The 54623-nt window shown below is 61.6% G+C and carries 58 protein-coding genes and 1 pseudogene (2 of these 59 cut by a window edge); 20 read left to right on the forward strand and 39 right to left on the reverse strand.

Annotation, left to right across the window (positions count from 1 at the left end; translation table 11 throughout):
• From bfr to CCOS864_RS28170, 3 genes are all read right to left on the reverse strand, one after another.
• Positions 1–445: the 5' portion of a bacterioferritin gene (gene bfr / locus CCOS864_RS06810; RefSeq protein ID WP_115085621.1), read on the reverse strand. 26 nt of this gene lie to the left of the window's left edge; only the first 445 of its 471 coding nucleotides appear in the window; its start codon is at positions 443–445; its stop codon lies off the left edge, out of view.
• 198 nt (positions 446–643) lie between these two features.
• Positions 644–862, reverse strand: a complete 219-nt coding sequence (locus CCOS864_RS06815; RefSeq protein ID WP_115085622.1) for a bacterioferritin-associated ferredoxin — start codon at positions 860–862, stop codon at positions 644–646.
• A 62-nt stretch (positions 863–924) separates the two neighbouring features.
• The gene (locus CCOS864_RS28170; protein WP_167458864.1) at positions 925–1098 is read right to left on the reverse strand and encodes a hypothetical protein; all 174 of its coding nucleotides are present in this window, start codon (positions 1096–1098) and stop codon (positions 925–927) included.
• Here CCOS864_RS28170 and CCOS864_RS06820 point away from each other — a divergent pair.
• Entirely contained in the window at positions 1097–1699 is a 603-nt protein-coding gene (locus tag CCOS864_RS06820; RefSeq protein ID WP_010221038.1) for a peroxiredoxin, read from the forward strand. The two genes, CCOS864_RS28170 and CCOS864_RS06820, sit on opposite strands and share 2 nt — an antisense overlap.
• 119 nt (positions 1700–1818) lie before the next feature.
• Here CCOS864_RS06820 and rnt read toward each other — a convergent pair whose 3' ends face one another.
• Positions 1819–2430: a ribonuclease T gene (rnt, locus tag CCOS864_RS06825; protein WP_267954172.1), complete on the reverse strand. Its 612-nt coding sequence runs from the start codon at positions 2428–2430 to the stop codon at positions 1819–1821.
• A gap of 56 nt (positions 2431–2486) precedes the next feature.
• A complete protein-coding gene (gene pyrC, locus CCOS864_RS06830) occupies positions 2487–3533 on the reverse strand; it encodes a dihydroorotase (RefSeq protein ID WP_115085624.1) in 1047 nt (348 codons plus the stop codon).
• A 130-nt stretch (positions 3534–3663) separates the two neighbouring features.
• Between pyrC and CCOS864_RS06835 the strand changes: the two genes are divergently transcribed.
• Together CCOS864_RS06835 and CCOS864_RS06840 are read left to right on the forward strand one after the other, a co-directional pair.
• Positions 3664–4617, forward strand: coding sequence for a flagellar protein MotY (locus CCOS864_RS06835; RefSeq protein WP_115085625.1), 954 nt, complete (start codon positions 3664–3666; stop codon positions 4615–4617).
• 129 nt (positions 4618–4746) lie between these two features.
• Complete coding sequence (locus CCOS864_RS06840; protein WP_115085626.1) at positions 4747–5964, forward strand: argininosuccinate synthase; 1218 nt, start codon at positions 4747–4749, stop codon at positions 5962–5964.
• A 60-nt stretch (positions 5965–6024) separates the two neighbouring features.
• Here CCOS864_RS06840 and CCOS864_RS28675 read toward each other — a convergent pair whose 3' ends face one another.
• Positions 6025–6576, reverse strand: a complete 552-nt coding sequence (locus CCOS864_RS28675; protein WP_415842479.1) for a hypothetical protein — start codon at positions 6574–6576, stop codon at positions 6025–6027.
• Positions 6577–7015: 439 nt separating this feature from the next.
• On the opposite strand from CCOS864_RS28675, the gene CCOS864_RS06850 reads away from it, so the two are divergent.
• Positions 7016–7642 carry a response regulator transcription factor gene (locus tag CCOS864_RS06850; protein WP_115085627.1) on the forward strand — a complete coding sequence of 209 codons (627 nt, stop codon included), beginning with the start codon at positions 7016–7018 and terminating at the stop codon, positions 7640–7642.
• Positions 7643–7703: 61 nt separating this feature from the next.
• On the opposite strand, the gene CCOS864_RS06855 is transcribed toward CCOS864_RS06850, so the two are convergent.
• The 8 genes and pseudogenes from CCOS864_RS06855 to metG form a co-directional block, all read right to left on the reverse strand.
• Positions 7704–7886 (reverse strand): PA3496 family putative envelope integrity protein, encoded by a 183-nt coding sequence (locus CCOS864_RS06855; protein ID WP_115085628.1) that lies wholly within the window; start codon positions 7884–7886, stop codon positions 7704–7706.
• Between the two features lie 105 nt (positions 7887–7991).
• The gene (gene nth, locus CCOS864_RS06860; protein WP_115085629.1) at positions 7992–8630 is read right to left on the reverse strand and encodes an endonuclease III; all 639 of its coding nucleotides are present in this window, start codon (positions 8628–8630) and stop codon (positions 7992–7994) included.
• A gap of 4 nt (positions 8631–8634) precedes the next feature.
• Positions 8635–9159: an Rnf-Nqr domain containing protein gene (locus CCOS864_RS06865; RefSeq protein WP_115085630.1), complete on the reverse strand. Its 525-nt coding sequence runs from the start codon at positions 9157–9159 to the stop codon at positions 8635–8637.
• Positions 9152–9769: an RnfABCDGE type electron transport complex subunit G gene (locus CCOS864_RS06870; RefSeq protein ID WP_115085631.1), complete on the reverse strand. Its 618-nt coding sequence runs from the start codon at positions 9767–9769 to the stop codon at positions 9152–9154. The genes CCOS864_RS06865 and CCOS864_RS06870 overlap by 8 nt, the downstream gene beginning before the upstream one ends.
• Entirely contained in the window at positions 9766–10746 is a 981-nt protein-coding gene (locus CCOS864_RS06875) for an RnfABCDGE type electron transport complex subunit D (protein WP_115085632.1), read from the reverse strand. The genes CCOS864_RS06870 and CCOS864_RS06875 overlap by 4 nt, the downstream gene beginning before the upstream one ends.
• Before the next feature lie 4 nt (positions 10747–10750).
• Positions 10751–11587, reverse strand: a pseudogene (gene rsxB / locus CCOS864_RS06880) (electron transport complex subunit RsxB); the annotation flags it as partial.
• Positions 11584–12165, reverse strand: a complete 582-nt coding sequence (locus tag CCOS864_RS06885; protein WP_115085634.1) for an Rnf-Nqr domain containing protein — start codon at positions 12163–12165, stop codon at positions 11584–11586. The gene CCOS864_RS06885 and the pseudogene rsxB, both read right to left, overlap by 4 nt.
• Positions 12166–12255: 90 nt before the next feature.
• On the reverse strand, positions 12256–14295 hold the full coding sequence (metG, locus tag CCOS864_RS06890) for a methionine--tRNA ligase (RefSeq protein WP_115085635.1): 2040 nt from the start codon (positions 14293–14295) through the stop codon (positions 12256–12258).
• Between the two features lie 156 nt (positions 14296–14451).
• On the opposite strand from metG, the gene apbC reads away from it, so the two are divergent.
• Positions 14452–15546 (forward strand): iron-sulfur cluster carrier protein ApbC, encoded by a 1095-nt coding sequence (apbC, locus tag CCOS864_RS06895; RefSeq protein ID WP_115085636.1) that lies wholly within the window; start codon positions 14452–14454, stop codon positions 15544–15546.
• Positions 15547–15708: 162 nt separating this feature from the next.
• On the opposite strand, the gene CCOS864_RS06900 is transcribed toward apbC, so the two are convergent.
• Positions 15709–15918, reverse strand: a complete 210-nt coding sequence (locus tag CCOS864_RS06900; RefSeq protein ID WP_010221054.1) for a cold-shock protein — start codon at positions 15916–15918, stop codon at positions 15709–15711.
• 352 nt (positions 15919–16270) lie between these two features.
• Here CCOS864_RS06900 and dcd point away from each other — a divergent pair, with 352 nt between their 5' ends.
• Positions 16271–16837 (forward strand): dCTP deaminase, encoded by a 567-nt coding sequence (gene dcd / locus CCOS864_RS06905; protein WP_115085637.1) that lies wholly within the window; start codon positions 16271–16273, stop codon positions 16835–16837.
• Between the two features lie 99 nt (positions 16838–16936).
• The gene (locus CCOS864_RS06910; RefSeq protein WP_115085638.1) at positions 16937–17170 is read left to right on the forward strand and encodes a hypothetical protein; all 234 of its coding nucleotides are present in this window, start codon (positions 16937–16939) and stop codon (positions 17168–17170) included.
• A 3-nt stretch (positions 17171–17173) separates the two neighbouring features.
• Here CCOS864_RS06910 and CCOS864_RS06915 read toward each other — a convergent pair whose 3' ends face one another.
• The 11 genes from CCOS864_RS06915 to CCOS864_RS06965 form a co-directional block, all read right to left on the reverse strand.
• Entirely contained in the window at positions 17174–17938 is a 765-nt protein-coding gene (locus tag CCOS864_RS06915) for an ABC transporter ATP-binding protein (RefSeq protein WP_115085639.1), read from the reverse strand.
• A 22-nt stretch (positions 17939–17960) separates the two neighbouring features.
• Positions 17961–19076: a succinylglutamate desuccinylase/aspartoacylase family protein gene (locus CCOS864_RS06920; protein WP_115085640.1), complete on the reverse strand. Its 1116-nt coding sequence runs from the start codon at positions 19074–19076 to the stop codon at positions 17961–17963.
• Between the two features lie 7 nt (positions 19077–19083).
• Positions 19084–19794, reverse strand: a complete 711-nt coding sequence (locus CCOS864_RS06925; RefSeq protein WP_115085641.1) for an ABC transporter permease — start codon at positions 19792–19794, stop codon at positions 19084–19086.
• Positions 19791–20519, reverse strand: coding sequence for an ABC transporter permease (locus tag CCOS864_RS06930; RefSeq protein WP_115085642.1), 729 nt, complete (start codon positions 20517–20519; stop codon positions 19791–19793). Before CCOS864_RS06930 ends, CCOS864_RS06925 begins: the two co-directional genes overlap by 4 nt.
• Positions 20520–20582: 63 nt before the next feature.
• Positions 20583–21365: a transporter substrate-binding domain-containing protein gene (locus CCOS864_RS06935; protein ID WP_115085643.1), complete on the reverse strand. Its 783-nt coding sequence runs from the start codon at positions 21363–21365 to the stop codon at positions 20583–20585.
• A 165-nt stretch (positions 21366–21530) separates the two neighbouring features.
• Complete coding sequence (locus CCOS864_RS06940; RefSeq protein ID WP_115085644.1) at positions 21531–23570, reverse strand: c-type cytochrome; 2040 nt, start codon at positions 23568–23570, stop codon at positions 21531–21533.
• A 194-nt stretch (positions 23571–23764) separates the two neighbouring features.
• Complete coding sequence (locus CCOS864_RS06945; protein ID WP_115085645.1) at positions 23765–26206, reverse strand: penicillin acylase family protein; 2442 nt, start codon at positions 26204–26206, stop codon at positions 23765–23767.
• A 179-nt stretch (positions 26207–26385) separates the two neighbouring features.
• Entirely contained in the window at positions 26386–26586 is a 201-nt protein-coding gene (locus CCOS864_RS06950) for an SEC-C metal-binding domain-containing protein (RefSeq protein WP_010221064.1), read from the reverse strand.
• A gap of 6 nt (positions 26587–26592) precedes the next feature.
• The gene (locus CCOS864_RS06955) at positions 26593–27063 is read right to left on the reverse strand and encodes an LEA/WHy family protein (protein WP_115085646.1); all 471 of its coding nucleotides are present in this window, start codon (positions 27061–27063) and stop codon (positions 26593–26595) included.
• 5 nt (positions 27064–27068) lie between these two features.
• On the reverse strand, positions 27069–27545 hold the full coding sequence (locus CCOS864_RS06960; RefSeq protein ID WP_115085647.1) for a YchJ family protein: 477 nt from the start codon (positions 27543–27545) through the stop codon (positions 27069–27071).
• A 4-nt stretch (positions 27546–27549) separates the two neighbouring features.
• Positions 27550–28044: a DUF6231 family protein gene (locus CCOS864_RS06965; RefSeq protein WP_115085648.1), complete on the reverse strand. Its 495-nt coding sequence runs from the start codon at positions 28042–28044 to the stop codon at positions 27550–27552.
• A gap of 160 nt (positions 28045–28204) precedes the next feature.
• On the opposite strand from CCOS864_RS06965, the gene CCOS864_RS06970 reads away from it, so the two are divergent.
• From CCOS864_RS06970 to CCOS864_RS06985, 4 genes are all read left to right on the forward strand, one after another.
• Complete coding sequence (locus CCOS864_RS06970; protein WP_115085649.1) at positions 28205–28897, forward strand: PA1041 family peptidoglycan-binding anchor lipoprotein; 693 nt, start codon at positions 28205–28207, stop codon at positions 28895–28897.
• 90 nt (positions 28898–28987) lie between these two features.
• The gene (locus tag CCOS864_RS06975) at positions 28988–29707 is read left to right on the forward strand and encodes a PA1041 family peptidoglycan-binding anchor lipoprotein (RefSeq protein ID WP_115085650.1); all 720 of its coding nucleotides are present in this window, start codon (positions 28988–28990) and stop codon (positions 29705–29707) included.
• Between the two features lie 97 nt (positions 29708–29804).
• Positions 29805–30080 (forward strand): DUF1145 domain-containing protein, encoded by a 276-nt coding sequence (locus CCOS864_RS06980; RefSeq protein ID WP_038999146.1) that lies wholly within the window; start codon positions 29805–29807, stop codon positions 30078–30080.
• Positions 30073–30831 (forward strand): collagen-like protein, encoded by a 759-nt coding sequence (locus CCOS864_RS06985; RefSeq protein ID WP_115085651.1) that lies wholly within the window; start codon positions 30073–30075, stop codon positions 30829–30831. Before CCOS864_RS06980 ends, CCOS864_RS06985 begins: the two co-directional genes overlap by 8 nt.
• Positions 30832–30901: 70 nt before the next feature.
• On the opposite strand, the gene CCOS864_RS06990 is transcribed toward CCOS864_RS06985, so the two are convergent.
• On the reverse strand, positions 30902–31360 hold the full coding sequence (locus CCOS864_RS06990; protein ID WP_115085652.1) for a CopD family protein: 459 nt from the start codon (positions 31358–31360) through the stop codon (positions 30902–30904).
• Positions 31361–31457: 97 nt separating this feature from the next.
• Here CCOS864_RS06990 and dinG point away from each other — a divergent pair, with 97 nt between their 5' ends.
• The 5 genes from dinG (at position 31458) to pdxH (ending at position 38940) form a co-directional block, all read left to right on the forward strand.
• Complete coding sequence (gene dinG, locus CCOS864_RS06995; protein ID WP_115085653.1) at positions 31458–33602, forward strand: ATP-dependent DNA helicase DinG; 2145 nt, start codon at positions 31458–31460, stop codon at positions 33600–33602.
• A gap of 79 nt (positions 33603–33681) precedes the next feature.
• Positions 33682–35940, forward strand: coding sequence for a beta-galactosidase (locus tag CCOS864_RS07000; protein ID WP_115085654.1), 2259 nt, complete (start codon positions 33682–33684; stop codon positions 35938–35940).
• Between the two features lie 108 nt (positions 35941–36048).
• A complete protein-coding gene (locus tag CCOS864_RS07005) occupies positions 36049–37194 on the forward strand; it encodes a serine hydrolase domain-containing protein (protein ID WP_115085655.1) in 1146 nt (381 codons plus the stop codon).
• A 99-nt stretch (positions 37195–37293) separates the two neighbouring features.
• Positions 37294–38274: an OmpA family protein gene (locus tag CCOS864_RS07010; RefSeq protein ID WP_115085656.1), complete on the forward strand. Its 981-nt coding sequence runs from the start codon at positions 37294–37296 to the stop codon at positions 38272–38274.
• Between the two features lie 18 nt (positions 38275–38292).
• Positions 38293–38940, forward strand: coding sequence for a pyridoxamine 5'-phosphate oxidase (pdxH, locus tag CCOS864_RS07015; protein WP_115085657.1), 648 nt, complete (start codon positions 38293–38295; stop codon positions 38938–38940).
• Here pdxH and CCOS864_RS07020 read toward each other — a convergent pair.
• Positions 38937–39173: a hypothetical protein gene (locus CCOS864_RS07020; protein WP_038999159.1), complete on the reverse strand. Its 237-nt coding sequence runs from the start codon at positions 39171–39173 to the stop codon at positions 38937–38939. The genes pdxH and CCOS864_RS07020 overlap by 4 nt on opposite strands.
• A 147-nt stretch (positions 39174–39320) precedes the next feature.
• Here CCOS864_RS07020 and CCOS864_RS07025 point away from each other — a divergent pair, with 147 nt between their 5' ends.
• Positions 39321–39785 carry an outer membrane lipoprotein gene (locus CCOS864_RS07025; RefSeq protein WP_010221079.1) on the forward strand — a complete coding sequence of 155 codons (465 nt, stop codon included), beginning with the start codon at positions 39321–39323 and terminating at the stop codon, positions 39783–39785.
• Between the two features lie 66 nt (positions 39786–39851).
• On the opposite strand, the gene nhaA is transcribed toward CCOS864_RS07025, so the two are convergent.
• Positions 39852–41033, reverse strand: coding sequence for a Na+/H+ antiporter NhaA (nhaA, locus tag CCOS864_RS07030; RefSeq protein WP_115085658.1), 1182 nt, complete (start codon positions 41031–41033; stop codon positions 39852–39854).
• A gap of 223 nt (positions 41034–41256) precedes the next feature.
• Here nhaA and CCOS864_RS07035 point away from each other — a divergent pair, with 223 nt between their 5' ends.
• Complete coding sequence (locus CCOS864_RS07035) at positions 41257–42351, forward strand: PLP-dependent cysteine synthase family protein (protein ID WP_115085659.1); 1095 nt, start codon at positions 41257–41259, stop codon at positions 42349–42351.
• Between the two features lie 101 nt (positions 42352–42452).
• Here CCOS864_RS07035 and CCOS864_RS07040 read toward each other — a convergent pair whose 3' ends face one another.
• The 3 genes from CCOS864_RS07040 to CCOS864_RS07050 all read right to left on the reverse strand — a co-directional run bounded on the left by CCOS864_RS07040 (position 42453) and on the right by CCOS864_RS07050 (position 45517).
• Positions 42453–44066, reverse strand: a complete 1614-nt coding sequence (locus CCOS864_RS07040) for an NAD(P)/FAD-dependent oxidoreductase (protein WP_115085660.1) — start codon at positions 44064–44066, stop codon at positions 42453–42455.
• Between the two features lie 106 nt (positions 44067–44172).
• On the reverse strand, positions 44173–44847 hold the full coding sequence (locus CCOS864_RS07045) for a COG3650 family protein (protein WP_115085661.1): 675 nt from the start codon (positions 44845–44847) through the stop codon (positions 44173–44175).
• 70 nt (positions 44848–44917) lie between these two features.
• On the reverse strand, positions 44918–45517 hold the full coding sequence (locus CCOS864_RS07050) for a short chain dehydrogenase (protein ID WP_115085662.1): 600 nt from the start codon (positions 45515–45517) through the stop codon (positions 44918–44920).
• A 107-nt stretch (positions 45518–45624) separates the two neighbouring features.
• On the opposite strand from CCOS864_RS07050, the gene CCOS864_RS07055 reads away from it, so the two are divergent.
• Positions 45625–46533: a LysR family transcriptional regulator gene (locus CCOS864_RS07055; protein WP_115085663.1), complete on the forward strand. Its 909-nt coding sequence runs from the start codon at positions 45625–45627 to the stop codon at positions 46531–46533.
• A gap of 2 nt (positions 46534–46535) precedes the next feature.
• Here the strand turns inward: CCOS864_RS07055 and CCOS864_RS07060 are convergent, their stop codons facing one another.
• The 6 genes from CCOS864_RS07060 to CCOS864_RS07090 form a co-directional block, all read right to left on the reverse strand.
• Positions 46536–46772, reverse strand: a complete 237-nt coding sequence (locus CCOS864_RS07060; RefSeq protein ID WP_115085664.1) for a hypothetical protein — start codon at positions 46770–46772, stop codon at positions 46536–46538.
• A 145-nt stretch (positions 46773–46917) separates the two neighbouring features.
• Entirely contained in the window at positions 46918–47619 is a 702-nt protein-coding gene (locus tag CCOS864_RS07065) for an ABC transporter ATP-binding protein (protein ID WP_115085665.1), read from the reverse strand.
• Positions 47620–48387 (reverse strand): high-affinity branched-chain amino acid ABC transporter ATP-binding protein LivG, encoded by a 768-nt coding sequence (gene livG / locus CCOS864_RS07070; protein ID WP_115085666.1) that lies wholly within the window; start codon positions 48385–48387, stop codon positions 47620–47622. It abuts the gene before it with no gap.
• Entirely contained in the window at positions 48384–49640 is a 1257-nt protein-coding gene (locus CCOS864_RS07075) for a high-affinity branched-chain amino acid ABC transporter permease LivM (RefSeq protein ID WP_115085667.1), read from the reverse strand. Before CCOS864_RS07075 ends, livG begins: the two co-directional genes overlap by 4 nt.
• Positions 49637–50560 (reverse strand): high-affinity branched-chain amino acid ABC transporter permease LivH, encoded by a 924-nt coding sequence (livH, locus tag CCOS864_RS07080; RefSeq protein WP_045185823.1) that lies wholly within the window; start codon positions 50558–50560, stop codon positions 49637–49639. The genes CCOS864_RS07075 and livH overlap by 4 nt, the downstream gene beginning before the upstream one ends.
• 227 nt (positions 50561–50787) lie before the next feature.
• Positions 50788–51915: a branched-chain amino acid ABC transporter substrate-binding protein gene (locus tag CCOS864_RS07090; RefSeq protein WP_115085668.1), complete on the reverse strand. Its 1128-nt coding sequence runs from the start codon at positions 51913–51915 to the stop codon at positions 50788–50790.
• 361 nt (positions 51916–52276) lie between these two features.
• Here CCOS864_RS07090 and CCOS864_RS07095 point away from each other — a divergent pair, with 361 nt between their 5' ends.
• Complete coding sequence (locus CCOS864_RS07095) at positions 52277–52582, forward strand: DUF2288 domain-containing protein (RefSeq protein WP_115085669.1); 306 nt, start codon at positions 52277–52279, stop codon at positions 52580–52582.
• A 179-nt stretch (positions 52583–52761) separates the two neighbouring features.
• Here the strand turns inward: CCOS864_RS07095 and CCOS864_RS07100 are convergent, their stop codons facing one another.
• Positions 52762–54623, reverse strand: partial view of a hypothetical protein gene (locus CCOS864_RS07100; RefSeq protein WP_115085670.1) — the 3' portion only. The gene runs 319 nt beyond the window's last position; 1862 of the gene's 2181 nt are visible here — the last part of the coding sequence; the start codon falls outside the window, past its right edge; its stop codon occupies positions 52762–52764.

Raw genomic sequence — 54623 nt, forward strand, 5'->3', positions numbered from 1 at the left:
AGTTCTCCAGCGTGACCTTGTCGATCAGGCTCAGTTGGGTTTCCAGCCAGTCGATGTGCTCTTCCTCGGCTTCGAGAATGTCTTCGAGCAGCTCACGGCTGCCGAAGTCGCCGACGGTCTCGCAGTGGGCGATGGCGGCCTTGAGGTCGACCAGGCCTTTTTGCTCGATCTTCAGGTCGCACTCAAGCATCTCTTTGGTGTGCTCGCCAATCAGCAACTTGCCCAGGTCCTGGACGTTGGGGATGCCTTCGAGGAACAGAATACGCTTGATCAGTTTGTCAGCGTGTTTCATCTCTTCGATGGATTCTTTGTACTCGTGCTTGCCGAGCTTCTCCAGACCCCAGTCCTCGTACATGCGTGCATGCAGGAAGTATTGGTTGATTGCGACCAGCTCGTTTCCGAGGATCTTGTTGAGATGCTGGATGACGCTAACGTCGCCTTTCATGATGGGGTCCTGCCCTGTAAGTGTGTCTATAAAGGCAAGTCTGAGCCTCGCAACTTCTACTGTCAAACCTAAGTTATTGAATAATAAATGAAAATTAATCGGAATAAGAATGTTTGTGTTCCGCGTTAAACCTCTAACTACTTGAATTACAGGCATAAAAAAACCGGACACTGGGTCCGGTTCTTGGAATTCGCTGAATTATGCTGCAGTAAATTCTACAGGATAGGGCAGGGCAGCCTGGCTGACCTGAAGCTCGGTGAGGGTTTCGCGCACTACCTGCTTGGCCAGGCAGGCACATTTGCCACACTGGCTCGCCACGTTGGTGGCGGTTCTGACTTCCTTGTAGCTGCAGCATCCTTCATAGATCGCATCGCGGATCTGTCCGTCGGTCACACCAACACAAAGACACACATACATAGGGCTGACCATCGCTGGTTAAGGCTCAATGCGAAGAAGCTTAATGTTAATGAGAATGCTTGTCAAAACTCTTTCTGCAAGGCGCGGACTAGAGCGACCAACGGCAGATTGTCGAGCATTCGGACTGAAATTCGGCGAGTCGCGCCGGGCGGTGTATGATGGTCGGCCATTTCGATGCCGGGCCGCTGCATGCTGGCCTGTGCAAGATGATTCCACCCCATCAGGAGATATCGCATGAGCGTACTCGTTGGCAAAAATGCCCCGGACTTCACCGTTCCAGCTGTTCTGGGCAACGGCGAAATCGTCGACAGCTTCAACCTGGCTTCGGCCATCAAGGGCAAGTACGGCCTGGTGTTCTTCTACCCGCTGGACTTCACCTTCGTCTGCCCGTCCGAGCTGATCGCCCTGGACCACCGCATGGCCGAATTCAAGGCGCGCAACGTTGAAGTGATCGCCGTGTCGATCGACTCGCACTTCACCCACAACGCCTGGCGCAACACCCCGATCAATGCCGGCGGCATCGGTCAGGTCCAGTACATCATGGCTGCCGACATGAAGCACGACATCGCCAAGGCCTACGACGTAGAGTCCGAAGGCGGCGTAGCTTTCCGTGGTGCTTTCCTGATCGACGACAAGGGCGTTGTTCGCTCGCAGATCGTCAACGACCTGCCGCTGGGCCGCAACATGGACGAGCTGCTGCGTCTGGTCGACGCCCTGCAATTCCACGAAGAGCACGGCGAAGTCTGCCCTGCCAACTGGAAAAAAGGCGACAAGGGCATGACCGCTTCGCCAGAAGGCGTTGCTGCTTACCTGAGCGAGAACGCTGGCAAGCTGTAATTGCCAGGCATAAAAAAACCGGCCTTGATGGCCGGTTTTTTTATGCCTGAAGGAGCGGGCTTGCCCCGCGATAGCATTCTGCATGCTATATCGCATCGCGAGGCAAGCCCGCTCCAACATCAGTCGTTGAAGTCCTGCCAGCCGCCCATTTCTTTCCAGCGGTTGACGATGCCGCAGAACAGCTCGGCGGTCTTCTCGGTGTCGTAACGCGCCGAGTGCGCCTCACGGCCATCGAAGTCGATGTCGGCGCTCTGGCAGGCCCGCGCCAGTACGGTCTGGCCATAGGCAAGGCCGGCCAGGGTGGCGGTGTCGAAGCTCGAGAACGGATGAAACGGGTTGCGCTTCATGTCGTGGCGGGCCACGGCGGCATTGAGGAAGCCCAGGTCGAAGCTGCTGTTGTGGCCGACCAGGATCGCCCGTTTGCAGCCATTGGCCTTCAGCGCCTTGCGCACGCCACGGAAGATGTCGGTCAGGGCCGACTCCTCGCTGACCGCCATGCGCAGCGGGTGGTCGAGCTTGATCCCGGTGAACTCCAGGGCAGCCTGTTCGATGTTGGCGCCTTCGAACGGCTCGACGCGGAAGAAATAGGTGTGTTCCGGAAACAGGAAGCCTTTTTCGTCCATGCCGATGGTGACCGCGGCGATCTCCAGCAGGGCGTCGGTTGCGCTGTTGAAACCGCCGGTCTCAACATCGACAACTACTGGCAGGTAACCGCGAAAGCGTTCAGCCATTGGGTGGCGCGAACCGCCGCCATGACCTTCCTGGTCGTCTTCGTACTGATCTTCGCTCACGCAGTTTCCTCCAGCAGGCGCCAGCGCAGTTGCTCACCGGCGCGCAGCGGGATAACGGTCTGCTCGCCGAACGGCAAGCTGCTTGGGGCGGTCCAGCTGTCGCGGACCAGGGTAATGCTATCGGTGTTTACCGGCAGGCCGTAGAAGGCCGGGCCGTGCAGGCTGGCGAAGCCTTCGAGCTTGTCCAGCGCATTGCGTTGTTCGAACGCTTCGGCGTACATCTCGATCGCGGCATAGGCGGTGTAGCAACCGGCACAGCCACAGGCGGCTTCCTTGGCGTGCTGGGCGTGCGGAGCCGAGTCGGTGCCGAGAAAGAACTTGCTGCTACCGCTGGTGGCGGCGTCCAGCAAGGCCACCTGGTGGGTGTTGCGCTTGAGGATCGGCAGGCAATAGAAGTGCGGACGAATTCCGCCCACCAGCATGTGGTTGCGGTTGTACAGCAGGTGCTGGGCAGTGATGGTCGCGCCAACGTTGGCCGGGGCCTCGTTGACGAACTGCACGGCGTCGCTGGTGGTGATGTGTTCGAACACTACCTTGAGGGTCGGGAAGCGCTCGACCACGCGGCGCAGGTGTTCGTCGATGAACAGCTTTTCGCGGTCGAACACGTCGATTTCGCTGCGGGTCACTTCACCGTGCACCAGCAGTGGCATGCCGACCTCGGCCATGGCTTCGAGCACCGGGAAGATCTTGTCGACGCTGGTTACACCGGAGTCAGAGTTGGTCGTCGCGCCAGCCGGATAGAGCTTGGCGGCGTGGACGAAGCCGGTGGCCTTGGCCGCGCGGATTTCCTCGGGCTGGGTGCGGTCGGTGAGGTACAGCACCATCAGCGGCTCGAAACGGCTGCCGGCAGGGCGTGCGGCGAGGATGCGCTCGCGGTAGGCACCGGCTTCGGCGGCGTTGCGCACCGGTGGTACCAGGTTGGGCATGATGATTGCGCGGGCAAAGGTGCGCGCAACGTCGCCGACGGTATGCGGCAATACAGCGCCATCACGAAGATGGATGTGCCAGTCGTCGGGACGCAGGAGGGTCAGGCGGTCGGACATTGGGGATTCCAGGCGGGTCGAACTCAAGGTGAATGCTACCGGAAAAGCCGGTTACGAGCACTCGCTATCAAGTTTTGCCGCGACCGACCGATAGCGTGCAGGTATACCGTGAAAATCTGTGGAGCCGCCCGTGCGCCAGCGTTATCTAGCCCTGCTCAGTGTGTTTGCCAGCATGCCCGCCATGGCACTCACCTTCCAGACCCGTCTGGAGAACATCGAGTGGAAGGTCGAAGGCGATCAGTTCGAATGTCGGCTGGTTCAACCCATTGCCGATTTCGGTAGCGGCGAGTTTGTCCGCCGTGCCGGTGAACAGCCGACTTTCCAGCTGCGTTCAAGCAGCAATGTACTGGGTGCCGGCTCCGCCACTCTGCTGGCGGCGGCTGCGCCGTGGCAGCCCGGGCGGGGCGATATCAACCTGGGCGCGGTGCGCATGGCCCGCAGCGGTGTGCTTTTTACCAGCTCCCAGGGCCAGGCCAGCCGCCTTATCAACGGTTTGCTCGATGGACGCAGCACCGTGGTGCGCAACGCTGCCGGTGAAGCCGGGCGGACCATGGAAGTGCGGGTGTTGCCGGTCAAGTTCAACAAGGCCTACGGAGATTATCAGGCCTGCGCGGCGAAACTCCTGCCGATGAACTATGACCAGGTGCGCCAGGCGCGGGTCGGCTTTCCGGGCGGTGGTATTGACCTGGATGCCGATGCCCGGGCACGCCTGGACGTGATCCTCGACTTCCTCAAGGCCGACCCGACGGTCAACCACGTCGAGCTCGACGGCCACTCCGACAACAGCGGCAACCGCCTGACCAACCGCGATCTGTCGCGGCGCCGGGCGCTGGCGGTGATGGAGTACCTCAAGGCCCACGGCGTTCCCGAAGAGCAGATCACCGTGCGCTTTCATGGTGAGCGCTATCCGCTGGCGCGCAACAACACCGCGGCCAACCGCGCGCGCAACCGGCGGGTGAACATTCAGCTCGATCGGGTGACGCCTGTCGAAAAAACGGTAGCAAAACCCGTTGAGCCGGCAGCCAAACCGCCGGCCACGCCTGCTGCCGCAGCCGATACTGTCAAGCCCGCAAGCAAGTCCTGAGCTGCGACCGTCCGTCGCGCTCTCGACAGTTCCTGTCGCTTTGTCGTCACAAGCTGTCGCCCCACTGTAAATTTTGTCGCAAGGCCGGTAGAATCGACGGCTTTCCGTACAACCCCGTGGAGTGATGGCATGGCGGACGTAAAAAAGGTCGTACTGGCGTATTCCGGCGGCCTTGATACTTCGGTGATTCTCAAGTGGCTGCAGGATACCTACAACTGTGAAGTGGTGACCTTCACCGCTGACCTGGGACAGGGCGAAGAGGTCGAGCCGGCCCGCGCCAAGGCTCAGGCCATGGGCGTCAAGGAAATCTACATCGATGACCTGCGCGAGGAATTCGTACGCGACTTCGTGTTCCCGATGTTCCGCGCCAACACCGTCTACGAAGGCGAGTACCTGCTGGGTACTTCCATCGCTCGTCCGCTGATCGCCAAGCGCCTGATCGAAATCGCCAACGAGACCGGCGCCGATGCCATCTCCCATGGTGCGACCGGCAAGGGCAACGACCAGGTACGTTTCGAGCTGGGTGCCTACGCGCTCAAGCCAGGCGTCAAGGTCATTGCGCCATGGCGTGAGTGGGACCTGCTGTCCCGTGAAAAACTGATGGACTACGCCGAGAAGCACGGTATCCCGATCGAGCGTCACGGCAAGAAGAAGTCGCCGTACTCGATGGACGCCAACCTGCTGCACATCTCCTACGAGGGTGGTGTACTGGAGGATACCTGGACCGAGCACGAAGAAGACATGTGGCGCTGGACCAAGTCGCCAGAAAACGCCCCGGACGTTCCGACCTACCTGGAACTGACCTACCGCAACGGCGACATCGTTGCCCTGGACGGCGTTGAAATGTCGCCAGCCACCGTACTGGCCACCCTCAACCGCATCGGCGGCGAGAACGGCATCGGTCGTCTGGACATCGTCGAGAACCGTTACGTCGGCATGAAGTCGCGCGGCTGCTACGAAACCCCAGGCGGCACCATCATGCTGCGCGCCCACCGGGCGATCGAGTCGATCACCCTGGACCGCGAAGTCGCTCACCTGAAGGATGAGCTGATGGTCAAGTATGCCAGCTTGATCTACACCGGTTACTGGTGGAGCCCGGAGCGTCTGATGCTGCAACAGATGATCGACGCTTCGCAGGTCAACGTGAACGGTGTGGTACGCCTGAAGCTGTACAAGGGCAACGTCATCGTCACCGGCCGCAAGTCGGACGACTCGCTGTTCGACGCCAACATCGCCACCTTCGAAGAAGATGGCGGCGCGTACAATCAGGCAGACGCAGCGGGCTTCATCAAGCTCAACGCCCTGCGCATGCGCATTGCGGCCAACAAGGGTCGGACCCTGATCTGATCATTGCTGCCTGTGAAAGAACCCCGGCTTGCCGGGGTTTTTTTTAGCTGCAGGTTGCACTCAAGGCTGGGTTTCGCTCGATGATTGAGTCTGCAGAGTGGTTTGCGCCCCGGTGTCGAGGTTGTACAGAATCCATTTATTACACGGCAGCCGCGAGGGTTGGAGTGCCTGTAGGGCGAAGTATTTCATCAGGTGAGTTGCTGCAGGCCCGCGCAGGGTGATGATCACTGTACTTTGTTCGGAAATATCCGGAAGCATATGCGTTGCGTTAATTGTTTCAGCTTGTATGCTCGCTGAACTTGCGCGGAGATCCTCGGTTGCGGATGTTTCAGGCAAGGCGGGTATATACATGGGCCTGACCACCGGAGCAGGGCCGGTGATTGTGCCGGGCGCCGGCTCGCTAATGTCGGGTGAGTAAAGGGATTTATAGTTGAAGTTCAAGGTAAGAAAGAACAACACCGTGAGGAAGAACGGGAATCCCACCAGGAACCAAGTGTAGGTACTCTGGCTATCCTCGCCCAGAAATGGCAAAGAGGCCAGTGCCGACGCTTCGATGATGCCCGCGAAAATGGCAATGATCGTCAGTGGGCTTTTCGGCTCGGCTTTACTCATACAGCTCCCCTTGCGTTCAGCGATTGCACTGCGGTGTGAGAGCAGGGTTTAGCATCTCCGACGGTATTCGGACAGCGTGGCGCATTTCACGGCTTGGCAATATATCCCGGGTTACGTAGGGCGGTATTTCGTTGCTGGGGGATTTTGTTTTTATCAAACAAGCCTATAGGACATTTCCTTCAGGTAATTAAGCTAAGTTTCATAGGTGGTTTCTATATCTGGTGCTACCTTTATCCAATAAGTGTTGGAGGCTTTGTGCGTGTGCTCCAATGCTATTTTGCAAAGTATCGTTATTTAGGTGCTTTGTAGGATAATTCTTTTAAGGCTGTAGGCAGTGTCCTTGTATGCAATTGCTGGTTAATGGCGCAATACAATATGTCATGTAACTAGGCTATTGTGCGGACTCAAAAAATAGAACAGCGAACAATTGGATTTGCCCATGAATAAAGTCCTGATCGTGGATGATCATCCGGTCATTCGCCTGGCTGTACGCATGTTGATGGAGCGGCATGGTTATGAAGTCATTGCGGAGACGGATAACGGCGTGGACGCGTTGCAGTTGGCGCGGGAGCATGGCCCGGACATCGTCATTCTGGATATCGGCATCCCCAAGCTTGATGGCCTGGAGGTCATCGCCAGGTTGACCGCCAATAATGCCGGTATCAAGGTACTGGTGCTGACGTCCCAGGCACCCGGGCATTTTTCCATGCGCTGCATGCAGGCAGGGGCAGCCGGGTATGTCTGTAAGCAACAGGATCTCACCGAGTTGCTCAGTGCCATAAAGGCGGTGCTTTCCGGCTACAGCTATTTCCCGAACCAGGCGCTGCATTCGGTACGGTCGAACCTCGGTGGCTCAAGCGAGGCTGATATGGTCGAGCGCTTGTCGGGGCGGGAAATGATGGTCCTGCAGCAACTGGCGCGGGGCAAGACCAACAAGGAGATCGCCGATGGCATGTTCCTCAGCAACAAGACGGTCAGCACTTACAAGACGCGTTTGCTGCTCAAGCTCAATGCACGCTCGCTGGTTGACCTGATCGAACTGGCCCAGCGCAACGGTCTGGTTTGATACACCCAGAAACAACAAAGCCTCCAGCAAGGAGGCTTTTTGATTAATAGACGTCGATCCGTCAGAGGTCGAAGTCGTAATCGGCCAATTGCTTCTGCAAGCGCCGCTCTTCCAGCAGGTTATCGATGGTGCGGCGTTTGCTCAGGTTGGTTTTCGCCACTTCAACCTGGGGCTCGTCATCTGCATCTTCAGTGCCGATGTCGTCTACTACCTCTACATCCAGGTCTTCTTTATCGGTGCTCATAAGTCACTCCAAGCCAAGAGGGCCATTGGCGCACCTTATAGCGAGAATTTCTGAGCGGGTAAAAAAGATTTTTTCAATCGACTGGGCAGTGTTTTCACTATCCGCTCAATCGTCCGAGGTTTTCTGCTTGTACTCGCACAAATCTTCGATGCGGCAACTTCCACAGCGGGGCTTGCGTGCCTGGCACACATAGCGGCCATGCAGGATCAGCCAGTGGTGAGCGTCCAGCAGGTAAGCCTTGGGCACGAACTTCATCAAGGCCTTTTCGACCTCCAGAACAGTCTTGCCCGGGGCTATGCCGGTGCGGTTGCTGACCCGGAAGATATGCGTGTCGACGGCCATGGCCATTTGCCGAAACGCGGTGTTCAGCACCACGTTGGCGGTCTTGCGGCCAACTCCGGGCAGGGCTTCCAGCGCTTCACGGGTTTCCGGCACCTGGCTGCCATGCTGCTCGACCAGCAGGCGACAGGTTTCGATGACGTTTTTCGCCTTGCTGTTGTACAGGCCGATGGTCTTGATGTATTCGGACAGGCCTTCAACGCCCAGGGCGTAGATCGCTTCCGGGGTATTGGCGACCGGATACAGTTTGGCCGTGGCCTTGTTCACGCTGACATCGGTGGCCTGGGCCGAGAGGATTACCGCAATCAGCAGTTCGAAAGGATTGGTGTAGGCCAGCTCGGTTTTCGGCTCGGGGTTGTCTTCGTGCAGCCTGCGAAAGATTTCCAGGCGTTTGGCGGCATTCATGGGGTCAAAGCTTTCCTTGACGACGTGAAGGGGCCCGCCTCTGGCGAACCCGGTTATACAAGGCCAGTAACAGGCCCAGAAGCATTAGCGCACCCGGCAACAGGCTGGCCAGGCGCAGATTGGCAAATTCGCCCAGCAACTGTCGCGTGAGCCCCATGGCAATGCACAGCGAGGCGAATCCTGCCAACGTCATCGCAGCAGTACGCCAGCGGGCATTGTTACCCAGGGCAAACTCGAACAGCAGGCATTGTACGGCGATCAATGCCGGATAGGGGGCCAGTGCCAGCGACAGCGGCAGGGCCCAGGCGCGCAGGCCCAGTTCCAGGCAGGTGACCAGCAAGGCTGCCAGCAGTACGCTGGCGAACAGCTTGGCGCTACCGTCCAGCACCTTGCGCAGCGGTGTCATGCACAGCCGGTGCAGGCCGATGACCAGCAGGCTGCACAGCGCAATGGCACTGGCCTGCAGCAATGTCTGGGTAGCTCCCAGCAAGGGTGCCAGGCTTACGGCGGCGAGCCATGGTCTATTCATCGGCGCCTCCAGCGAGTAGCTGCTGACGGTGCTCGTCGAAATAGCGCAGGGCATCGTGGGTAGCCTGAATGACCGCGCGTGAGGTGACGGTAGCGCCGGCCAGTTGATCGAACTGGCCGCTATCTCGCTTGAGCGCCCAGGCTGTATCGGCAATGCTTTGCCGGCTGCTGCCGACAAAACCCTGCAGCCAGGTGTTGCCGGGCTCAACCAGCTTGCCGCCCAGGCCTGGGGTTTCCTGTTGCTGCAACACCTTGACGCCGATCAGGCGACCGCCCTCGTCAATGGCAATCAGCAGGTCGAGCGGGCCGCCGTAGCCCTGGGTTTGACTATGCAGCACGACCGCGCGGGGCTGGCCCTTCAGGGTCGCCAGATAGCCTGCGAGCAGGCGGCTGTGATCCAGGGTGGCGGCCCCCAGGCGCAGGGGGTGTTGCAGCGGCTGGTTGTCGTAATGCTGTTCTGGCAGCACGCTCAGCCAGCGCTGGGCTTTGAGCTGTTGCTCGGCTTCAGTGATGCGCGGGGCGGTGAACTGCTGCCAGAGTACCGTGCCGCCTACGGCCAGCACGATAAGCGTCAATAACAGCAGCGCGGTGCGTATCGATGAGGTGTTCATTGCGTCTGCCCACGCTCTGCCCAGCGCTCCAGCGTCGGAACGCATAGATTCATCAACAATACCGCGAACGCGGCGCCGTCGGGATAGCTGCCCCAGGTCCGGATCAGGTAGATGAGCAAGCCCGCGCCGATGCCAAACAGCAGCTTGGCCCTTGGGCTTTTCGGCCCTGATATCGGCTCGGTGACGATGAAAAACGCAGCCAGCATGGTAGAGCCGGACAGCAGATGCAGCAGCGGCGAGCCGTTGGAGTCCGAGCCCGAGCCGTTCCAGCACACCAGGCTGATCAGCATCAGGCTGGCCAGCAGGCCGACCGGGGCGTGCCAGCTGATGACCTTGCGCTGCAACAGCAGCAGGCCGCCGAGCAAAAAGGCCAGGTTGACCGCTTCGCTGCCCCGGCCACCCAAGCGCCCGAAGCCCGGATGACTGGCGAACAGCTCATCCATGGTCAGGCTGCGGTTGTTGCGCAGGCCGTCCAGTACCGTGGCTTGCGCCCAGGCATCCGGCTGGCTGCCGGAACCAAGGCCGAATACCTGCTGCAGCGTGTCTGTCAGTCCAAGCACCTGAGTGACCGGCCACTGGGTCATATGCTGTGGAAACGCCAACAACACCAGCGCATAGCCAACCATTGCCGGGTTGAACAGATTCTTGCCGACACCGCCGTAGAGTTGTTTGCCCAGGGCAATGGCGCTGCTGGCGGCAATCATTGGCAGCCACCAGGGGGCGTAGACGGGCAGTGCTGCCGTCAGCAGGACGGCAGTGACCAGGGCGCTGCCGTCGTTCAGTGCGGGCAGGCTCGGCCGTTGTTGCAGTTTCAGTAGCATCGCTTCGCTTGCCAACGCGGCACTGACGCACAGCAGCAGATTCAGCAGCAGCCCCCAGCCGTGCAGCCACAATAAGGTCAGCAACCCTGGCGCACAGGCCAGCAGCACCAGGGCCATGGTGCTGCGCAGGCGCTCGCGGTTATCAGCCGCGGCCATCGCCGGCTGCCGGTTGTAGCGCTTGCAGGCGTGTCTGGGCCAGTTGCGCTTCGCTCTCAAGTTCTGCCAGTTGTGCTTGCTGGGCCTCGCTAGGTACATCGCCAAAGGCAGCCCTGGCCTTGTTCAGTTGCGCCCGGCTCATGGCAGCGGCGATTTTCGCCTGCTTGAGGGCGGCATCGGCGGCAGCGGCCTTTTGCACCTTGACGCGTTCGATGGCGGCCTTGATCGGGTCGTCGACAACCGCGCTCGAGGTGGCGACGGTGGCGTTGGCCGCACGCTGGCTGCGAGCCAGGCGTTCGGCCTGCTTGCGTGCTTCTTCGCGCTGCAGGCGCTGGTTGCGCTGCTCAAAGCGCCGCCGGGCATGGTTGCGCTTGTGGCCGCGGGCTGCAAGCGCTTCGGCGTCCCGGGCCAGGCCGCCGACAATTGGCACGACGTTGCTGCTGGCGGTGAGCGGTAGCAGGTCAATGCAGTCAACCGGGCAGGGCGCCACGCACAGGTCGCAGCCCGTGCATTCGGCGCTGATCACGGTGTGCATCAGCTTGGCCGCGCCGATGATGGCGTCCACCGGGCAGGCCTGGATGCATTTGGTGCAGCCAATGCATTCGGCTTCGCGAATATAGGCGACCTGCGCCGGTGCATGGCCGCGCTCGTGATCAAGTTCGATCACCGGCACATCCAGTAGCCGGGCCAGGGCGGCGATGGTTTCGCGGCCCCCAGGCGGGCATTTGTTGATCGCTTCGCCCGCCGCCAGGCCTTCGGCGTAAGGCCGGCAACCCGGGTGGCCACATTTGCCGCATTGGGTCTGCGGCAGCAGGGCGTCGATGCGTTGAATCAGGCTCATGGGTTGAATAATCCGTTGAAACCGAGAAACGCCATGGCCATTACGCCGGCGCCGATCAGCTCGATCGGCAGGCCGCGAAAAGCCATGGGGATGTCGTCGTTGTCGCTGCGCTGGCGCAGGTCGGCGAACAGGCTCAGAGCCAGCCAGAAACCCAGGCCGCCCCCCAGGCTCCAGCCCAGGGTTTGCGCGATGCCATAGCCGCCTTCACTGACCTGCAGGCTCAAGCCTAGCAGTGCCATGTTGGCCAGCATCAGTGGCAGCAGGTCATCGAACGGCAGGGCCGGTAGCAGGTGTGTCAGCAGTTTGAGCAGTGGCGAGATCAGCAGCACGCTCAGCGCCAGGAACACGAACAGGCGCAGGTACTCAAGCGCCAGGGGCAACAACGCCACGCGATAAATCAGTTGCCCGATCCCGACGGTCAAAACCAGCAACAGCAAAGTCGCCAGCCCCAGCGCATGCACCTGACGCCGATACTGATCGGTACTGCTGCGTGGCAGTGGGTCGATGGCCAGCCCCTGGTGCAGGACCAGGTTGTTGATCAGCGCGGCGCTGACCAGGGCCAGGAAGAATTCGCTCATGAGGGGGCCGAATGCTGAGGCTGTCCGCCATTATCCGGCAATGACGCGAGGATGAGAACGCCCCGGCCGCAATCAGCCGGGGCGAGAGCCTTACTTGATGCGTTGGCCCGGCTTGGCGCCGCTGTCAGGGCTGAGCAGGTAGATCTCTTCGCCGCCAGGGCCGGCGGCCATGACCATGCCTTCGGAGACGCCGAAACGCATTTTGCGTGGCTTGAGGTTGGCGATCATCATGGTCAGGCGACCTTCGAGCTTGGCCGGGTCCGGGTAGGCCGACTTGATGCCGGAGAACACGTTGCGCTGCTCGTCGCCGATATCCAGGGTCAGGCGCAACAGCTTGTCGGCGCCTTCCACGGCTTCGGCCTTGAGGATCAGGGCAACCCGCAGGTCGACGGCGGCGAAGGTGTCGAAGTCGATCTCGGCCGACAGCGGGTCCTTGGTCAGTTCACCATTGCCGGTGACAACGCTGGTCTGGCTGGCCGCCAGGTCTTCCTTGGAGGCAGCGGTCATGGCTTCGACCTTGGCCGGGTCGATACGGCTCATCAGCGCCTTGAACGGGTTGAGCTGGTGGTTGCTCAGGCGGGTCTGATGGTCGGCCCAGGTCAGCGGGGCGACGTTGAGGAACGCCTCGGCGTCGGTGGCCAGCACTGGCAGCACCGGCTTGAGGAAGATCACCAGCTGGCGGAACAGGTTGATGCCCTGGGCGCAGATCGCCTGGACTTCGTCCTGCTTGCCTTCCTGCTTGGCCAGCGACCATGGCGCCTTGTCGGCAATCCAGGCGTTGGCGCGGTCGGCCAGGCCCATGATTTCGCGCATGGCCCGGGCGAAGTCGCGGCCTTCGTAGGCTTCGGCAATGCCCGGCGCGGCGGCGAGGAAAGCTTCGGTCAGCTCAGGCGCGGCGTCGCCGTCAACCATTACGCCGTCGTTGCCCTTGTGGATGAAGCCGGCGCAACGGCTGGCAATGTTGACCACCTTGCCAACCAGGTCGGAGTTGACCTTCTGGATGAAGTCTTCCAGGTTCAGGTCGAGGTCGTCGACGCCGCGGCCCAGCTTGGAGGCGTAGTAGTAGCGCAGGTATTCCGGCGCCAGGTGATCCAGGTAGGTGCGGGCCTTGATGAAGGTGCCGCGCGACTTGGACATCTTCGAGCCGTTGACGGTCAGGTAGCCGTGCACGTTGATGCCGGTCGGCTTGCGGTAGCCGGCGCCTTCGAGCATGGCTGGCCAGAACAGGGCGTGGAAGTTGACGATGTCCTTGCCGATGAAGTGGTACAGCTCGGCTTTCGAGTCCTTGTTCCAGAACGCATCGAAGTCCAGCTCCGGGCGGCGTGCGCAGAGGTTCTTGAAGCTGGCCATGTAGCCGATCGGTGCGTCCAGCCAGACGTAGAAGTACTTGCCCGGCTCGTCGGGGATCTCGAAGCCGAAGTACGGCGCGTCACGGGAGATATCCCATTCCTGCAGGCCGGCATCCAGCCATTCGGCGATCTTGTTGGCAACCGCGTCCTGCAGTGTGCCGCTGCGGGTCCACTGCTGGAGCATGGCCTGGAAGTCGGGCAGCTTGAAGAAGAAGTGCTGCGAGTCCTTGAGCACCGGGGTGGCGCCGGAGATCGCCGACTTGGGGTTCTTCAGCTCGGTCGGCGCATAGGTGGCGCCGCATTTTTCGCAATTGTCGCCGTACTGGTCTTCAGCGGCGCACTTGGGGCAGGTGCCCTTGATGAAGCGGTCGGCCAGGAACATTTTCTTGTCCGGGTCGAAGTACTGGGTGATCGAACGGGTGGCAATGTGCCCGGCGTCACGCAGCTTGAGATAGATCTGGCTCGACAGCTCGCGGTTTTCTTCGGCGTGGGTCGAGTGGAAGTTGTCGAAATCGACCAGGAAATCGGCGAAATCCCCGCTGTGCTCGGCCTGGACGGCGGCAATCAGCTGTTCAGGAGTGATGCCTTCCTTCTCGGCGCGCAGCATGATGGCCGAACCGTGGGCGTCGTCAGCGCAGACATAAATGCACTGGTTGCCGCGAAGCTTCTGGAAGCGCACCCACATGTCTGTCTGGATGTACTCGAGCATATGGCCAAGGTGAATGGAACCATTGGCATAGGGCAGGGCGCTGGTGACGAGAATCTGACGTGGCTCGGACATGGGGGCTCGGCTACTTTTTTCGGCTACTTGAGATGAAACGGTGATCGGCCACTATAAAACGCCGGGAAATATATTTCACCCCATGGACGTATCTGAGGATGTATGGCGGGTTAGCATAGTGGTCTGTTTTGCTCAGTCTTTATCACGGGAGTCTCCATGAGTGCCGTCACTCGCGCAGCCGTCGAAGCCGTTCTTCGCCAGTACACCGACCCTTACCTGAACCAGGACCCGGTCAGCGCCGGCTGTGTCCAGGCCATCGATATCCAGGGCGATCGCGTCAGCGTGCAACTGCAACTGGGCTATGCCGCCGACCTGTTCAAGAACGGTTGGGCGCAAGTTCTGCAAACGGCCGTCGAAGGTATCGACGGGGTTGCCTCGGCGCGGGTCGAGATCAACTGTGTCATCGCCGCGCACAAGGCCCAGGCGCAGATTCCGGGCCTGGCCAACGTCAAGAACATCATCGCCGTAGCCTCGGGCAAGGGCGGTGTCGGCAAGTCGACCACCGCCGCCAACCTGGCCCTGGCCCTGGCCCGTGAAGGTGCGCGGGTGGGGATTCTCGATGCCGACATCTATGGCCCGAGCCAGGGCGTGATGTTCGGTATCGCCGAAGGTACACGGCCGCAGATCCGCGAGCAGAAGTGGTTCGTGCCGCTCAAGGCCCATGGTGTCGAGGTCATGTCCATGGCGTTTCTGACCGACGACAACACGCCGATGGTCTGGCGCGGGCCGATGGTCTCCGGGGCACTGCTGCAGCTGGTAACCCAGACCGCCTGGGACGACCTCGACTACCTGGTGATCGACATGCCGCCGGGCACTGGCGACATCCAGCTGACCCTGGCGCAGAAAGTCCCGGTGGCCGGTTCGGTCATCGTCACCACGCCGCAGGACCTGGCGTTGCTCGATGCCAAGAAGGGCGTGGAGATGTTCCGCAAGGTCAACATTCCGGTGCTGGGTGTGGTCGAGAACATGGCCGTGCACATCTGCTCGAACTGCGGCCATGCCGAGCATCTGTTCGGCGAAGGCGGTGGCGAGAAGCTGGCGGCCCAGTACGGTGTCGAGCTGTTGGCATCGTTGCCTTTGTCGATGCTGATCCGTGAGCAGGCCGACAGCGGCAAGCCGACGGCGATTGCCGAGCCGGAAAGCCAGATTGCCATGGTTTACCAGGAGCTGGCCCGCCAGGTGGGGGCGCGGATCGTGTTGCAGGAAGCGGCGGCACCGGCGATGCCGAATATCACTATCAGCGAAGATTGAGGTGATGCTATCGCTGGCAAGCCAGCTCCCACAGGTTCTGCATGCACTGGACCTTGTGGGAGCTGGCTTGCCAGCGATGGGCCACCAGGCAGCCTAAAATCAGGGCATAAAAAAAGCCCCACCTGTTAAGGGCGGGGCTTTCTTCAAGCTGTAAAGCGGAAGTTAGATAACTTCTACTTCTTCAGCCTGCATGCCTTTCTGACCGCGGGTAGCGATGAAAGAGACCGCTTGGCCTTCTTTCAGGCTCTTGAAGCCGTCAGCCTTGATGGCTTTGAAGTGTACGAACAGGTCGTCACCGGATTGTGGGGTGATGAAGCCGAAGCCTTTTTCATCGTTGAACCACTTAACGGTACCGGTTTGGCGATTGGACATGGTCTGTCTCCTTGGACAAAGTTAACTACGACTCAGGAAACGCCCTGGCCGAGACTGAGTGCAAAGAGGCAGAAAATTCATGAAGATGGGTTGATCGAAATCTTGCATCAGGTAGATATTCTCAGTGACACGTGCAGCACAGTGGCGTCACCTTAACCCTTTTTCCAGAACGTGCCAATGGTCTTGTGATGCTTTCTCATAATTCATGACTGACGGTGCCTGGGGCCCCCGTGCAGGCCCCGTCATACGTGGATCCGACGGTTGATGCAGCATGGAACTTTGAACCCGGCGCCGGGCCCGGTAAGATGCCGCACAGAATTTTTTCACCACGCAATTTCAGGACACCCCCGCCATGAGCATCAAATCGGACAAGTGGATTCGCCGCATGGCGCAGGAGCACGGCATGATCGAGCCGTTCGTCGAGCGCCAGATGCGCGGTGAGAGCGATAATCGGCTGATCTCCTTCGGCGTCTCCAGCTACGGCTACGACGTGCGCTGCGCCGACGAGTTCAAGGTGTTCACCAACATCAACTCGGCGACCGTCGATCCGAAGAATTTCGACGCCGGCAGCTTCGTCGACGTCAAGAGCGACGTCTGCATCATCCCGCCGAACTCGTTCGCCCTGGCCCGTACCGTCGAATACTTCCGTATCCCGCGTAACGTGCTGACCATCTGCCTGGGCAAGAGCACCTATGCCCGTTGCGGCATCATCGTCAACGTCACCCCGCTCGAGCCTGAGTGGGAAGGTCACGTGACCCTGGAGTTCTCCAACACCACCACACTGCCGGCAAAGATCTACGCCAACGAAGGCGTGGCGCAGATGCTCTTCCTCGAATCCGATGAAGAATGCGAAGTGTCCTATAAGGACCGTGGCGGCAAGTACCAGGGCCAGCGCGGCGTCACCCTGCCACGCACCTGAGGCGACAAAACGAGGGAATTCCTCGCCGCCGGCAGACTCCAAAGAGTTGAACCGTTCCGTCCGGCACCACGCCAGGCGGACGTCAACCAGGAGCAGCCCATGAAACTCGACCCGACCATCAGTGCCAAGCTGGCCGTGCTGCAACCCAACAGCGTTGGGGTGTTGGCCTGGTCGTTGCTGGCTCATCCGCACCCGCATAGCGTGCAGGCGGGCGGCGTGCCCGGTCAGCCTGATCCAGACACTCCGGACTCGCCGCAACCAGGCGATAATCCGCCGATGGAACCCGGTGAGCCGACCTTGCCGGACGAGCCACCGCCGGCACCCGTCGCCTGAGCCCTACTTGAGGTTGCCGCTCAAGAACTGACGCAGGCGTTCGCTCTTCGGATTGCCCAGCACCTCTTCCGGCGGCCCTTGTTCCTCCACCAGGCCCTGGTGGAGGAACATCACCTGGCTCGCCACTTTGCGAGCGAAGGCCATTTCGTGGGTAACCATGATCATGGTCCGGCCTTCTTCGGCCAGCCCCTGAATCACCCGCAGCACTTCGCCGACCAGCTCCGGGTCGAGGGCCGAGGTCGGCTCATCGAACAGCATGACTTCAGGTTCCATCGCCAGTGCCCGGGCGATCGCCACCCGTTGTTGCTGGCCGCCGGAGAGGAATGCCGGGTACTGATCCGCCACCCGTGGCGCCAGGCCGACCTTGTCCAGGTAGCGCCGGGCGCGTTCTTCGGCTTCGTGCTTGCTCACCCCCAACACCCGCCGCGGCGCCATGGCAATGTTGTCCAGCACGCTCAGGTGGCTCCACAGGTTGAAGTGCTGGAACACCATGGCCAGGCGTGTGCGCAGGCGCTGCAGTTCGTCCGGGTCGGTGACATGCAGGCCATGATGGTCCTGGGTCATGTGCACCGGCTTGCCGTCGAGGGTCATGCTGCCTTCGTTGGGTTGCTCGAGGAAGTTGATGCAACGCAGGAAGGTACTCTTGCCCGAGCCGCTGGCGCCGATCAGGCAGATCACGTCGCCGGTCTTCGCTTTGAGCGAAACGCCCTTGAGCACATGGTGCTCGCCGTAGCGTTTGTGCAGGTCTTCGATGGTCAGTTTGTACATGCGCAGGCTCTAAAGGTGAGATTCAAGGCGACAACAGGTAGCCGCTGCGGTAGGCCTGGTTACCGGCCACGTGAGCGATGACCATGCCGGCGGTGGCCATGCGCCGCAGCGAGCGGGCATAGAGCAGGCCGGGCTGGGTGTTGCGCACCGGGGTTACCCGGTCGGTCAACGGGTCGATGACTTCGGCGATCAGTTCATTGGCCTGCAGGTACTGGCCCGGTTTGACGTGGAATACCAGCAAGCCGCCCAGCGCAGTTGCCACCGGCTCCACACCGGCCAACGGCGTTGCCGGGTAGCTCAGGGCGGGCAGGGCGGCCGGTTCGCCGTCGATGGCGCCGTAACGGGTCAGGTAATCGAGGATTGCCGCACAGTCCTGTTCGGCCAGCGGATGGCTGACATCGCCCTGGCCACGCAACTCGACGGTCACCGAGAAGCTGCCCTGGGGGATCGGGAACTGCTTGCCGAAGCGCTGCTGCAATTGCCACCAGACCAGGGTGAAGCACTCATCGAAGGACTGGCCACCCGAATCGGTGGCCAGCAGGCTGGCCTGGGCCCCGAGGTAGCGTGACAGCGGCTCGACCTGGGGCCAGGCTTCCGGGGTGGTGTACAGGTGCGCTACGGCTTCGAAGTCGCAGTGCAGGTCGAGCACCATCTCGGCATCGCAGGCCAGGCGCTGCAGGGTCAGACGCTGGGATTGCAGGGGGGTGTGGGCGGCATGGGCATCCAGGGCGCGGCGCAGGCTTTCGCGGATCAGGGCGATGTTGTGCTGCGGGTCCTGGTTCAGGTGATCGGCGATCTGGTCGCCGATCTGGTCGCTCAGGTCGACGAAGTGGCGGTTGAAGTTCTCGCCGCTTTGCAGTTCGTAACGGCCCAGCGGCACATCCATCAGCACCTGCTCCAGGCCCACCGGATTGGCGATCGGCACCAGCACGATCTCGCGGCGCAACCGGCCCTGGGCCTCCAGTTCACCCAGGCGTTGCTTGAGGTGCCAGGCCACCAGCATGCCGGGCAGTTCGTCGGCATGCAGCGAAGCCTGGATGTAGATTTTGCCGGCGTCACGCGGGCCGAAGTGGAAGCTGTGGATCTGGCGGGCAATGCCGGGCACCGGTGCCAGAATGTCGTGAGTCGAGTGATGCATATCAGTCCTAGTGAGTCGGTCCTAGAAAAGCCAGCCAGCGACGTTCGGCGAGGCGGAACAGCCCTACCAGGGCAAAAGTCACGCACAGGTAGATCACGGCGGCAATGCCAAACGACTGGAATGTCAGAAACGTGGCCGAGTTGGCGTCGCGGGCGACCTTGAGGATGTCCGGCACGGTGGCGGTGAAGGCCACCGTGGTGGAATGCAGCATCAGGATCACCTCGTTGCTGTAGTACGGCAGCGAACGGCGCAGCGCCGACGGCATGATGATATAAGCATAAAGTTTCCAGCCGCGCAGGCCGTAGGCCTTGGCGGCCTCGACTTCACCGTGGTTCATGCTGCGGATCGCCCCGGCGAAAATCTCCGTGGTGTAGGCGCAGGTGTTGAGGGCGAAGGCGAGGATGGTGCAATTCATCGCATCGCGAAAAAAGCTGTCGAGCATTGGCTGGGCGCGTACCGCTTCCAGGCTGTAGATCCCGGTGTAGCAGATCAGCAACTGGATATACAACGGCGTGCCGCGGAACAGGTAGGTGTAGAACTGCACCGGCCAGCGAATCCAGAAGCGCGGCGAAACCCTCGCAATCGACAGCGGGATCGAGACCACGAAACCGATGGCCAGCGACGCGGTCAGCAACCACATGGTCATGGCCAGGCCGGTGATGTGGGTGCCGTCGGTGTAGAGGAAGTCGCGCCAGTATTCCTGCAGGAGTTCGATCATCGGATGGCCTCCCGGGTGCCGACGTTATAGCGCCGTTCCAGCCAGCGCAGGCCCACGTTCGAGGCACTGGTGATCAACAGGTAGATGAAGGCCGCGACCACCAGGAAGTAGAACAGCTGGTAGCTGCTTTTGCCGGCATCCTGGGCGGCCTTGACCAGGTCGGCCAGGCCGATGATCGACACCAGGGCGGTGGCCTTGAGCATCACCATCCAGTTGTTGCCGATGCCCGGCAGGGCGAAGCGCATCATTTGCGGGAAGACCACGAAGCGAAAGCGTTGCAGGCGCTTGAGGCCGTAGGCGGTTGCTGCTTCGACCTGGCCACGGGGCACGGCGAGGATGGCGCCGCGGAAGGTTTCGGTGAAATAGGCGCCGTAGATGAAACCGAGGGTGATGACCCCGGCGGCAAACGGGTCGATTTCGATGTATTCCCATTCCATGGTATCGGTCAGGGTCGTCAGCCAGGTTTGCAGGCTGTAGAAAATCAGCAGCATCAGTACCAGGTCCGGCACCCCGCGAATCAGCGTGGTGTAGGCCTGGGCGATCAGGCGCAGCGGGCGCACCGGCGAGAGCTTGGCGCTGGCGCCGAGCAGGCCCAGGCCAACGCTGACCAGCAGCGACATGATGGATAATTTGATGGTCATCCAGGTGCCCTGCAGCAGCAAGGGGCCAAAGCCCTTCAAGCTGAATGCCGAGAGCCCCAGGAACTGCAGCAGGTCTTCGAACATGAAACGAACCTATGCCAGTAGACACGATCATGGGGGAACCGGCGTTACCGGTTCCCCCAATGGTTATTTGCCGCTGTAGAGGTTCAGGTCACCGAAGTGTTTTTTCTGGATCGTGGCGTAGGTGCCATCGTCGTGTAACGCTTTGATACCTTTATCCAGGAGCGCCTTGAGCTCAGTGTTACCTTTTTTGATACCGATGGCGGTCTTGGACGGCAGCAATTCGCTTTCGACCGGCTGGCTGACTTCGTAGTCGACGCCTTTTGGCGATTTGAGGAAGCCCAGTTCAGCCTGGAGCATGTCCTGGATCGAGGCATCCAGGCGTCCGGAGGTCAGGTCGGCGTAGACCTGGTCCTGGTTCTGGTAGGCCTGGGTCTTGACTCCGGCTTTATCCAGCACTGCCTTGGCATAGGCTTCCTGGATGGTGCCTTGCTCATAGCCGACGGTCTTGCCTTTGAGCGAGGCCGGGTCGGCAGTCAGGCCCGAGCCTTTCTTGAATACCAGGGCGGTGGGGCCGGAGAACAGTTCATTGGAGAAGTCGATGACTTTCTCGCGCGCCGGGGTAACGGTCATCGACGAGATCACGCCATCGAACTTATTGGCCTTGAGCCCCGGAATCATGCCGTCGAAGTCGCTTTCCACCCACTTGCACTTGACCTTGAGCTCAGCGCAGATGGCATTGCCCAGGTCGATATCGAAGCCCACCAGAGTACCGTCGGCGGCTTTCGATTCGAACGGTGCATAAGACGGATCGACGCCAAAGCGCAGCTCCTTGTATTCCTTGGCCAGGGTATTCCCCGCAGCCAGACACAACGCGAGTGCGGAAAGCGTCAGCCATGCTTTTTTCATTGTGTGTCCTTGGATTCGCAAAGTGTTGGGGTGGCACAAAGCCGTTACCGGTCGATGCCAGACAACACAGTGATAGCAAGTTTCACACCATATTCCAGGCCAGCGCCCACATTCTGTGGGAGCTGGCCTTGCCAGCGATGGACCGCAGCGCGGCCCTGAATAGCCTCAGTAGCGCGCATCCACCGGCTTGCCACCGTTAGGCCAATCCTTGACCTTGTCCGGGAAGTCCGGCCGTGGCTGCTGCGAGAACCAGGCTGCGACATCCACCGCTTCCTGATCACTCAAGCCACCCTGGCCCAGCGGGAACTTCTCGTGGAAGCCGATCGGCATGTTGCGTTTGACGAACGCTGCGGCGGTATAGGTGCGGGCCATACCGGCGCCGATGTTGAACGACTGATCGCCCCACAGCGGCGGGTACACCAGGCTGCCGTCTTCACGGGCCAGGCCCTCGCCATTGCTGCCATGGCACACCGCACATTGTTCGGCATACACCTGCTTGCCGTTGTCCAGGTCCGGCTTGATCGCGGTATCGATCTTGCCGACCCCGCGCCCGGCCACTTTGTCGCCCGGCTGGGTGTTCATTTTCATCCAGTCGAAATAGGCCACCATCGCCTGCATGTCCGCTGATTGCGGCGGCAGCGGCTTGCCGTTCATCGAACGACGGAAGCAGCCATTGATGCGCTCTTCAAGGGTGACTTCCTTGCCCGCCCGGGGTGCGTAGCTGGGGAAGAACGCCGAAACGCCGACAAACGGCGAGCCGTCGGCCACGGTACCGGCGTTGAGGTGGCAACTGGTGCAGTTCAGCGCGTTGCCAACGTTGTCCGGCAGCAACTCGCGGGTCTGCAAGTGCAGGCGCATGCCACGGATCACCTGGTCGGCGTTGGCTGCGGCGAGCAGGTTGGCCAGGCGCGGGGTTTCAAACGCCGTTGAGTCGGTGGTCTGCGGGTTGAGCTGGCCACGCAGGGTTTTCACCTGTTTGGCGGTGATCGGCGAGCTGTCGTTGCCCCAGCGGCTACGCACGAAACTCAGGATTTCGGCGATTTCTTCATCGGCCAGGCGGGCGAAGCCCGGCATGGTGTAGATCCGCGAATGGGTGGCGGTTTGCGCGGTCTCCCAGCCGGTGAGGGTGATGTGCAGCAAGGAGGTCGGGTTGGCCGAGGCGATGCTCGGGTTGCCGGCCAACGGCGGGAACAGGCCCGGGACCCCACGCCCGTCGGGGCGGTGGCAATCGCTGCAGAACTGGGTGTAGCCCAGGCCGCCGCGGCTGCTGAACAGGTCATCCGGGGCGACGGCTGCGGCCAGCGGAATATCCGGCATCGGCAGGTCATCCTTGCCCGGCGGCAGCGATTTCAGGTAGCTGGCGATGGCCACCAGGTCGCCGTCGCTGAAGTGCTGGGTACTGTGATGAATGACGTCGGCCATGTTGCCCGACACCGTGGCAAAGCGGTTCTGCCCGGTCTTGAGCAATTGCACGGTGTCTTGCACCGTCCACAGGTTGCGCAGGCTCAGGGCCTGCCAATGCTCCACGGTTTCACCGGCGAGGAAGTGCTTGCCGCTGCGGCCGGCGTCGCTCATGGCCTTTTCCTGGAAGGCGATGCCGCGCGGGGTATGGCAGGCACCACAATGGCCCAGGCCCTGCACCAGGTAGGCACCCCGATTGAGCACTTCGTCCTTGGCGGGATCGGGCTCGAAGGGCTCGCTGTCGACGAAGGCGAAGTTCCACAGCGACAGGCCCCAGCGCATGTTGAACGGCCAGCTCATGTCCGCTTCCTGGTTGGACTGGCTGATCGGCGTCACGCCCTGCATCAGATAGGCGTACAGGGCGCGCATGTCCGCTTCGCTCATTTTCGCGTAGGACGGGTAGGGCATTGCCGGGTAGAGGTTGGTGCCGTCCGGAGTCACGCCTTCGCGCATGGCCTTGTCGAACTGCTCGAAGCTGTAGCGGCCGATGCCGGTGTCCGGGTCGGGGGTGATGTTGCTGGAGTAGATGGTACCCATCGGCGTTTTCAGTTGCAGGCCACCGGCCATTTCCGGTGCTTGCGGGGCGGTGTGGCAGGCAATGCAGTCGCCGAGCTGGGCGATGTATTTGCCTCGGGCAAGCAGTTCGCTGTCGGCCGCCGCTGCCGGGGACGGCTCGCTGGCGAGGACGGAGAACGAGAACACGGTCGTGGCCACCAGGGCCAGACGGGAGAAGGCAGATGCCATTGCATTATTCCTTTAGTCACCTGGCCTGGGGTGGTCCCCTGGGCGCAGGGCTGCAATCGTTTTTATGGTTCATCAGGCAGAGGCGGGTAACGAAACTTGCCTCAGTTTCGTTGTAAGGGATTTGCCGGCGGGGGCTGTTGATATGGATCAGCGCAGCCGGCATTGCACCGGCTGCGCATGCGGATTGCGCGGTTTTACCTGCCCGGCACCAGGGTCAGGCGCTTGTTGCCGTAGGCGCGGTCGAAGTTTTGTGGTTGCAGCGGCAGGCTCATGTAGCGGCCCTTGAACCAGGCATCCAGAGCATCGGCAAAGTGCGGGCTGGCCGGGTTGCCGGACTGGCCGCTGCTGCTTTGCAGTTGCAGCGGTTCAATCTGGCCGAAGTCCACCACCATGCGCAGTGACGGTGCCAATTGCGCGTTGAAGTCCTTGCCCCAGGCATAGGGCGCAAGGTTCAAGGTGCTGTGGTCGCCGCCCGTGGCCAGCGGGCCGCGACTGACCGCGTCACCCAGTCCATGGAAAGTCGGCGCCGGCCAGCGGTACTGGTGCAGCTTGCCCCATTGCCAGGTGCGCTGATTATTGCCCAGTTGCGCTTCGCCGGCAGTGATTGCTGCTGCCAGGCTGCGGGCGAGAATGGCCGGCTTGTCTTCTTTTTGCGCGGTTTTCTGATCGTCCCAGAACGGGCTGTCTTCGCGACCGAGCAAGTGGTCGGCCTGGGCCGAGTACGACAGCCGGGCGTTGCCGACGAAGGCCTGCCAGCTCGGGCTGGATTCAGGGCCGAGCTCGTCGAGGAAGGTCAGCTTGGCGCTTTCCTGCAGGAACAGTTGGTACAGGGCGGCATCTGCCGAAGTGGTACTCAGCCGACCATCGAAGGCCATCAAGCGGGTGTAGGCCTCGCGGGCCTTGGTCCGTTGCTCGGCAGGCAGGGCGTCGATCGCCTGTTTCAGCGGTTGGGCCATGCCGGGGGCTTGGAACATCTTTTTCAGCTTGTCGGCAAACAGCGTGGTCTGGTCGTTTTGCATCAGCATCAGGCTGCGGCTGTCGTGCTTGCCGTTGCCGGCCAGTTGCGCCAGGCGCTCGGCGCGCTCGGGGTAGTACCAGCTGTTGGACAGCTGCATACCATAGCCCTTGGGCACGCTGCGCTGGTTGGCATTGCCGATCCAGCCCTGGGGCGGGTCCTGGTCATAGGGGTGGAGCATCGGGTCGGCGTAACCGTCCCAGTCGTAGCGTCCGTCCCAGCCCGGCGACGGCAGCAGGCCCTGGCCTTCGCGGCGGTTGGGGAAGCGCCCGCTGACCTGCCAGCCGATATTGCTGGCGTCGGCAAACACGAAGTTCAGCGCCGCAGCGCCAATCTCGCGGGTGTTGTCGAAGGCGCGCTCGACATTCTGCGCCCGCGACAGGTTGAAGAAGGCGTCCAGGCTCTGGTCGCCCTTGAGCTCAGGCATGCGCAGGGCCAGGCCCAGGCTGGCATTCTGCGGTTGGCCGAGCAGGGTGCCGTGGCGGGTGTCGTACAGGGTTTCACGCAGCGGGCGCTGGCCCTTGATGAAGAAGGTCTCGTTGCGTGCCTGGGCCGGCAGCCATTTGCCGTCGGCCTGGTACATCAGGCGGCTGCCTTCCTTGCGCAGTTTTTCCAGGAACAGGTCCTGGTTGTCGGCCATCACCGCACTGGCGCTCCAGGCCAGCTTGCCGTTGTAGCCGGAGAGCACCAGCGGCAGGCCGGCAATCGACACGCCCGCGGCCTGGTACTTGGGCGAACGGATCTGCACCGGGCTCATGGCCCAGGCACCGAGGTTGTCGCTGGCCATCAGGCTCTTGCCGCTGCGGCTGCGCTGCGGGGCAATCGCCCAGTTGCTGGAGCCGGCCGTGCCGAGCAGGTTGAGCGCGGCCAATTGTTCGCTGACCGCCGTCAGTGGCGCCAGGCCCGCCAGCTGGGTGTTCAGGTTCAGGCCTTTGAGCTTGTCGGTTTCGGCCAGGGCCAGGGGCTCGTCAGGGTAGCTTGGCAACAGCCAGGCCAGCTTGTCGGTGCCGACTTTTTGCGCCAGGCCCAGGGCGGCGAGTTCTTCCTGCAGGTTGACCGACTGGCTGAAGTTGTACAGGCAGAAGATCAGCGCCGAGTCCTCGGGCTTCCAGTATTCCGGGCGGTAGCCACTCTGCGCCAGTGGCGCCGGCAGCTTGTCGCGGTAGCGGAACATATAAGCGTTGACCCCGCGGGCATACACCTCGAAGAAACGCTTGAGGCGTGGCGAGGCATCGGCGTACAGCTGGTTGGCGCTGGCCTTGAGGTTGGCCGCGCGCATCAGGCGGTCGACTTCCAGCACATCGGCGCCGGCCATTTCCGCCAGGCGACCTTGAGCCAGCAGGCGCATGCCGACCATCTGGCCGATACGGTCACCGGCGTGGACGTAACCCAGGGCGAACAGTGCGTCGTGGAAGTTGCTCGATTCGATCAGCGGCATGCCCATGGCGTTGCGGCGTACCGAAACATTCTGCGCCAGGCCCTTGAGCGGCTGCACGCCGGTACTGGGCAGCACGCTGTCACGCTGGCCGGCCATCTGGCAGCCACCCAGGCTGAGCAGCCCGAGCAACGCAGCGGCTACGCCGAACCGGGGGGTAAAAGGGGGAAGGGCTGGCGCGGCCATGTTCAGGCTCCTGCAGGGCGTGGCGGTAAAAGGCGCTACGTTAGTGAGCGCGATCACGCCATGCAAGCGGGGCGCAGCCTTTATTTTCAGTAGCTGACGTGACGTCAAGCCTGAAAGGGTGGGGCTAGCGGTCGCGCCTGCGCAGGACACAAGCGGCGACCACTGCTATGGGGCCGCGATCAGGCCCCGTGGCACTTCTTGAACTTCTTGCTGCTGCCGCATGGGCACGGATCGTTGCGGCCAACGTCCTTCAGGGCGTTGCGCACCGGCTCCTGGTGGCCGTGGTTGCAGTGCGGGCCGTGTACATGGCCATGGTCATGGTCGTGGTGATCATGATCGTGGTTGCAGTCAGGGCCATGGACATGGGGTTGCTGGGTCATCTTGGGTTACTCCGGAATAAGATCGCCGGGAATTATCTCACCACTGCGCGACAAGTGCAGGTCGCGAGCGAAGAATAATCCGCTGCTGAGCTCACCTTCCAGGCGATAGCGCAATGGACCCTCGGCGCCCTTGAGCAGTTTTGCCAGGGGTTTGACCTGCTGCCAGAGGTTGGTGCGCACCGCAATCTTGAAGGTGCGCCGCGCGTGAGGGCCGACGCTGCGCCACAGGCTGGCTTCGCCTTCGGTCAGCGGCAGGTCGTTGATCAGCACCTTGTAGCTCAGGTAACGGATGAACAGACGGCTGTCATTGGGGTTGTCGACCTGCACATGGAGCACGAACTCCTGTTGCAGCAGGCGCATCTTCAGCGGTTCGACCTTGAGCAGATGGACCTGCGGGTCCTGATAGTCAGCGTCCAGCCAGCTGGCGCAACCCGCCAGTTGCAGTAGCAAAACGCCGATCAGCAACAGGCGGGCCATCAGGCTCAGCTACCCAGGTAACTGGAGCAGCACTTCTTGAATTTCTGCCCGCTGTTGCACGGGCAGGGATCGTTGCGCGTGGCCTTGAGGCCAACCGTGGGGTCGATGAAGTACCAGCAGCCCTGGTTCTGCACGAAAGCCGAGCGTTCGCGGTGGCAATGCTCGCCGTCGTTGTCGTGCCAGCGGGCGGTGAAGGTCACGAACGCATGTTCAGGCTTGCCACCGAACACCTCGGCGCTTTCCACCTCAAGGCCCAGCCAGGTGCTTTGCTGGCTCCAGGCCTTGATCGCCTCGCGATCGAGCCCTGCCTGCTGCACCGGCAGGGTGGTGGTCACCAGGTAGTCGACCAGCCCCAGCACGTAGGCGCTGTAGCGCGAACGCATCAGGGTCTGTGCGTCGGGGGCGGGAAGCCCTGCGTGATAATGCCCGCAACAGGTATCAAGCAGATCGCCGCTACCGCAGGGACAAACCGAGATACTCATTGCTTCACCACCAGTACTTGCCAAAATTTTCCGGGTTGGCCCAGAACTTGGCGTTGAGCCAGTCCGGGACCTGTTTGTATTCACGTAGATCATAGGTGAACAGGTTCAGAACCTGCGCATCCCGCTTGAATTTTTCGCTGACCTGCAATGCCAGGGCAAAAAAGTCGGTCTCCTGCCAGCCGCAGGCGCTCAAGTCGGCCAGCACCGCCACGCGGCTGGTATTGAGGTTGCGGATGCCGCCGAGCAACTGCAGGCCATCGCGTTTGGGCAGGTGCTCCAGGCAATCGACCAGCAGCGCCAGGTCGAAGCGTTGCGCTGCCAGCTCCACAGGTAGCGGGCCGGGGCTGGCGACGTCGATGTGCACCTCGGGATGGGCCAGGGCGAAAGCCTCCAGGGCCGGAAATCGCTCACCTATCAATAGCAGGCGTTGCGGTACGTGGCGATCGAGCAGGGCGGCGAGGGCCTGTTGCGGAGTGCGTTGGGAAAAGCCGTCCATCATCGGGAATCCTCGGTCAGATGCGTCAAGATTAACGGTCTGGCGTCACTTGGCATAGTGCTGCGCCGTCGCATCATGGCCTATTGCTGGCGGATATCAATGAGGCGGTCTTTACTCCCAGAGCATCGGTTTTGCACCGATTCCCCCTAGGAGATGCATCAAAATGAGCATAGTACGCACAGCATTACCTCTGGTTCTGCTAACCAGCGTGTTGACTGGTTGTGCAGGTTTGCAAAAAACCGACTGGCCGAAGTGTGCTGCCGTCGGGGGCGTAGGCGGCGCAGCCTTGGGCGCCATCGAAAGTTCCAGCTGGGCAGGCTGGGGCGCGTTGCTGGGCGGTGGCCTGGCGGCGGGCTACTGCTGGGCCCATGGTGATGGCGACGAAGATGGCGATGGCGTGCCAGACAGCCGCGACAAGTGCCCGGGCACACCGCGTGGCGTGCAGGTCGATGCCAACGGCTGCCCACCAGAGCCGGTGGCCGTGGTTGAAGAAGTGGCCGTGGTCAAGGAAGAGGTCATTGTCATCCGTGATGTTCACTTCGAATTCGATTCGGCCAAGCTGACCGCGGCCGACAAGGAACGCCTCAATACCATTGCCACGCGCCTGAAAAACGAAGCGGCGAGCGCGCGCTTGAGCGTCACCGGCCATACCGACAGCAAAGGCTCCGATGCCTACAACCAGAAGCTCTCGGAACGCCGCGCCCATTCGGTCACCGAGTACCTGATCGAGAGCGGTGTGCCACGCAGCAGTTTCGTTTCGGTACAGGGCGCGGGTGAAACCCAGCCGGTGGCCGACAATGCCACTGCCGATGGCCGGGCGCAGAACCGTCGTACGGAAATTCGCATCGAGCGCTGAAGCGCCAGCGGCCTGCGGCTTGAGAAGTACCGCAGGCCGGTCTTTACTCCTGTGTGACCGGTAGAGGCCGGTGACACAGGAGCAATTCTCATGAGTGTTCTCTCCAAGGCTGCGCTGCCGGTCCTTATGGCCGCAAGCCTGCTCTCCGGTTGCGCGACCCACAGCGATGGCAGCGCCCCACTCAATCAAAGGACCTGGCCTATCTGCAGTCTGCTGGGCGGCCTGGTCGGTGGTGGCCTGGGCGCCATCGAAAGCTCCGCCTGGGCAGCCGGCGCCGGTGCCGCCGGTGCAATTGCCGGCGGCCTGATCTGTTATGCCCAGGACGGTGACAAAGATGAAGACGGCGTGTTCGACCGTCGCGACCGTTGCCCCGATACACCGGCCAACACTCCGGTCAGCCACACCGGTTGCCCGCTGCCGCAGTACCCGACCAGTCAGAAAGCGGCGGAACCTGCGGCTACTTCAGAAGTGATCACCCTCAACGATCAGGGCGCCGTGATGTTCGCCTACGACTCAGCGGAACTGACCAGCGCGGCCCATCAACAGCTGCAGGCGCTGACCGGCAAGCTCAATGGCGCCAACGTCGTCAGCGTCAAGGTCATCGGCCATACCGACAGTCAGGGTTCCGATGCCTACAACCAGGCACTCTCCGAGCGGCGTGCGAGTAGCGTTGCCGAGTATCTGATCAGTCAGGGCCTGGCGCCGTCGAAAGTCACCAGCCAGGGCCGTGGCGAAAGCCAGCCGATCGCCGACAACTCGACCGATGCCGGCCGCGCGCAGAACCGCAGGGTGGAGCTGCACCTTAATTGATCGAAGCGCTGGCACAAGGGCTGTGTCAGCCGTTACTGTTGCAGGCGATGCCAGCGTACCTGGCATCGCCTGTGAAAAATAACAACAGGGGGCGCCTATGCAAGGCTTACTGGGGTTGGCCAAGGCCCTTACCGTGGTGTTCTGGTGGGTGGTACTGGTGAATCTGCTGATCCCGCTGGAGCACCCCTTCCACCTGCTGATCAATGCCGCCGGTGCTGCCCTGCTTGGCCTGCACCTGCTGGAAGTGTTGATGTTCAATGGTTGCTTGCGCGAGCGCAGCCACCGTTGGTTCGATCGCTTGCAGATCCTGCTGGTCGGTATTTTTCATGTTCTTTCAATTCCGGCACCCCGCAAGGAAGCTGCTCATGCGTAAATTGATCATTCTGGCCGCGTTGTTCAGCCCCCTGGCCCTGGCCGATGCCATCAGCGTGGCCGCCCACTCGGTGCTGCGCTTGCCAAACAAGTCCAGCGTCGTGCACTTGCAGCGCCTGGACGTTGCTGATTCCGCCACCCTGTTGTTGCCCGCCAGCCTGGTCGATCTCAAGGTCGATGAGTTGCACCTGGGCCAAGAGGCGCGGATTGCCATCGTGCCGGCAGAGACCACCCTGCAGATCGAAGTGAGCCGGGCCAGTTTGGGCGAGGGCAGCCAGATTGTCGCCCATGGTGCGCCGGGTACGTATGAAAAGGCGGCAAAGGCCGGACGCAACCTGGAGTTGCAGTTGCATGAGCTGCAGGCGTCGACTTTGGCAATTGATGCCCGTGGTGGAGCCGGTGCTCCGGGGTACGTCGGCCTCGATGGCGCCAACGGCAAGCCCGGTGGCTGTACCTGGGGCCAGGCCAGCCGCGGGGCTAATGGCGACAACGGTGGCAATGGCCATGATGGCGCGCCTGGTGGCCGGGTACGGCTGGCGCTACCGGCAGGTTTCCCCGCCGAGCACATAGTGGTGCAGCTAGAGGGTGGTGCGCCAGGCGTCGCAGGGGCAGCGGGCAAGCCGGGTGCTGGTGGCGCGAGCAAGGGTTGTCTGGTTTACAGCACTGCGGGCGGCGCTGCCGGTAAGCCTGGGGCAGCGGGTCAGCCGGGCTCGGTCGGGGCGGCAGGGGAGTTGATTTTGCAGCGCCTGTAAAAAATACGCCGACCCTGTGGGAGCCGGCCTTGCCGGCGATGGGCTGCGTAGCAGCCCCCCGGCCTTCAATTCACCACAACACCCCACCCGACAGCACCACCGCAATCCCCAGCATCAGGTTGATCCCGACCATCCGCCGAATCTTCGCCATTGCCGCCGCGCCCGCAGGCCAGTCTTCGGCCTGCACCGCCTTGCGCAACTCCGGGTACAGCAACGACTGGATACGAAAGAACAGGGCGAACATCGCGATGCCGCCGCCGATCATCACCTGGACATGGCGCGGTGTCGTTTCGAAGCTGGCAAAACGCGTGTTGATCATGAGCATACCGCTGATCGCCAACAGCGCAATTGCCATCCACACCCACACGAAAAAACGCTGAAACACTTCCACCCAAAGGCGCAGGCGAGCGGGACCGTCCAGGGCTGCAACCGCCGCCGGGCGCAGGACCAGCCAGGCGAAGAACATCCCGCCTACCCACACCAGGGCGGCCAGAACATGCAGGCTATAAGACAGGGCAAAGACGGGCATCGGGATCTCCATTCGGCGCAAAGGGCAATAGCGGGGTATGATAGCGACCCAATCGAAACACTGAAAATTTATCCAGCCCTTCGGGCGCCCCGAAACCATGATCAGCAACGAACTCAAAACCACGATTCAGGGCGCCTATTCGCGTTTTCTCGAAGCCAAGAGCCTCAAGCCCCGCTATGGCCAGCGCCTGATGATTGCCGAAGTGGCCAAGGTGCTTGGCGATATCGACTGCGACGACGAAGGTCGGCGCGTCGGTGAGCCGGCCGTGGTCGCAGTCGAGGCCGGTACCGGTACCGGCAAGACGGTTGCCTACAGCCTGGCCTCGATCCCGGCGGCCAAGGCGGCCGGCAAGCGCCTGGTGATCGCCACCGCCACGGTTGCCCTGCAGGAGCAGATCGTCTTCAAGGACCTGCCCGACCTGATGCGCAACAGTGGCCTGAACTTCAGCTTCGCCCTGGCCAAGGGTCGGGGCCGCTACCTGTGCCTGTCGAAACTCGACGTGCTGTTGCAGGAAGGCCAGGCACAATCGGCTACCGCTCAGCTGTTCGAAGAAGAAGGCTTCAGGATCGAGGTCGATGAGGCCAGCCAGAAGCTGTTCACCAGCATGATCGAGAAACTTGCCGGCAACCGCTGGGATGGCGACCGGGACAGCTGGCCCCAGGCCCTGGAAGACCAGGACTGGGCGCGCCTGACCACCGACCACAGCCAGTGCACCGGGCGCCATTGTCCGAACTTCGGCCAATGCACCTTCTACAAGGCCCGTGAAGGCATGGGCAAGGTCGACGTGATCGTTACCAACCATGACATGGTCCTGGCCGACCTGGCCCTGGGTGGTGGCGCCGTGCTGCCGGACCCGCGCGACACCATTTATGTGTTCGACGAAGGCCACCACCTGCCCGACAAGGCCATCGGCCACTTCGCCCATTACACCCGGCTGCGCTCGACCGCCGACTGGCTCGAGCAGACCGCCAAGAACCTGACCAAACTACTCGCCCAGCACCCGCTGCCGGGTGACCTGGGCAAGCTGATCGAGCAGGTGCCGGAACTGGCCCGGGAGATCAAGGCCCAGCAGCAGTTCATGTTCAGCGCCTGTGAACAGGTCGCCGATTTCCGCCCAGGCGAAGACACGGAAGGCCGCGAGCGGCCCCGCCATCGCTTCGAAGGCGGCGTGGTGCCCGAGCACATGCGCGAGATGGGCATCGAGCTGAAGAAGGGCTTCTCGCGACTGAACGACTTGTTCACCCGTCTGACCGAGCTGCTCAAGGAAGGCATGGATGGCGAGGTCAACATCGGTATTGCCAGCCATCAGGCCGAAGAATGGTACCCGCTGTTCGGCAGCCTGTTGATGCGCGCCCAGGGCAACTGGGAGCTGTGGACCGCTTTCACTGCCGAAGACCCGGAAGACAGCCCGCCCATGGCCCGCTGGCTGACCCTGGCCGAAAGCGGCGCCTTGTTCGATATCGAGGTCAATGCCAGCCCGATCCTCGCCGCCGAAATGCTCCGGCGCAACTTGTGGAACGTCGCCCACGGCGCCCTGGTGACTTCGGCCACCCTGACTGCGCTGGGCAAGTTCGATCGCTTCCGCATGCGTGCCGGGCTACCAAAAACTGCGGTCACCAGCGTCGTGCCGAGCCCGTTCCATCACGTCGATGCCGGTGTGTTGCGAGTGCCGGACCTGCGCGCAGACCCGCGTGATGCCGCCGCCCACACGGCGGCGATCATCCGCGACCTGCCGGAGCTGGTGGAAGGTTCGCGCGGTTCGCTGGTGCTGTTTTCCTCGCGCAAGCAGATGCAGGACGTGTTCGACGGCCTGGATCGCGACTGGCGCAAGCAGGTGTTCATCCAGGGCAACCTGTCCAAGCAGGAAACCCTCAACAAGCACAAGGCGCGGGTCGATGGCGGTGATTCCAGCGTGCTGTTCGGCCTGGCCAGTTTCGCCGAAGGCGTCGACCTGCCGGGTGCCTATTGCGAGCACGTGGTAATTGCCAAGATCCCATTCGCCGTGCCGGATGATCCGGTCGAGGCCGCCCTGGCCGAATGGATCGAGGCCCGAGGCGGCAATCCGTTCATGGAGATTGCCGTGCCGGATGCCTCGCTGCGGCTGATCCAGGCCTGCGGGCGCCTGCTGCGCACCGAAGAGGATCGCGGCACCATCACCCTGCTTGATCGGCGCGTGGTCACCCAGCGCTACGGCAAGGCTATTCTCAATGCGTTGCCACCGTTTCGCAGAGAAATTTCCTGAAACCCGGAGCGCAATGCTCCGGGCGTTGTCTATCACTCAGTTCAAGGCCCCATGGGCCCTCAAGGAGAGCTCCAGCCCTATGATTCGCCGTACCTTGCCTGCCGTATTCGCACTGTTGTTCAGCACGCCGCTGCTGGCCGGGCAACAGACGCTGTTCAGCTTCGTTCGCCCGGCCGCCGTGGTCAATGTGGTGACCGAAGATGCCAGCCTGCCGCAGTACAACGCAGAGCAGACGGCCGAGGGCGAGGTGCTGCGCCGGGTGGTGTTCAACCCGGTGCAGCAGCCAAAACTACGCCTGAGCCCGCAAGCCGGGGCCTGGGACTGGTCCAGCGCCACGGCCCTGACCCTGCGCCTGCAAAGCGCCATGGACTGGGCGCTGACCGTCGATGTGACGGTGCAAAGCAGCGACGGCAAGACCCTCACCAGCCGCATCGACCTGCCGGCGGGCCCGGCGCAAACCGTTTACGTGCCGCTCAAGGCCAGTTCGCCGTTAAGCCAGGGCATGCGTGCCGGGCCGCCGATGCCGTGGGTGCATGAAGGCCAGCGGGTGCTGCTGACCAGCAGTGCCGGCGAGGTTGATCTCAAGCAGGTGGTGTCGGTGACCTTGTCGATGAACAAACCCAACGTCGCCCAGAGCATCCTCATCGAGCGCGTCGGCACCCAGGATGACGACCAACTGCAGAAGGCCGTGTACACCGGTTTGATCGACGGCTATGGCCAGTCCACCCGCGGCCGCTGGCCGGAAAAGATCGTCAGCGACGATCAGCTCAAGGCCGCTGCCAGCCGTGAACAGCAGCAACTCAAGGGCTGGCTGGGTGAGCGCAGCAAGCTCAAGCTGGACAAGTTCGGCGGCATCAGCGACGGCCCGGCGTTCGAGGCCAAGGGCTTCTTTCGCACTGAAAAACGCGATGGCCGCTGGTACCTGGTGACCCCGGAAGGGCACCCGTTCTATTCCCTGGGCGTCAACACCGTGGCCGCCGACGGTGGCCGCACCTATGTGGCCGGGCGCGAAACCATGTTCAGTGCGCTGCCTCAAGCCGGCGAAGCGCTGGCGCAGTTCTACGGTGAAGGCAACAACAACGACGGCAATGGCTCGGCCCGTGGCCGCAACTTCAACCAGGGGCGCTGGTTCGACTTTTATGCCGCCAATATCGAGCGCAGCCATGGCACGCCGTGCACGCCGGTCGCGGCCAGCGAAAAGGCTCCGGCGGTCGAGTGCCCGGTAGCCAGCTTCGACAAGCAACGCTGGCAGGGTCATAGCCTCGACCGCCTGCAGGCCTGGGGCTTCAATACCCTGGGCAACTGGAGCGAGCCGTCGCTGGGCCAGGCCAGCCGCATGCCCTATACCTTGCCGCTGTCGATCGTCGGCGATTACACCAGCATCAGCACCGGCATGGACTGGTGGGGCGGTATGCCCGACCCGTTCGACCCGCGCTTTGCCATGGCCACCGAGCGTGCGGTGGCGATTGCCGCCCGCGACCACCGCGACGATCCCTGGCTGATCGGTTACTTTGCCGACAACGAACTGGCCTGGGCTGCCCCCGGTGATGACCCCAAAGCGCGCTACGCCCTGGCTTACGGCACCTTGCGCCTGACCACCGACGTGCCGGCCAAGCGTGCCTTCCTCAAGCAATTGCGCGACAAGTACCGCAACCAGGCTGGCCTGTCCAAGGCCTGGGGCATCGACCTGCCAGCCTGGGAGCTGATGGAAGACCCGGGTTTCGAGCCGCCGCTGCCAAGCCCGGAACACCCAGAGATCGAAGCCGACTTCAAGTACTTCCAGAAGGTCTTCGCCGAAACCTATTTCAAGACCATTGCCGACTCACTGAAATGGCATGCGCCCAACCACCTGCTGCTGGGTGGCCGTTATGCCGTGAGTACTCCGGAAGCAGTCGCCGCCTGTGCCGAGTACTGCGACGTCATCAGCTTCAACTTCTACACGCCCAAGCCTCAGGACGGTTACGACTTCAACCAGCTCAAGGCGCTGGACAAACCGGTGCTGGTCTCCGAGTTCCAGTTCGGCTCCCGTGACCGTGGCCCGTTCTGGCCGGGGCCGATGGAAGTGGCCAAGGAAGAGGGCAGGGCGCCGGCCTATGCCAGCTTCGTCAAGGCGGCGCTGGATGAGCCGTCGATTGTCGGCGTGCACTGGTTCCAGTACCTCGATCAGCCGGCCAGCGGGCGTCTGCTCGATGGCGAGAACGGCCACTTCGGCCTGGTCGGTATTACCGATGTGCCATTCCAGGGCTTTGTCGACGGTGTGCGCAAGAGCAACCTGCAGACTCAGGAACAGTTCGGCAAAACGCTTAGTGTCACAGAAAAAGCGCCCACGACCCCCTGACCCCAGCCGCCTGGCATGGACCGCCCGGCTTCTGTCTGTTCCCAAATCGTGCGCAGGCTGAAACAATGCACGCCATTTTGAGAAGCCGGTTTCGCGGGGAGTTGCTGGGTGCAGATTCAGGGTCATTACGAGCTAAAGTTCGAAGCGGTGCGTGAAGCCTTTGCGGCGCTGTTCGACGATCCTCAGGAGCGTGGCGCGGCATTGTGCATCCAGGTCGGCGGCGAAACCGTCATCGACCTCTGGGCCGGCAGCGCCGATAAAGACGGGGCCGAGGCCTGGCACAGCGACACCATTGCCAACCTGTTTTCCTGCACCAAGATGTTCACCGCCGTGACCGCCCTGCAACTGGTGGGCGAGGGCAAGTTGGCCCTGGATGCGCCGGTGGCGCGCTACTGGCCGGAATTCGCCCAGGCCGACAAACAGTCGGTTACCCTGCGCCAGTTGCTCAGCCATCGCGCCGGTGTCCCGGCCTTGCGCGAGATGATGCCGGCCGAAGCCCTTTACGACTGGCAAACCATGGTCCAGGCGCTGGCTGGCGAATCGCCCTGGTGGACGCCGGGTACCGCCCACGGTTACGCCGCCATCACCTTTGGCTGGCTGATCGGCGAGTTGATCCGCCGTGCCGATGGCCGTGAACCTGGCGAGTCGATCGTTGCACGCACGGCCAGGCCGCTGGGCCTGGACTTTCATATAGGCCTGGCCGAAGCAGAGTTCCACCGCGTCGCGCATATCGCCCGCGGCAAAGGCAACATGGGTGACGAGGCGGCTAAGCGCCTGCTGCAGGTGACCCTGCGCGAGCCACAGGCCTTGTCGACCCGCGCCTTCACCAACCCGCCAGGGATGCTCACCAGTGTCAATAAACCGGAGTGGCGGCGCATGCAGCAACCGGCGGCCAATGGCCACGGCAACGCCCGCAGCCTCGCCGGTTTCTATGCCGGCCTGCTCGATGGCAGCCTGCTGGAGTCGGAACTGCTGGATGAGCTGACCCGGGAACACAGCCTCGGTCAGGATCAGACCTTGCTGACCCAGACTCGTTTTGGTCTGGGCTGCATGCTCGACCAGCCAAGCGTTGCCAACGCTACCTTTGGTCTGGGCGCGCGCGCCTTCGGTCACCCGGGGGCGGGCGGCTCGGTAGGTTTTGCCGATCCGGAACATGATGTTTCCTTTGGCTTTGTTACCAATACCCTGGGCCCTTATGTGCTCATGGACCCCCGGGCGCAGAAGCTGGTACGGGTATTGGCCCGCTGCCTTTGATCGGTTAACCCCGATGCTGCCTGAACCCTTTGACTATTCTGAATTCCAAAGCCCTGCATTGCTGGGCCAAATTTCTTTCATTTTCATGGTGTATCGCTGATGTCTTCGCATAAATCCTTAGCTCTCGCCCTGTGCCTGGCCGTCACCGGCTGCGCGCAGCATCCTCAGAAAGACGGGGCCGCTGATGCCGGCTTCAACTGGTGGCCGTTTGGCTCGGACCAGGTCGTCGACAAGGAAGTTAAGGAAGTGGTAACCGAAAAAGTCGCCAAGGCCGACGCCAAATCGGAAAGCGCCAGCCGCTGGTGGTGGCCGTTTGGCGAGGGTGACAAGGGCAAGGTCGCTGCCGTGCCGAAAATCGACCACAAAGCCACCCAGGCCTGGCTGGACAGCTATGAGCCGAAGCTGCGCGAAGCCATCAAGGACAGCAAGTTCGAAGTCGAGCGCCGTGAAGACGTGCTGGTAGTTACCGTACCGGTCGACAGCTCCTACAACCCGGATCGTCCGGCCATGCTTCTGCCGGTCACCCTCGGCCCGATCACCCGTGTGGCCAAGGCCGTCGAGACCGACAAGCAGACCGCGGTACTGGTGCTTGGCCATGCCGACACCAGTGGTGTCGCCGCAGCCAACACCAAGCTCAGCCAGGAGCGCGCCCAGTCGGTAGCCGCCATCTTCCGCCTCAGCGGCCTGGAGCGCGATCGCCTGATGCTGCGCGGCATGGGCTCGGAAATGCCGCGTGCAGCCAACGACAGCCTTGAAGGCCGTTCGCTGAACCGCCGCGTCGAACTGGTGCTGACGCCGCAAAACACCATGGTCGCCTTGCTGGCCAAATACAAGCAGCCAACCCCGAGCCCGGCCGAACTGGTTGCCGTGCAGGATGCCAAGGCTCCGGCCAAGGCCGCAGCGAAACCGGCTGCCAAGCCTGCGGCCAAGGCCCCGGCGAAAAAGGCCACTGCAGCCAAGAAGGCCGCACCGGCCAAGGCTGCTGCCAAGAAGCCTGCGGCCAAGCCCGCAGCTAAAAAGGCCGCGGCACCGGCGGCGAAAAAAGTTGCTGCCAACACCAGCCCTGCGAAGACCAACTGATCGTCAAGGAACGCAGTAATGACCCAGTCCCTGGCGGATATGCGCCGCGATTATACCCGTGACGGCCTGACTGAAGCCCAGGCCCCGGAGCAACCGTTCGGGTTGTTTCGTCAATGGTTCAATGATGCCCTGAAAACCGAGCAGCCACCGGTGGAAGCCAATGCCATGACCCTGGCCACGGTGGACGCCGACGGCCGTCCGCATTGCCGCATCGTCCTGCTCAAGGGCTTGGACGAGCAGGGCTTCACCTTCTTCACCAACTACGAAAGCGCCAAGGGCCAGCAATTGCTGGCCAACCCCTTCGCGGCCATGACCTTCTTCTGGCCGGCACTGGAACGCCAGGTACGTATCGAAGGCAAGGTGGTCAAGGTCACCTCGCAGGAATCGGACGAGTATTACCAGGTGCGCCCGCTGGGCAGCCGCCTGGGGGCCTGGGCTTCGCCACAAAGCCAGGTGATCGCCGATCGCGCGGAGCTCGAAGGGCTGGTCAAGTCCACCCAGCAGCGCTTCAGCGAAAGTCAGCCACACTGCCCGGAGCACTGGGGCGGCTATCGCCTGCTGCCCGAGCGCATCGAGTTCTGGCAGGGCCGCGCCAGCCGCTTGCACGATCGTCTCAACTACCGCTTGCAGCAGGGCAACTGGCTGCGTGAGCGCCTCGCGCCTTAATCGGCCTGGTAACCGGCGGCCTCGCGTTCCAGCCAGGCCGCCAGTTCACTGCGTTTGACCTTTTGCGCCTTGGCGCTGTCCAGACGTTGTAGCATGAAGGCCTTCTTGCCTTCGTCCTGGCCGGCCAGCGACAAGGCCAGGTCACGGTCCATCCAGCGCTTGATGCGAACGTAGATCCACCAGTGGAAGTACAGGCCTGCCACGGTGGTGATGACGACGATGAAGTAATCCATGTCTATCCTTGCGCTAGAAGTTTCTACAGGCTGCCCCGAGAGCACAGGCTGTACGGAAGCTGAATGGAAGCAATTTTACCCCGCATGTGTCGTGACAGTCGTCAATGCGCGGAGTCTAATGAGCATCTGTCTTACGGAGATCATCCAATGCGTAAATCTGTTCTGCTGGTGGCAAGCTTCACCACAATGTCGCTGCTGCTTGGTGGTTGTGCCTCGAGCCTGACCGGCGATTCGTACTCCCGTGATGAAGCGCGCCGTGTGCAGACCGTGCGCATGGGCACCATCGAGTCGCTGCGTCCGGTGAAAATCGAAGGTACCAAAACCCCGATCGGCGGTGGCGCTGGTGCAATCGTCGGTGGCGTCGCCGGTAGCGCGGTGGGTGGTGGTCGCGGCAGTATCGTTGCCGCCGTGATCGGTGCCGTGGCCGGTGGCCTGGCAGGCTCTGCGGCTGAAGAAGGCCTGACCCGCACCCAGGGCGTGGAAATCACCGTGCGTGAAGACGACGGCAGCATGCGTGCCTACGTGCAGGCAGTGCAGCAGAACGAGATTTTCCGCGTAGGCGAGCGTGTGCGGATCATGACGGTCGACGGTACCAGCCGCGTCACTCACTGAGTTTTGCACCCCCATTAAAAACCCCGACTCGGCAATGCCGGTCGGGGTTTTTTATTGCCTTGAGGCTCAGGCCGTGACGGGCTTGCGACTCGACAGCGCGGTGATGCCATAGCCAATCAGCGCGGCGAGGATGGAGCCGGTAAGAATACCCATGCGGTCCATGCCGGCGTACTCGCTGCTGCCCGGTACGAAGGCCAGGGAGCCGACGAACAGGCTCATGGTAAAGCCGATGCCGCAGAGAATTGCCACCCCCAGCACCTGGCCCCAGTTGGCACCCGCGGGCAAGGCGGCCATGCCGGCCTTGATCATCACCCAGGCGAAGCCGAACACCCCGAGGGTTTTACCCAGCAGCAGGCCCACGGCGATGCCCATCGGCACGTGATGGGTGAAGCTTTCGAGGCTGACGCCGGACAGCGACACACCGGCGTTGGCAAAGGCGAACAACGGCAGGATGCCATACGCGACCCAGGGGTGCAGGGCATGCTCCAGGCTCAGCAGCGGCGAGGGCTCGGCGTTTTTCGTCCGCAGCGGGATGCACAGTGCCAGGGTGACCCCGGCCAGCGTGGCGTGCACGCCACTCTTGAGTACGCAGACCCAGAGAATTAGGCCAACCACCATGTACGGACCAAGCTTGACCACGCCCATGCGGTTCATCGCGATCAGCACCAGCAGGCAGGCTGCCGCCAGGCCAAGCGAGAGACTCGACAGCGTGCCGGAGTAGAACAGGGCAATGACGATGATCGCACCCAGGTCGTCGATGATCGCCAGGGTCATCAAAAACAGCTTGAGCGAAACCGGTACGCGTTTGCCCAGCAGGGCCAGCACGCCGAGGGCGAAGGCGATGTCGGTGGCCATGGGGATGGCCCAACCCGCAACGGCGGCCGGGTTGTCCTTGTTGAGGAACCAGTAGATCAGCGCCGGCACCACCATGCCGCCGATGGCGGCAGCACCGGGCAGGACGATTTGCGAGGGCTTGGACAAGTGCCCGTCGACCACTTCGCGCTTGACCTCAAGGCCGATCAGCAGGAAGAACAGGGCCATCAGCCCGTCGTTGATCCACAAAAGCAAGGGTTTGGCGATTTTCAGCGCGCCAATCTGGGCGACCACGGGAACATCCAGCAGGCCGTTGTACAGGTACGACAGCGGCGAGTTGTTGATGATCAGGGCCAGGGCAGCTGCAGCAATCAGTAATAGACCGCTGGCAGCTTCCAACTGAAAGAAACGTGTGAAAGTGCTACGCAGGGGCAAGGGCGCTCTCCATCCTGAAGGTTCTGATAGGGGCACACCCTACCCTGTGGTGATATTCTTTAAAACAAAAACTATATTCTTTTTTGTTATAAGCTGTAACCAACTCACGCCCTGCAGCCTAGCAGTTGTAGTCGATAATTCACCGTGGCTGTATCTGTAGGAATTATCAGAATTTTCCTAACATGTTCTGCAGAACTTCGACCTTTTTGCCCGAGAATCGACCATGAACGATCACCGCCAGTGGGCTCGTGAAGCCATCCGTATTATCGAAGCGGACTTCCAGCGTAGCGCCGACACTCACCTGATCCCGCTGCCGCTGCCAGGCTTTCCCGAGGTCGAGCTGTATTTCAAGGATGAGTCGAGCCACCCCACCGGCAGTCTCAAGCACCGGCTGGCGCGGTCGTTGTTTCTCTATGCCCTGTGTAATGGCTGGTTGCGCCCGGGCGCGCCGGTGATCGAAGCATCCAGCGGCTCGACGGCGATTTCCGAAGCCTACTTCGCGCGTTTGCTCGGTTTGCCCTTCATTGCCGTGGTACCGGCCAGCACCTCGCAGGAAAAGATTGCCCAGATTGCCTTCTATGGCGGCCAGAGCCACCTGGTGCAGGATCCGACGCAGATCTACGCCGAATCCGAGCGCCTGGCCCGGGAAAGTGGCGGGCACTTCATGGACCAGTTCACCTATGCCGAGCGCGCTACCGATTGGCGGGCGAACAACAACATCGCCGAGTCGATCTTTGCCCAGATGCGCTTCGAGCAGTTCCCGGAGCCGAGCTGGCTGATTTCCAGCCCGGGCACGGGCGGTACCACCGCTACGTTAGGCCGCTATGTGCGCTATCGCCAGCACGTCACTCGGGTGCTGTGCGCCGATGCCGAGCGCTCGGTGTTTTTCGACTGCTACAAGACGGGTGACCGTTCCCTGCGCCTGGACTGCGGTTCGCGCATTGAAGGCATCGGCCGGCCACGAGTGGAGGCTTCGTTCCTGCCGCAGGTGATCGATGCCATGGTCAAGGTGCCGGACGCCCTGTCCCTGGCGGCCATGCATTACCTGGCCCAGCGCCTGGGACGGCGTGTTGGCGGTTCCAGCGGCACCAACCTGATTGGCGCCCTGGCAGCGGCGCAGCAAATGCGCGCGGCGGGGGAGGCCGGGTCGATCGTGGCAATACTGTGTGATGGCGGCGATCGCTATGCGACCACGTACTATGACCAGGACTGGTTGAGCGGGCAGGGGTATCAGCTGGAGGGGATGATTGCGGCGGTGGCTGCTTGTGTCGAGCGCGGTGAGGCGTTGCCGGCGTCGGTATTGCGCGAGGGTGTTTGAAGGCGGGCTGCCTTGCAGCCCGTCGCCGGCAACGCCGGCTCCCACAAATCAGGCCCTTGTGGGAGCCGGCGTTGCCGGCGATTACTGTGTTGCGGTATGAATCAGGCCTGCAGACCGAGCATGCTGCGCGCCACCGCTTCAGCAATGCGAATCCCGTCAACACCCGCCGACAGGATCCCGCCGGCATAACCTGCACCTTCACCCGCCGGGAACAAGCCCTTGAGGTTCAGGCTCTGCATGCTGGCATCACGGGTGATGCGCAGCGGCGATGAGGTACGGGTTTCGATCCCGGTCAATACCGCGTCAGGCAGGTTGTAGCCCTTGATCTGCCGATCGAAGGCCGGGAGGGCTTCACGAATGGCTTCGATGGCAAAGTCGGGCAGGCTCGGGGCCAGGTCGCCCAGGCTGACACCTGGCTTGTAGGACGGCTCGACACTGCCGATGGCAGTGGACGGCCGTCCGGCGACAAAGTCACCGACCAGTTGCGCCGGCGCCTGGTAGTTGCTGCCACCCAGCACGTAAGCGTGGGCTTCGAGTTTTTCCTGCAGCTCGATACCGGCCAGCGGGCCACCCGGATAATCCTGCTCAGGGGTAATGCCAACGACGATACCGGAGTTGGCATTGCGCTCGTTACGCGAGTACTGGCTCATGCCGTTGGTGACCACCCGGCCCGGCTCGCTGGTAGCGGCAACCACGGTGCCGCCCGGGCACATGCAGAAGCTGTAGACCGAACGGCCGTTCTTGGCGTGGTACACCAGCTTGTAGTCGGCCGCGCCCAGTTTCGGGTGACCGGCATACTTGCCCAGGCGCGCCTGGTCGATCAGCGATTGCGGATGTTCGATACGGAAGCCGATCGAGAACGGCTTGGCCTCCATGAACACGCCGCGGGCATGCAGCATGCGGAACGTGTCACGGGCACTGTGGCCCAGGGCCAGGACCACATGGCGCGAATGCAGCTGTTCGCCGCTTTCCAGGACCACGCCGTTGAGCTGGCCGTCGTCCATCAGCAGGTCGGTGACCTTTTGCTCGAAGCGCACTTCGCCGCCCAGCGCGTGGATTTCGTGGCGCATGTTCTCGACCATGCCGGTCAGGCGGAACGTACCGATGTGCGGCTTGCTGACGTAGAGGATCTCGTCCGGTGCACCGGCTTTGACGAACTCGTGCAGTACCTTGCGGCCGTGGTGCTGCGGGTCCTTGATCTGGCTGTAGAGCTTGCCGTCGGAGAAGGTCCCGGCACCGCCTTCGCCAAATTGCACGTTCGACTCGGGGTTGAGCACGCTTTTACGCCACAGGCCCCAGGTGTCCTTGGTGCGCTGACGAACTTCCTTGCCGCGCTCAAGGATGATCGGCTTGAAGCCCATCTGCGCCAGCAGCAGGCCGGCAAAAATCCCGCACGGGCCGAAGCCGACGACGATAGGGCGCTCCTGCAGGTCGGCGGGGGCCTGGCCAACCACTTTGTAGCTGACATCTGGAGCGACGTTGACGTTGTGATCGTCGGCGAACTTTTGCAGCAGTTCGGCTTCGTTGCTCGCTTGCAGGTCGATGGTGTAGATGAACAGCAGCTCGCTGTTCTTCTTGCGCGCATCGTAGCTGCGCTTGAACAGGGTGAAGTCCAGCAGTTGCTCGTCGCTGATGCCTAAGCGTTGCACGATGGCCTCGCGCAGGGCTTCATCAGGATGATCCAGCGGCAGCTTCAGTTCGGTGATTCGTAACATGGCAGGGTCCAGTATCCCGGCCATGAACGGCCGGCGGCTTTACACAAACCGCCAAGTATAAGCTGTTCGCCGCCTTTGCAGACAGGTTAAACGCAGGCGCCGATGATCAGTCGTTGCGCGAGCCGCCGTAGTAGGCACAACCGCGCAGGGTCTTGCCGTCCACCCGCAGCTCGGCGCTCAGGTGCTGGACGCTGCCGGTGGCGCTGTCGACGCAGCGCTGCGGGGCGACCCAGAGTTCGACTTTCTGGCCGTTGGCCTCGGTGCTCAGGCTGAAGCGTCCGTCGGGCAGTTGTTCTTCCAGGTAGGGCACGGCCAGCGAAGGCTGACCGACGCGCTCCAGGACCATGCCCTTGCCGCCGGCCTTGAGGCTCCAGTCCGGCTCATGGCCGCTGGCGCGCAGGGTCAGGCGCTTGAAGTTGGGATCGCTGCAGGCGCTGCTGGAATGCTCGACGCGGTACAGGCGCTGCACATTCAACTGGCCATCGTTGCCGCCTTTCTGGCTGGCCGACAGCGTGCCGCGCACGTCGGCGAACAGGGTGCCGGGCGTTGCCGCCAGTGCGCTGGCTTCCTGCAGCAGGCCGGTGTTGCCGCTGTCATTGACAGCAAAGCGGCGGGTTTCTTCGCAGGGCTTGAACAGCAGTTGTCCGCCCTGGGCAGTCAGTTCGCCCTGCATGCGGGTCTGGCCTGCGGTAGAGGCGGCTTGCGGCTTTTCAGCCAGCATCTGGCAGCCGGCAAACAACGGCAACAAGGCGACAAGCAACAGCGAAGGGGCGGCACGCATCAAGCAAACTCCAGCATCTCGAGCAAAAGGTGCCGCCACGTTACGCAGGCTGGTCGCTGATCACAAGGCCTTAGCCAACCTGGTAGGTCTGGCCGGTCTGCATTCCTTCAACGCTCTTGGCATAGGCCAGTGCCACGTCGGCGGCCGGCACCGGCTTGAACCCGCGGAAATACGGAGCATAGGCCGGCATGGCTTCGACCAGTACGTTGGGGCTGATGGAGTTGACCCGCAGGCCACGGGGCAATTCGATGGCTGCCGCCTTGACGAAGGCATCGAGCGCGCCATTGACCAGGCTGGCCGAGGCGCCGGAGCGGATCGGGTCGCGGTTGAGAATGCCGCTGGTAAAGGTGAATGAGCCGCCATCGTTGATGAACTCGCGGCCGATCAACAGCAGGTTGACCTGGCCCATCAGCTTGTCGCTCAGGCCCAGGGCGAAGTGCTCCGCATTCATTTCATCAAGGGGGGCAAAGGTCACGTTACCGGCGGCGCAGACCAGGGCATCGAAGCGGCCGGTCTGTTCGAACAGGCGGCGAATCGAGGCGCTGTCGCTGATGTCCACCTGATAGTCGCCGCTGCTGCGGCCGATGCGCAGCACTTCATGACGTTGTTCCAGCTCTTTGGCAACCGCCGAACCGATGGTACCGCTGGCGCCGATCAACAGGATTTTCATTGAGCCATTCCTCGTGGGTAGTGAAGACAAGGCTCAAGTCTAGGGTGGATTTTTCTGCAGATAAGCGTGCTAATAGGCAACCTTTGGTTTTCATGTGGAAACAATCCGTGAGCGACCTCGACGATCTGGCGGCCTTTGCCGCGTTGATGGATGCCGGCAGTTTCACCCTGGCCGCGCAGCAACTGGGCTGGAGCAAGGGGCAACTGTCCAAGCGCATCAGCGCCCTGGAAGCCAGCCATTCAGTGAAGTTGCTGCACCGCACCACCCGGCGCCTGAGCCTGACGGCTGCCGGCGCCATGTTGCTGCCTCAAGCGCAGGCGTTGGTGCGGCAGATGGAAGGGGCACGGCAAACCCTGGCCATGCTCAAGGACGAACTGGCGGGGCCGGTGCGTATCACCGTGCCGGTGTCGTTGGGGGAGACGTTCTTCGAGGGGTTGCTGATGGAGTTCGCCGCCACCTACCCGGACCTGCAGGTGGAGCTTGAGCTGAACAATGGTTATCGCGACCTTTTGGGCGAGGGTTTCGATCTGGCGATTCGTACCGAGGTGCAGGATGACGCGCGCCTGGTGGCTCGTCCGGTGCTGGCCATGCAGGAACTCACCTGTGCCAGCCCAGCCTATCTGCAACGTCATGGAGAGCCGCGGATACCGGCCGACTTGAGCGGCCATCGTTGCCTGCTCAATAGCCATTACAGTGGCCGTGAAGAATGGTTGTACCACCAGCAGCATGAATTGTTGCGGGTGCAGGTGGCCGGAAGCTTTGCGAGCAATCATTACAGCTTGCTGAAGAAGGCGGCACTGCTGGGTGCTGGCGTCGCTCGCTTGCCGTCGTACATGCTGCATGCAGAACTGGCTGACGGTCGCCTGCAGTGGTTGCTGCGCGACTATCAGACGCGCAGCGTACCGTTGTTTCTGGTACACCCCTATCAGGGCGGGATGCCGAAGCGGGTCCAGGTGCTGGCCGATTACCTGCTGGCCTGGTTCAGGCGTAGCAGTCAGGCGCTACGGACCCTCTAGGGTTACATCTTGTCGTCGTTCATTTCTTTTTTCATCATCTTGTCGTCCTTTTCCATCTTCTTGTCCTTGCTCATGTCCATCATCTTGTCGTCGGCCATTTTCTTGTCCATTTTCATGTCCTTGTCCATGCTCGCTTCCTTGCTCATTTTCATGTCGTCGGCAGCCTGTACCGCAGGCAGGAAGGCCAGGGCCGAGCCCAGGGAGAGGATGAGTGCGGCGGCGCTGAGGGTCTTGTTCATGATGAGGCTCCAGTAGTAAGAGGAGGTAAGAGCCAGTGGTTCTGGCTCACCTGCAGCACTAGAGTCCCTTGCCCGGGAGGCGTTACAGCGGGCAAGAAAAAAGGCCCGAAGGCCTTTTTCCTGATGTTGCATGCAACCGTGGGTATCAACCGCCCAGGTAGGCGTCACGAACCTTAGGATCGGTCAGCAGCGCTTCACCGGTACCTTCCATCACTACCCGGCCGTTTTCCAGCACATAGGCACGGTCAGCGACTTTCAGCGCCTGGTTGGCGTTCTGTTCGACCAGGAACACCGTGACGCCATCGCGGCGCAGTTGCTCGATGATGTCGAAGATCTGCTGGATGATGATCGGCGCCAGGCCCAGTGACGGCTCGTCAAGCAACAGCAGCTTGGGCTTGCTCATCAGCGCACGGCCGATGGCGAGCATCTGCTGTTCGCCGCCGGACATGGTGCCGCCGCGCTGGCTGAAGCGCTCCTTCAGGCGCGGGAACAGTTGCAGGACCTTGTCCATCTGCTCCTGGTAATCGCCCTTGTTGGTGAAGAAACCGCCCATGGCCAGGTTCTCCTCCACGGTCAGGCGGGCGAACACCCGGCGGCCTTCAGGGACCACGGCGATGCTTTTGCGCATGATGTGCGAGGACGGCTGGCCGACCAGTTCTTCACCCAGGTAGCGGATGCTGCCGCTTTGGGCCTGCGGCGAGCCGCAGAGGGTCATCAGCAGGGTCGACTTGCCGGCGCCGTTGGCGCCGATCAGGGTGACGATCTCGCCCTGGCGGATCTCGACGTTGACGCTGTGCAGTGCCTGGATCTTGCCGTAGAAGGTGGAAACGTTTTCGAACTGCAGCATTTACGCTTCCCCCAGGTAGGCTTTGATCACTTCAGGGTTGTCGCGGATCTGTTCCGGCGTACCGTCGGCCAGGGGCGTGCCCTGGTTGATCACCACGATGTGGTCGGAGATGCTCATGACCAGCTTCATGTCGTGCTCGATCAGCAGCACGGTGACGTTGTGCTCTTCGCGCAGCACGGTGATCAGGGCCTTGAGGTCTTCGGTCTCTTTCGGGTTGAGGCCGGCCGCCGGTTCGTCGAGCATGATGATCCGTGGACGGGTCATCATGCAGCGGGCGATTTCCAGGCGCCGTTGCTGGCCGTAGGCAAGCGTGCCGGCGGGGCGGTTGGCGAACTCGAGCAGGTTGACCTTCTCCAGCCAGTACCGTGCGTACTCTTTTGCTTCGAGCTCACTGCGGCGGAAGGACGGGGTCTTGAGCAGGCCGGCGAAGAAGTTGGTGTTCAGGTGCCGGTGCTGGGCGATCAGCAGGTTTTCCAGGGCGGTCATCTCTTTGAACAGACGCACGTTCTGGAAAGTCCGCACCACGCCCTTGCGGGCGATCTGATGACCGGCCAGGCCCTGGATCGGCTGGCCGTCGAGCAGGATGCTGCCGGCGCTCGGCTTGTAGAAACCGGTCAGGCAGTTGAACACCGTGGTCTTGCCGGCGCCGTTCGGGCCGATCAACGCCACCACCTGTTTTTCCTTGACGGTCAGGGCCACGCCGTTGACCGCCAACAAGCCGCCGAAGCGCATGCTCAGGCCGCTGACTTGCAGAATTTCGCGGCTCATCGACGCAGCTCCATATGTGGACGTTGCATAGGCAGCAGGCCTTGCGGACGCCAGATCATCATCAACACCATCAGCGCACCGAACATCAACATGCGGTATTCGCTGAACTCACGCATCAGTTCCGGCAGCAGGATCATCACGATGGCCGCGAGGATCACGCCCAGTTGTGAGCCCATGCCGCCGAGCACGACGATGGCGAGGATGATGGCCGACTCGATGAAGGTGAACGACTCCGGTGTCACCAGGCCTTGGCGCGCGGCGAAGAAGCTGCCGGCGAAACCGGCAAAGCAGGCACCCAGGGTGAACGCCGAGAGTTTGATGATGGTCGGGTTCAGGCCCAGTGCGCGGCAGGCGATCTCGTCTTCACGCAGGGCTTCCCAGGCGCGACCGATCGGCATGCGCAGCAGCCGGTTGATCACGAACAGCGCCAGCAACGCCAGCAGCAGTGCCACCAGGTAGAGGAAGATCACCTTGTTGATCGAGTTGTACTGCAGGCCGAAGAACTCGTGGAAGGTCTGCATGCCCTCGGCGGCCTTGCGTTCGAAGGTCAGGCCGAAGAAGGTTGGTTTCTCGATGTTGCTGATCCCGTTTGGACCGCCGGTAAGACCGGTGAGGTTACGCAGGAACAGACGGATGATCTCACCGAAACCCAGGGTCACGATGGCCAGGTAGTCGCCGCGCAGACGCAGTACCGGGAAACCGAGCAGGAAGCCGAAGGTCGCCGCCATCAGGCCGGCGATCGGCAGGCAGATCCAGAAGCTCAGGCCGTAGTAGTGCGACAGCAGGGCATAGCTGTAGGCGCCGACGGCGTAGAAGCCGACATAACCCAGGTCGAGCAGGCCAGCCAGACCGACCACGATGTTCAGGCCCAGGCCCAGCAACACGTAGATCAAAATCAGGGTGGCGATGTCGACCGCGCCACGCGAGCCGAAGAACGGCCAGACCAGCGCAACCATGATCAGACCGATGATGACCCAGCGTTGCGTCTTGGGCAGGGTCAGGAAGTTGCTCATGGCCGGCGAGATCAACTTGCGGCTCGAACGGCGGCTGGTTACCGCGCTCCACTGCTTGTCGAACAGCACGCGCAAGAACATCAGCACCGAACACACGGCGATGACCGTGAGGGTGAACGGCCCTTGGCTGTGGACGATCAGGTTGATGCCGTCGATGCTGAGTTTCAGGCCAAGCACCGGGAAGGCGACGGCCCAGACCAGCAAGGCGCTGAAAAACGCTTGTTTGAGATTTTTGTTCATACTTTTTCAACCTCCGGACGGCCGAGAATGCCGGTCGGACGGAACAACAGCACCAGAACCAAGAGACCGAACGCCACCACGTCCTTGTACTGGTCACCGAAGATATCGGCGCCAAAGGCTTCAGCCACCCCCAGCACCAGCCCGCCGAGCATGGCGCCCGGAATGCTGCCGATGCCGCCCAACACTGCCGCGGTAAAGGCCTTCAGGCCCACCAGGAAACCGGCGTTGGGGTTGATCACCCCGTACTGCATGCTCAGCAGCACGGCCGCCACGGCTGCCAGGGCAGCACCGATGACGAAGGTCAGGGCGATGATGTTGTTGGTGTTGATGCCCAACAGGTTGGCCATCTTGATGTCTTCGGCACAGGCCCGGCAGGCCCGGCCCAGACGCGAGCGGGAGATGAACAGGGTCAAACCGGTCATGGCCACCAGGGTGACGATGAAAACCAGGATCTGCATGTAGGAGATCAGCACTTCCTCTGCGCCGCCCGGGCCGAAGGAGATACTCCCAGGGATCAGGTTGGGGATGGACTTGTCCTTGGAGTCCTGGGATAGCAATACGGTGTTTTGCAGGAAAATCGACATGCCAATGGCAGAAATCAGCGGGATCAACCGGTTGCTGTTACGCAACGGACGGTAGGCGACCCGTTCGATACTGTAGCCATAGGCACTGGTTACGAAGATCGTGGCGACGAAGGCGACGGTCATCAATATCGGCAGTGAATCGATACCCATCATGGCCAGCCCGGCAAGGGCGATGAAAGCCACGTAGGAACCGATCATGTACACCTCGCCATGGGCGAAGTTGATCATTCCAATGATGCCGTAAACCATTGTGTAGCCAATGGCTATCAAGGCATAGGTGCTGCCAATGGTCAGGCCATTAACCAGCTGTTGGAAGAAGTGATAGATCTCAGGCATTACAGCGCTCCTAAAAACCTGATACGCATTTCACTGGTGGGGGTGCCCCCGGCCCGGTCTTGTGGTCTTGGCCACTTCGGCACAGGCAACTGCCAGCGAACCGCTGGTGACGGTTTTAAGATTTTCAGGTGAACCTGCTCCCGGATCGCGGGAATCAGGCCCATGAACCTCGTAAAACAAAGCCCACTGCTCGCACAGTGGGCTTGTAGTCATATAGTCAGACGGGATTACTGAGGAGAAACTTCGGTTTTAGGTTTGCCGAAATGCCATTCGTAGACCACGAATTTGAAGTCTTTCAGGTCGCCTTTGGCGTCGTACGACAGGTCACCGGTCGGGGTCTTGAAGGTGCCGGCGTGGATGGCTGCAGCCACCTTGTCGGTGTCTTCGGACTTGGCGGCCTTGATGCCTTCGGCGATCAGCTCGACAGCCGAGTAAGCCGGGAACACGAACGGGCCGCTTGGGTCTTTGCCGTCGGCCTTGATGGCATCGGCGATTGCCTTGTTCGCAGGGTCGGCGTCGAAGGACTTCGGCAGGGTGACCAGCAGGCCTTCGGAAGCGTTCTGGGCGATTTGCGAGATGGAGTCGTTACCGACACCTTCTGGGCCCATGAACTTGGCGTTCAGGCCTTTCTCCTTGGCTTGGCGCAGGATCAGGCCCAGCTCTGGGTGGTAGCCGCCGTAGTAGACGAAGTCGACGTTGGCTTGCTTGAGCTTCTGGATGATCGAGGAGAAGTCCTTGTCGCCGGCGTTCAGGCCTTCGAAGACGGCAACCTTGGTGCCTTTGCCTTCCAGGGTCTGCTTGACGGCGCTGGCGATGCCTTCACCGTATTGCTGCTTGTCGTGCAGTACGGCAACGATTTTAGGTTTGACGTGGTCGGCAATGTAGTTGCCGGCTGCCGGGCCCTGGGCGCTGTCCAGGCCGATGGTACGGAAGATCAGCTTGTAGCCGCGGGAGGTGATTTCCGGGCTGGTGGCGGCCGGAGTGATCATGATCACGCCTTCGTCTTCGTAGATGTCGGACGCAGGCTGGGTGGAGCTGGAGCACAGGTGGCCGACCACGTACTTGACGCCGTCGTTGACCACTTTGTTGGCGACTGCCACGGCCTGTTTAGGGTCGCAGGCGTCATCGTATTCTTTGGCTTCAAGCATCTTGCCGTCGACGCCGCCCTTGGCGTTGATGTCCTTGATGGCCTGTTTTGCACCGATGAACTGCATGTCGCCGTACTGAGTGACCGGGCCGGTTTTCGGGCCGGCGATGCCGATCTTGATGGTATCGGCTGCAAACGAATGGCTGGCAACCCCGGCCAGAACCATTGCGGCAAACAGCTTGGAAATCTGCTTAGTAGCCTTACTCATAGTGCTCCACTCATTCTGTTGTAATTTTTATAGTCCTGGCGGCCAGAGCTTGAGGACCGGATCAGGTTCCATGGGAGGCCACGCCTCGTCACGGACCCGGATAACCTCCGGATTGGCCCTGGCAACTGTACCGGTACAGTGTAGAGCGCTGCTTTGTCGCTTGAAAAGCAGGCCCGCTGGGGCAAAATCAGGGGTGTCGCCTAATCGACAGAAAGTTATAGAAAAACGCCACTGGCTAGCCAGTTTTACTGGCCCATCCCGGGCATTTACCACCTTGTCGATCAATTACTTATTTTGAAACTGGGTTTTTCTGCAAAAATACCGACCTTTATCGCGGTCGAATTATTTCTGGTAGGAACCCATGACAGATCAACCAAGCACCCTCTATGCCAAATTGCTCGGCGAGACTGGAAGAATCGAGTGGAAAGCGCTGGAGCGTTTTTGGGCCAAGGGTGACCTGATTTGGGTCGACCCAACCCTGGACCTGATCGAAGTTGCACAGGCAATGGCCGAAAACCGTAGCGAAACCTTCGCTGAGTGGCGTAATGCTGGCACTGTCGGCCCGGTCACTGCAGAGCAGGCGCTAGACCTTCAGAACCGCGATCCAGAGATCTGGGCCGTGGTGGTCTCGCCGTTCATTGTGATTCAGGAAAAGACCAACGGTTGAAAGCGCGCCAAAATGGTGCGTGAAAATGCACAGCGAGGAGGTTTTGGTGCGCGGGACTGTTCAGCCGGGGTGGCTGTTGGTAACAGTTGGGTGTGCCGAGAGAGTACGGTAACAGTCTGATCGCGGGGCCAGCCCGCTCCTACAGATGTAGGAGCGGGCTGGCCCCGCGATGCTTTCAATCAGTAATCCACTTTCCCGGTGTGGCTGTTCAAAGAGATCACCCGGGTCTTGCCAATGCGGTGACGGTAAATCTCACGCAGGTATTTCACCGCTTTCTTCACGCATTCGCGTGACAGCCGGATGTCATTGATCGAGACGAACTTGCTCTTGTCGTTGATCAGCTCGCGGTATTTCTTCTCGTACATCGGTTTGATCGCGTACCAGTTGGTATCGAGGATCTTCGCCGGGTTCTCGAATTCGTTGAGCAGCTCATCGATGCGGTCTTCATCGAAGGCGTCGCTGGTGATGAACTCGAGGATGGCATTGTCCAGGGTATCGTCGAAGCGGTACGGGTTACGCGCAAAGCAACGCTTGATGAACGCCACGATCAAGGTCAGGAAGTCGTCCGACAGGCACGGGCTCTTGGCGATCAGGGTGGTCAGCGAGAGGTTGGCCGAGGCGCCGATGACCAGCGCGTAGCGCTTGAGCGTGGTGTTGGGGAACAGGCTGTTGAGGTGGGTCTTGAGCCGGTTCAGGTCCATGTACGACAGCTTGTAGTCCTTGGGCAGGGAGACGATCGACACCACCGACGAGCAATTCTTGAAAAAGTGCAGGTCGTGCAGCGCCGCTGCGTCATAGCCGGAGGCCTGGTATTGCTCCAGGGCGGCGCGGTAGCGGCGGGATTCGATCGGCAACAGGCTGATACCTTCGATCGCCTGGGTCACCTTGTTGAAATGCGGCAGGTCGATGGAACGGAAGAACAGGTCGTCGATGTTCAGCCGCGGCTGCTCTTTCTCGAACACTTTGAACTTGTCCGAGCTTGGCGACGGCTGTTCCGGTACCACCGATTCGGCATAGGCAATGGCCACGGGGCCGGCCAGGCTCATGAACAGGTCGTTGGCATCCAGGCGGATGGTTTCGCCGATGTCGATGCCGGCACGGCGGAAGTAGTTCTGGTCGTAGTCGGTGGTTACCGCCTGGGCGGTGAGGATGTTGAAGATCTGCTGGGAGATGTACTGGTTGGCGTGCTTCTCCATGGCATTGACGTCGATGTTCTGGATGTTGCCGTCATCGTTCTCTTCGGCGTAGCGCATGATGTCGTTGGAAATCAGCATCATCGCGTTCCACGGGCGGATGCGGCCCATGACGCTGGCTTCGCTGCTGTCTTCATTGTCGAAGTTGTAAGAGAAGTCCCATTCCTCCGACAAATACTTGCACAGCAGCCGCCCGGCGTTGATGTGCAGGGCTTCGGACATCTCGCTGCGGTGATCGGAAATGTTCGGCAGCACGCAGATGCCGCTGGTGAAGATCGGCTCGAAGACGAACGAATGACCGCTCTTGCCGTCGTTCTCGTCGGCCGGCTTGGTGTCGAAGGTCTTGTTCATGTACGAGTACTGCTGGGCCAGGCCAAATTCCGAAGCCATGCCCGAACCCGTACCGCCACCGGCGCTGAAGATGTAGAAGTACAGCCGCGACTGGTTGGCCTTGATCCCGCAGGAGTCGATCAGGTACGAGTGGATCAGCTTCCAGTCCGCGCTGGAAAAGCGGTGGGTTTCCTTGTTGAGGATGATCTTGGCCAGGTACTGGCCGAGGATCGGCGCGTTACCGGCGCCACCGGCATGGACTTCCGAGAGGTCCATGATCTTCATCTTGCTGTAGTCGCGGATAAAGCCGCTCTTCTCGCCCTTGCGCGAAAAGCGGATGCGCCCGGCGATGTCCTTGTCGAGATCACCGAGCATGACCAGTGGCTCTACCAGGAATACCGGTTTGCTGCCCTTGTTCTGCACCAGGCGCAGGTTGTTGCGAATCCAGCGTGCCGGGCTGTAGTTCGGTTCGCTGCCGGCGCGGTCTTCGTTGTTGAATTCGTTGAGGTAGAAGGTCC

The organism is Pseudomonas wadenswilerensis, assembly GCF_900497695.1.
Taxonomy (GTDB): domain Bacteria; phylum Pseudomonadota; class Gammaproteobacteria; order Pseudomonadales; family Pseudomonadaceae; genus Aquipseudomonas; species Aquipseudomonas wadenswilerensis.

Coding starts and splice junctions, on each gene's coding strand:
- livH (WP_045185823.1), bottom strand. CDS start 50,560: ATGCCTGAGATCTATCACTTCTTCCAACAGCTGGTTAATGGCCTGACC.
- CCOS864_RS06990 (WP_115085652.1), bottom strand. CDS start 31,360: ATGCCCGTCTTTGCCCTGTCTTATAGCCTGCATGTTCTGGCCGCCCTG.
- CCOS864_RS07050 (WP_115085662.1), bottom strand. CDS start 45,517: ATGAAAATCCTGTTGATCGGCGCCAGCGGTACCATCGGTTCGGCGGTT.
- pyrC (WP_115085624.1), bottom strand. CDS start 3,533: ATGTCCGACCGCCTGACCCTCCTGCGTCCCGACGACTGGCACATCCAT.
- CCOS864_RS06885 (WP_115085634.1), bottom strand. CDS start 12,165: ATGAGCGAATTCTTCCTGGCCCTGGTCAGCGCCGCGCTGATCAACAAC.
- CCOS864_RS07045 (WP_115085661.1), bottom strand. CDS start 44,847: ATGCGTGCCGCCCCTTCGCTGTTGCTTGTCGCCTTGTTGCCGTTGTTT.
- CCOS864_RS06875 (WP_115085632.1), bottom strand. CDS start 10,746: ATGGCCGCGGCTGATAACCGCGAGCGCCTGCGCAGCACCATGGCCCTG.
- CCOS864_RS06950 (WP_010221064.1), bottom strand. CDS start 26,586: ATGACCCAGCAACCCCATGTCCATGGCCCTGACTGCAACCACGATCAT.
- CCOS864_RS07060 (WP_115085664.1), bottom strand. CDS start 46,772: ATGAACAAGACCCTCAGCGCCGCCGCACTCATCCTCTCCCTGGGCTCG.
- CCOS864_RS06930 (WP_115085642.1), bottom strand. CDS start 20,519: ATGTTCGAAGACCTGCTGCAGTTCCTGGGGCTCTCGGCATTCAGCTTG.
- CCOS864_RS06855 (WP_115085628.1), bottom strand. CDS start 7,886: ATGAGCACCGATAAAGAAGACCTGGATGTAGAGGTAGTAGACGACATC.
- CCOS864_RS07065 (WP_115085665.1), bottom strand. CDS start 47,619: ATGCTGCAGTTCGAAAACGTTTCCACCTTCTACGGCAAGATCCAGGCA.
- CCOS864_RS28170 (WP_167458864.1), bottom strand. CDS start 1,098: ATGCGATATCTCCTGATGGGGTGGAATCATCTTGCACAGGCCAGCATG.
- CCOS864_RS06975 (WP_115085650.1), top strand. CDS start 28,988: ATGAGTGTTCTCTCCAAGGCTGCGCTGCCGGTCCTTATGGCCGCAAGC.
- CCOS864_RS07075 (WP_115085667.1), bottom strand. CDS start 49,640: ATGAACAAAAATCTCAAACAAGCGTTTTTCAGCGCCTTGCTGGTCTGG.
- CCOS864_RS06955 (WP_115085646.1), bottom strand. CDS start 27,063: ATGGCCCGCCTGTTGCTGATCGGCGTTTTGCTACTGCAACTGGCGGGT.
- CCOS864_RS06815 (WP_115085622.1), bottom strand. CDS start 862: ATGTATGTGTGTCTTTGTGTTGGTGTGACCGACGGACAGATCCGCGAT.
- dcd (WP_115085637.1), top strand. CDS start 16,271: ATGAGCATCAAATCGGACAAGTGGATTCGCCGCATGGCGCAGGAGCAC.
- metG (WP_115085635.1), bottom strand. CDS start 14,295: ATGTCCGAGCCACGTCAGATTCTCGTCACCAGCGCCCTGCCCTATGCC.
- pdxH (WP_115085657.1), top strand. CDS start 38,293: ATGACCCAGTCCCTGGCGGATATGCGCCGCGATTATACCCGTGACGGC.
- CCOS864_RS07090 (WP_115085668.1), bottom strand. CDS start 51,915: ATGAGTAAGGCTACTAAGCAGATTTCCAAGCTGTTTGCCGCAATGGTT.
- rnt (WP_267954172.1), bottom strand. CDS start 2,430: ATGGCTGAACGCTTTCGCGGTTACCTGCCAGTAGTTGTCGATGTTGAG.
- CCOS864_RS06920 (WP_115085640.1), bottom strand. CDS start 19,076: ATGCATCACTCGACTCACGACATTCTGGCACCGGTGCCCGGCATTGCC.
- CCOS864_RS07010 (WP_115085656.1), top strand. CDS start 37,294: ATGTCTTCGCATAAATCCTTAGCTCTCGCCCTGTGCCTGGCCGTCACC.
- CCOS864_RS06985 (WP_115085651.1), top strand. CDS start 30,073: ATGCGTAAATTGATCATTCTGGCCGCGTTGTTCAGCCCCCTGGCCCTG.
- CCOS864_RS06910 (WP_115085638.1), top strand. CDS start 16,937: ATGAAACTCGACCCGACCATCAGTGCCAAGCTGGCCGTGCTGCAACCC.
- CCOS864_RS06940 (WP_115085644.1), bottom strand. CDS start 23,570: ATGGCATCTGCCTTCTCCCGTCTGGCCCTGGTGGCCACGACCGTGTTC.
- CCOS864_RS06915 (WP_115085639.1), bottom strand. CDS start 17,938: ATGTACAAACTGACCATCGAAGACCTGCACAAACGCTACGGCGAGCAC.
- CCOS864_RS06970 (WP_115085649.1), top strand. CDS start 28,205: ATGAGCATAGTACGCACAGCATTACCTCTGGTTCTGCTAACCAGCGTG.
- CCOS864_RS06840 (WP_115085626.1), top strand. CDS start 4,747: ATGGCGGACGTAAAAAAGGTCGTACTGGCGTATTCCGGCGGCCTTGAT.
- CCOS864_RS06865 (WP_115085630.1), bottom strand. CDS start 9,159: ATGAATAGACCATGGCTCGCCGCCGTAAGCCTGGCACCCTTGCTGGGA.
- CCOS864_RS06960 (WP_115085647.1), bottom strand. CDS start 27,545: ATGAGTATCTCGGTTTGTCCCTGCGGTAGCGGCGATCTGCTTGATACC.
- CCOS864_RS06935 (WP_115085643.1), bottom strand. CDS start 21,365: ATGAAAAAAGCATGGCTGACGCTTTCCGCACTCGCGTTGTGTCTGGCT.
- CCOS864_RS06870 (WP_115085631.1), bottom strand. CDS start 9,769: ATGAACACCTCATCGATACGCACCGCGCTGCTGTTATTGACGCTTATC.
- CCOS864_RS06965 (WP_115085648.1), bottom strand. CDS start 28,044: ATGATGGACGGCTTTTCCCAACGCACTCCGCAACAGGCCCTCGCCGCC.
- livG (WP_115085666.1), bottom strand. CDS start 48,387: ATGAGCCGCGAAATTCTGCAAGTCAGCGGCCTGAGCATGCGCTTCGGC.
- CCOS864_RS07000 (WP_115085654.1), top strand. CDS start 33,682: ATGATTCGCCGTACCTTGCCTGCCGTATTCGCACTGTTGTTCAGCACG.
- CCOS864_RS06980 (WP_038999146.1), top strand. CDS start 29,805: ATGCAAGGCTTACTGGGGTTGGCCAAGGCCCTTACCGTGGTGTTCTGG.
- CCOS864_RS06850 (WP_115085627.1), top strand. CDS start 7,016: ATGAATAAAGTCCTGATCGTGGATGATCATCCGGTCATTCGCCTGGCT.
- CCOS864_RS06900 (WP_010221054.1), bottom strand. CDS start 15,918: ATGTCCAATCGCCAAACCGGTACCGTTAAGTGGTTCAACGATGAAAAA.
- CCOS864_RS07025 (WP_010221079.1), top strand. CDS start 39,321: ATGCGTAAATCTGTTCTGCTGGTGGCAAGCTTCACCACAATGTCGCTG.
- CCOS864_RS07020 (WP_038999159.1), bottom strand. CDS start 39,173: ATGGATTACTTCATCGTCGTCATCACCACCGTGGCAGGCCTGTACTTC.
- CCOS864_RS06945 (WP_115085645.1), bottom strand. CDS start 26,206: ATGGCCGCGCCAGCCCTTCCCCCTTTTACCCCCCGGTTCGGCGTAGCC.
- dinG (WP_115085653.1), top strand. CDS start 31,458: ATGATCAGCAACGAACTCAAAACCACGATTCAGGGCGCCTATTCGCGT.
- apbC (WP_115085636.1), top strand. CDS start 14,452: ATGAGTGCCGTCACTCGCGCAGCCGTCGAAGCCGTTCTTCGCCAGTAC.
- CCOS864_RS06820 (WP_010221038.1), top strand. CDS start 1,097: ATGAGCGTACTCGTTGGCAAAAATGCCCCGGACTTCACCGTTCCAGCT.
- CCOS864_RS07095 (WP_115085669.1), top strand. CDS start 52,277: ATGACAGATCAACCAAGCACCCTCTATGCCAAATTGCTCGGCGAGACT.
- CCOS864_RS06925 (WP_115085641.1), bottom strand. CDS start 19,794: ATGATCGAACTCCTGCAGGAATACTGGCGCGACTTCCTCTACACCGAC.
- CCOS864_RS07040 (WP_115085660.1), bottom strand. CDS start 44,066: ATGTTACGAATCACCGAACTGAAGCTGCCGCTGGATCATCCTGATGAA.
- nth (WP_115085629.1), bottom strand. CDS start 8,630: ATGAATGCCGCCAAACGCCTGGAAATCTTTCGCAGGCTGCACGAAGAC.
- CCOS864_RS28675 (WP_415842479.1), bottom strand. CDS start 6,576: ATGAGTAAAGCCGAGCCGAAAAGCCCACTGACGATCATTGCCATTTTC.
- CCOS864_RS07035 (WP_115085659.1), top strand. CDS start 41,257: ATGAACGATCACCGCCAGTGGGCTCGTGAAGCCATCCGTATTATCGAA.